The sequence below is a fragment of the Segniliparus rotundus DSM 44985 genome (assembly GCF_000092825.1).
GTDB classification, from domain to species: domain Bacteria; phylum Actinomycetota; class Actinomycetes; order Mycobacteriales; family Mycobacteriaceae; genus Segniliparus; species Segniliparus rotundus.
In genome coordinates, this window is record NC_014168.1 from 2247361 (window position 1) to 2305031 (window position 57671).

53 protein-coding genes and 1 pseudogene are annotated in these 57671 nt (G+C 68.2%); 20 read left to right on the top strand and 34 right to left on the bottom strand.

Going from position 1 to position 57671, the window contains the following annotated elements; all coding sequences use genetic code 11:
- Positions 1-80: 80 nt before the first annotated feature.
- The 6 genes from ahcY to SROT_RS11125 form a co-directional block, all read right to left on the bottom strand.
- Complete coding sequence (gene ahcY / locus SROT_RS11100) at positions 81-1553, bottom strand: adenosylhomocysteinase (protein WP_013139118.1); 1473 nt, start codon at positions 1551-1553, stop codon at positions 81-83.
- Between the two features lie 102 nt (positions 1554-1655).
- Complete coding sequence (locus tag SROT_RS11105) at positions 1656-2198, bottom strand: thiopurine S-methyltransferase (protein WP_148223427.1); 543 nt, start codon at positions 2196-2198, stop codon at positions 1656-1658.
- Positions 2199-2243: 45 nt separating this feature from the next.
- Positions 2244-3788 (bottom strand): phospholipase D-like domain-containing protein, encoded by a 1545-nt coding sequence (locus SROT_RS11110; protein WP_013139120.1) that lies wholly within the window; start codon positions 3786-3788, stop codon positions 2244-2246.
- Positions 3785-4123, bottom strand: coding sequence for a hypothetical protein (locus tag SROT_RS11115; protein ID WP_013139121.1), 339 nt, complete (start codon positions 4121-4123; stop codon positions 3785-3787). Before SROT_RS11115 ends, SROT_RS11110 begins: the two co-directional genes overlap by 4 nt.
- A gap of 236 nt (positions 4124-4359) precedes the next feature.
- Positions 4360-5928, bottom strand: a complete 1569-nt coding sequence (locus SROT_RS11120) for an amino acid permease (protein ID WP_013139122.1) — start codon at positions 5926-5928, stop codon at positions 4360-4362.
- 80 nt (positions 5929-6008) lie between these two features.
- Positions 6009-7172 (bottom strand): Nif3-like dinuclear metal center hexameric protein, encoded by a 1164-nt coding sequence (locus tag SROT_RS11125; RefSeq protein WP_013139123.1) that lies wholly within the window; start codon positions 7170-7172, stop codon positions 6009-6011.
- Positions 7173-7267: 95 nt separating this feature from the next.
- On the opposite strand from SROT_RS11125, the gene SROT_RS11130 reads away from it, so the two are divergent.
- Complete coding sequence (locus tag SROT_RS11130; RefSeq protein WP_013139124.1) at positions 7268-7747, top strand: low molecular weight protein-tyrosine-phosphatase; 480 nt, start codon at positions 7268-7270, stop codon at positions 7745-7747.
- A gap of 4 nt (positions 7748-7751) precedes the next feature.
- The gene (locus SROT_RS11135) at positions 7752-8711 is read left to right on the top strand and encodes an SURF1 family cytochrome oxidase biogenesis protein (RefSeq protein ID WP_013139125.1); all 960 of its coding nucleotides are present in this window, start codon (positions 7752-7754) and stop codon (positions 8709-8711) included.
- Between the two features lie 21 nt (positions 8712-8732).
- Here SROT_RS11135 and SROT_RS11140 read toward each other — a convergent pair whose 3' ends face one another.
- From SROT_RS11140 to SROT_RS11170, 7 genes are all read right to left on the bottom strand, one after another.
- Positions 8733-10292: a carboxylesterase/lipase family protein gene (locus SROT_RS11140; protein ID WP_041407953.1), complete on the bottom strand. Its 1560-nt coding sequence runs from the start codon at positions 10290-10292 to the stop codon at positions 8733-8735.
- Between the two features lie 53 nt (positions 10293-10345).
- The gene (locus SROT_RS11145) at positions 10346-10831 is read right to left on the bottom strand and encodes a barstar family protein (RefSeq protein ID WP_013139127.1); all 486 of its coding nucleotides are present in this window, start codon (positions 10829-10831) and stop codon (positions 10346-10348) included.
- Positions 10831-11223, bottom strand: a complete 393-nt coding sequence (locus SROT_RS11150; protein ID WP_013139128.1) for a guanyl-specific ribonuclease — start codon at positions 11221-11223, stop codon at positions 10831-10833. The genes SROT_RS11145 and SROT_RS11150 overlap by 1 nt, the downstream gene beginning before the upstream one ends.
- An 84-nt stretch (positions 11224-11307) precedes the next feature.
- The gene (locus SROT_RS11155; protein ID WP_013139129.1) at positions 11308-12600 is read right to left on the bottom strand and encodes a hypothetical protein; all 1293 of its coding nucleotides are present in this window, start codon (positions 12598-12600) and stop codon (positions 11308-11310) included.
- A complete protein-coding gene (locus SROT_RS11160; protein ID WP_013139130.1) occupies positions 12600-12953 on the bottom strand; it encodes a hypothetical protein in 354 nt (117 codons plus the stop codon). The genes SROT_RS11155 and SROT_RS11160 overlap by 1 nt, the downstream gene beginning before the upstream one ends.
- 25 nt (positions 12954-12978) lie before the next feature.
- Positions 12979-14154 (bottom strand): hypothetical protein, encoded by a 1176-nt coding sequence (locus SROT_RS11165; protein WP_013139131.1) that lies wholly within the window; start codon positions 14152-14154, stop codon positions 12979-12981.
- Positions 14151-14759, bottom strand: a complete 609-nt coding sequence (locus SROT_RS11170) for a hypothetical protein (RefSeq protein WP_013139132.1) — start codon at positions 14757-14759, stop codon at positions 14151-14153. Before SROT_RS11170 ends, SROT_RS11165 begins: the two co-directional genes overlap by 4 nt.
- Before the next feature lie 329 nt (positions 14760-15088).
- Between SROT_RS11170 and lipB the strand changes: the two genes are divergently transcribed.
- From lipB to lipA, 4 genes are all read left to right on the top strand, one after another.
- Entirely contained in the window at positions 15089-15763 is a 675-nt protein-coding gene (gene lipB, locus SROT_RS11175) for a lipoyl(octanoyl) transferase LipB (protein WP_425358198.1), read from the top strand.
- A 69-nt stretch (positions 15764-15832) separates the two neighbouring features.
- The gene (locus SROT_RS11180; protein ID WP_041407232.1) at positions 15833-16570 is read left to right on the top strand and encodes a hypothetical protein; all 738 of its coding nucleotides are present in this window, start codon (positions 15833-15835) and stop codon (positions 16568-16570) included.
- The gene (locus tag SROT_RS11185; RefSeq protein WP_013139135.1) at positions 16564-17148 is read left to right on the top strand and encodes a hypothetical protein; all 585 of its coding nucleotides are present in this window, start codon (positions 16564-16566) and stop codon (positions 17146-17148) included. Before SROT_RS11180 ends, SROT_RS11185 begins: the two co-directional genes overlap by 7 nt.
- A 65-nt stretch (positions 17149-17213) precedes the next feature.
- Positions 17214-18239 (top strand): lipoyl synthase, encoded by a 1026-nt coding sequence (gene lipA / locus SROT_RS11190; RefSeq protein WP_013139136.1) that lies wholly within the window; start codon positions 17214-17216, stop codon positions 18237-18239.
- Positions 18240-18326: 87 nt separating this feature from the next.
- On the opposite strand, the pseudogene SROT_RS11195 reads toward lipA, so the two are convergent.
- Positions 18327-18990: pseudogene (locus SROT_RS11195) on the bottom strand (MOSC domain-containing protein).
- Positions 18991-19176: 186 nt separating this feature from the next.
- Here SROT_RS11195 and SROT_RS11200 point away from each other — a divergent pair.
- Positions 19177-19920, top strand: coding sequence for a DUF4191 domain-containing protein (locus tag SROT_RS11200; protein WP_013139137.1), 744 nt, complete (start codon positions 19177-19179; stop codon positions 19918-19920).
- 36 nt (positions 19921-19956) lie between these two features.
- Here SROT_RS11200 and rsmA read toward each other — a convergent pair whose 3' ends face one another.
- The 3 genes from rsmA to SROT_RS11215 form a co-directional block, all read right to left on the bottom strand.
- Entirely contained in the window at positions 19957-20814 is an 858-nt protein-coding gene (gene rsmA, locus SROT_RS11205) for a 16S rRNA (adenine(1518)-N(6)/adenine(1519)-N(6))-dimethyltransferase RsmA (protein ID WP_013139138.1), read from the bottom strand.
- Positions 20815-20926: 112 nt separating this feature from the next.
- A complete protein-coding gene (locus SROT_RS17290) occupies positions 20927-22114 on the bottom strand; it encodes a resuscitation-promoting factor (protein ID WP_013139139.1) in 1188 nt (395 codons plus the stop codon).
- A gap of 206 nt (positions 22115-22320) precedes the next feature.
- Positions 22321-23160, bottom strand: coding sequence for a TatD family hydrolase (locus SROT_RS11215; RefSeq protein WP_013139140.1), 840 nt, complete (start codon positions 23158-23160; stop codon positions 22321-22323).
- Positions 23161-23286: 126 nt separating this feature from the next.
- Here SROT_RS11215 and metG point away from each other — a divergent pair, with 126 nt between their 5' ends.
- From metG to SROT_RS11230, 4 genes are all read left to right on the top strand, one after another.
- Complete coding sequence (metG, locus tag SROT_RS11220; protein WP_013139141.1) at positions 23287-24831, top strand: methionine--tRNA ligase; 1545 nt, start codon at positions 23287-23289, stop codon at positions 24829-24831.
- The gene (locus SROT_RS17295; RefSeq protein WP_013139142.1) at positions 24828-24962 is read left to right on the top strand and encodes a hypothetical protein; all 135 of its coding nucleotides are present in this window, start codon (positions 24828-24830) and stop codon (positions 24960-24962) included. The genes metG and SROT_RS17295 overlap by 4 nt, the downstream gene beginning before the upstream one ends.
- A gap of 213 nt (positions 24963-25175) precedes the next feature.
- Positions 25176-25916, top strand: a complete 741-nt coding sequence (locus tag SROT_RS11225; RefSeq protein ID WP_013139143.1) for a hypothetical protein — start codon at positions 25176-25178, stop codon at positions 25914-25916.
- A 21-nt stretch (positions 25917-25937) separates the two neighbouring features.
- Positions 25938-27194 carry an aminodeoxychorismate synthase component I gene (locus SROT_RS11230; protein WP_013139144.1) on the top strand — a complete coding sequence of 419 codons (1257 nt, stop codon included), beginning with the start codon at positions 25938-25940 and terminating at the stop codon, positions 27192-27194.
- A 21-nt stretch (positions 27195-27215) separates the two neighbouring features.
- Here SROT_RS11230 and rsmI read toward each other — a convergent pair whose 3' ends face one another.
- Both rsmI and SROT_RS11240 read right to left on the bottom strand, forming a co-directional pair.
- Positions 27216-28046: a 16S rRNA (cytidine(1402)-2'-O)-methyltransferase gene (gene rsmI / locus SROT_RS11235; RefSeq protein WP_013139145.1), complete on the bottom strand. Its 831-nt coding sequence runs from the start codon at positions 28044-28046 to the stop codon at positions 27216-27218.
- An 8-nt stretch (positions 28047-28054) separates the two neighbouring features.
- On the bottom strand, positions 28055-28447 hold the full coding sequence (locus tag SROT_RS11240) for a hypothetical protein (protein WP_083777872.1): 393 nt from the start codon (positions 28445-28447) through the stop codon (positions 28055-28057).
- Positions 28448-28599: 152 nt separating this feature from the next.
- Between SROT_RS11240 and SROT_RS11245 the strand changes: the two genes are divergently transcribed.
- From SROT_RS11245 to SROT_RS11255, 3 genes are all read left to right on the top strand, one after another.
- Positions 28600-29160: a carboxymuconolactone decarboxylase family protein gene (locus tag SROT_RS11245; RefSeq protein WP_013139147.1), complete on the top strand. Its 561-nt coding sequence runs from the start codon at positions 28600-28602 to the stop codon at positions 29158-29160.
- An 86-nt stretch (positions 29161-29246) separates the two neighbouring features.
- Positions 29247-30632: a sigma 54-interacting transcriptional regulator gene (locus SROT_RS11250; protein ID WP_041407957.1), complete on the top strand. Its 1386-nt coding sequence runs from the start codon at positions 29247-29249 to the stop codon at positions 30630-30632.
- On the top strand, positions 30625-32583 hold the full coding sequence (locus tag SROT_RS11255) for a vWA domain-containing protein (protein WP_013139149.1): 1959 nt from the start codon (positions 30625-30627) through the stop codon (positions 32581-32583). The genes SROT_RS11250 and SROT_RS11255 overlap by 8 nt, the downstream gene beginning before the upstream one ends.
- A gap of 18 nt (positions 32584-32601) precedes the next feature.
- Here SROT_RS11255 and SROT_RS11260 read toward each other — a convergent pair whose 3' ends face one another.
- Entirely contained in the window at positions 32602-33126 is a 525-nt protein-coding gene (locus tag SROT_RS11260) for a peptidylprolyl isomerase (RefSeq protein ID WP_013139150.1), read from the bottom strand.
- 57 nt (positions 33127-33183) lie between these two features.
- Positions 33184-34044 (bottom strand): aldo/keto reductase, encoded by an 861-nt coding sequence (locus SROT_RS11265; RefSeq protein WP_013139151.1) that lies wholly within the window; start codon positions 34042-34044, stop codon positions 33184-33186.
- 74 nt (positions 34045-34118) lie between these two features.
- Here SROT_RS11265 and SROT_RS11270 point away from each other — a divergent pair, with 74 nt between their 5' ends.
- Entirely contained in the window at positions 34119-37397 is a 3279-nt protein-coding gene (locus tag SROT_RS11270) for an arabinosyltransferase domain-containing protein (RefSeq protein ID WP_013139152.1), read from the top strand.
- A gap of 114 nt (positions 37398-37511) precedes the next feature.
- Here SROT_RS11270 and SROT_RS11275 read toward each other — a convergent pair whose 3' ends face one another.
- The 8 genes from SROT_RS11275 to SROT_RS15730 form a co-directional block, all read right to left on the bottom strand.
- Positions 37512-39914 (bottom strand): [protein-PII] uridylyltransferase, encoded by a 2403-nt coding sequence (locus SROT_RS11275; RefSeq protein WP_013139153.1) that lies wholly within the window; start codon positions 39912-39914, stop codon positions 37512-37514.
- A 52-nt stretch (positions 39915-39966) separates the two neighbouring features.
- Positions 39967-40305 (bottom strand): P-II family nitrogen regulator, encoded by a 339-nt coding sequence (locus SROT_RS11280; protein WP_013139154.1) that lies wholly within the window; start codon positions 40303-40305, stop codon positions 39967-39969.
- 6 nt (positions 40306-40311) lie between these two features.
- The gene (locus tag SROT_RS11285; RefSeq protein ID WP_148223603.1) at positions 40312-41586 is read right to left on the bottom strand and encodes an ammonium transporter; all 1275 of its coding nucleotides are present in this window, start codon (positions 41584-41586) and stop codon (positions 40312-40314) included.
- A gap of 219 nt (positions 41587-41805) precedes the next feature.
- Complete coding sequence (gene ftsY / locus SROT_RS11290) at positions 41806-43095, bottom strand: signal recognition particle-docking protein FtsY (protein ID WP_187288030.1); 1290 nt, start codon at positions 43093-43095, stop codon at positions 41806-41808.
- 182 nt (positions 43096-43277) lie between these two features.
- Positions 43278-43724, bottom strand: coding sequence for a hypothetical protein (locus tag SROT_RS11295; protein ID WP_013139157.1), 447 nt, complete (start codon positions 43722-43724; stop codon positions 43278-43280).
- Entirely contained in the window at positions 43721-44218 is a 498-nt protein-coding gene (locus tag SROT_RS11300; protein ID WP_013139158.1) for a GPI anchored serine-threonine rich family protein, read from the bottom strand. Before SROT_RS11300 ends, SROT_RS11295 begins: the two co-directional genes overlap by 4 nt.
- Positions 44219-44446: 228 nt before the next feature.
- Positions 44447-44866, bottom strand: a complete 420-nt coding sequence (locus tag SROT_RS11305) for a hypothetical protein (RefSeq protein ID WP_013139159.1) — start codon at positions 44864-44866, stop codon at positions 44447-44449.
- Positions 44867-44969: 103 nt separating this feature from the next.
- On the bottom strand, positions 44970-45602 hold the full coding sequence (locus SROT_RS15730; protein WP_013139160.1) for a DUF1990 domain-containing protein: 633 nt from the start codon (positions 45600-45602) through the stop codon (positions 44970-44972).
- Positions 45603-45683: 81 nt separating this feature from the next.
- On the opposite strand from SROT_RS15730, the gene SROT_RS11315 reads away from it, so the two are divergent.
- Positions 45684-46652: a DUF4349 domain-containing protein gene (locus tag SROT_RS11315; protein ID WP_013139161.1), complete on the top strand. Its 969-nt coding sequence runs from the start codon at positions 45684-45686 to the stop codon at positions 46650-46652.
- On the opposite strand, the gene SROT_RS11320 is transcribed toward SROT_RS11315, so the two are convergent.
- Both SROT_RS11320 and rfbA read right to left on the bottom strand, forming a co-directional pair.
- Positions 46649-47248, bottom strand: a complete 600-nt coding sequence (locus tag SROT_RS11320; RefSeq protein WP_013139162.1) for a dTDP-4-dehydrorhamnose 3,5-epimerase family protein — start codon at positions 47246-47248, stop codon at positions 46649-46651. The two genes, SROT_RS11315 and SROT_RS11320, sit on opposite strands and share 4 nt — an antisense overlap.
- A 15-nt stretch (positions 47249-47263) precedes the next feature.
- Positions 47264-48145: a glucose-1-phosphate thymidylyltransferase RfbA gene (gene rfbA, locus SROT_RS11325; RefSeq protein ID WP_013139163.1), complete on the bottom strand. Its 882-nt coding sequence runs from the start codon at positions 48143-48145 to the stop codon at positions 47264-47266.
- 205 nt (positions 48146-48350) lie between these two features.
- Here rfbA and rfbB point away from each other — a divergent pair, with 205 nt between their 5' ends.
- The gene (gene rfbB, locus SROT_RS11330; protein WP_013139164.1) at positions 48351-49358 is read left to right on the top strand and encodes a dTDP-glucose 4,6-dehydratase; all 1008 of its coding nucleotides are present in this window, start codon (positions 48351-48353) and stop codon (positions 49356-49358) included.
- Positions 49351-50625, top strand: coding sequence for a hypothetical protein (locus tag SROT_RS11335; protein WP_013139165.1), 1275 nt, complete (start codon positions 49351-49353; stop codon positions 50623-50625). Before rfbB ends, SROT_RS11335 begins: the two co-directional genes overlap by 8 nt.
- Here the strand turns inward: SROT_RS11335 and SROT_RS11340 are convergent.
- On the bottom strand, positions 50615-51355 hold the full coding sequence (locus tag SROT_RS11340; RefSeq protein ID WP_013139166.1) for an acyltransferase: 741 nt from the start codon (positions 51353-51355) through the stop codon (positions 50615-50617). The two genes, SROT_RS11335 and SROT_RS11340, sit on opposite strands and share 11 nt — an antisense overlap.
- Positions 51356-51473: 118 nt before the next feature.
- Between SROT_RS11340 and SROT_RS11345 the strand changes: the two genes are divergently transcribed.
- Both SROT_RS11345 and SROT_RS11350 read left to right on the top strand, forming a co-directional pair.
- Positions 51474-52541 (top strand): glycerate kinase family protein, encoded by a 1068-nt coding sequence (locus tag SROT_RS11345; RefSeq protein WP_013139167.1) that lies wholly within the window; start codon positions 51474-51476, stop codon positions 52539-52541.
- 18 nt (positions 52542-52559) lie between these two features.
- Positions 52560-53819, top strand: coding sequence for an outer membrane protein assembly factor BamB family protein (locus SROT_RS11350; protein ID WP_013139168.1), 1260 nt, complete (start codon positions 52560-52562; stop codon positions 53817-53819).
- Positions 53820-53930: 111 nt separating this feature from the next.
- On the opposite strand, the gene gcvP is transcribed toward SROT_RS11350, so the two are convergent.
- Entirely contained in the window at positions 53931-56786 is a 2856-nt protein-coding gene (gene gcvP, locus SROT_RS11355) for an aminomethyl-transferring glycine dehydrogenase (RefSeq protein ID WP_013139169.1), read from the bottom strand.
- Positions 56787-56878: 92 nt separating this feature from the next.
- The gene (locus tag SROT_RS11360; protein ID WP_013139170.1) at positions 56879-57517 is read right to left on the bottom strand and encodes a MerR family transcriptional regulator; all 639 of its coding nucleotides are present in this window, start codon (positions 57515-57517) and stop codon (positions 56879-56881) included.
- Between the last annotated feature and the right edge of the window lie 154 nt (positions 57518-57671).

Consider the following 57671-nt stretch of genomic DNA (forward strand, 5'->3'; position numbering starts at 1 on the left):
AGCGGACCGGAGGCACAGAACGAAAGCTCCTGCGAAACCCGTGGGGTTTCGCAGGAGCTTTCGCCCGAAAACGCCCCGGATCAGTAGCGGTAGTGCTCCGGCTTGTACGGGCCCTCGACGTCCACGCCGATGTACTCGGCCTGCTCTTTGGTGAGCTTGGTCAGCGTGCCGCCGAGCGCTTCGACGTGGATCTTCGCGACCTTCTCGTCCAAGTGCTTGGGAAGGCGGTAGACCTCGTTGTCGTACTCGTCCGGCTTGGTCCACAGCTCGATCTGGGCGATGACCTGGTTCGAGAAGCTGTTGCTCATGACGAACGAAGGGTGCCCTGTGGCATTGCCCAGATTGAGGAGGCGGCCCTCCGAGAGCACGATGATCGACTTGCCGTTTCCAAAGGTGAACTCGTCCACCTGCGGTTTGATGTTCACCCGTGTCACATCGGGGGCGTGGGTGAGCCCATGCATGTCGATCTCGTTGTCGAAGTGGCCGATGTTGCCGAGGATGGCCTGGTGCTTCATCTGCCGCATGTGCTCCAAGGTGATGATGTTGACGTTGCCCGTGGTCGTGATGACGATGTCGGCCTCGCCGATCGCCTGCTCGACCGTCCGCACGTCGTACCCGTCCATCAGCGCCTGCAAGGCGTTGATGGGGTCGATCTCGGTCACAGTGACGCGCGCGCCCTGGCCGGCGAGGGACTGCACCGAGCCCTTGCCGACGTCGCCGTAGCCGCAGACCAAGACCTTCTTGCCGCCGATGAGCACGTCCGTGCCCCGGTTGATCCCGTCCACGAGCGAGTGGCGGCAGCCGTATTTGTTGTCGAACTTGCTCTTGGTGACCGAGTCGTTGACGTTGATCGCCGGGAACGGGAGCTCTTTGGCGGCCGAGAACTGGTACAGCCGCAGCACGCCGGTGGTGGTCTCCTCCGTCACGCCGCGCACCGAGCCGGCGATCCGCGTCCACTTGCCCGAGTCCGCCTCGTGCAGGGCGCGCACGAGCTTCAAGAACGCCTGCCACTCCTCCGAGTCGTCCTCCTCCGCGGGCGGCACCACACCGGCCTTCTCGTACTGCGCCCCGCGCAGCACCAGCATGGTCGCGTCCCCGCCGTCGTCGAGGATCATGTTCGCGGGCTCGTCCTTCCAGCTCAACGCACGGTCCAACGCCCACCAGTACTCATCGAGGGTCTCGCCCTTCCACGCGAAGACCGGCACGCCCTTCGGCTGGTCGACCGTGCCGTGGGGCCCGACCACCACAGCGGCGGCAGCGTGGTCCTGGGTGGAGAAAATGTTGCAAGAAGCCCAGCGGACCTCTGCGCCGAGCGCGACCAGCGTCTCGATGAGCACAGCGGTTTGGATGGTCATGTGCAGGGAACCGGTGATCCGCGCGCCCTTGAGCGGGAAGACCCCGTCGTATTCGCGGCGCAGGGCGATCAGCCCCGGCATCTCATGCTCGGCAAGACGGATTTCTTTGCGTCCGTATTCCGCGAGGGAGAGGTCGGCGACTTTATACTCCAAGTCGCCCGCGAAGTCTGCGACGAGCCCGTTGTAGCGCGTGGTCATATATTTCTCAGCCTTTCAGAGGATTGGTTGTTCCTCGGACAGGATATAGCGAACTCCTGTGAAGGGGCCCGCGCGGCGACTCTGGGCGCGGGGCGGGCGCTTTCACGCGGCGCACGCGGGGCGCAGGGCTTTGTAGGCGTCGTCAAAGAGCGCGACGGCGGCGTTGACGCGCTCCGGGCCCTGCTGGTCCCGGACCGCCGAGGCCAAAGCGGCCAATGCGTCCCTCAGGGCGAGGACGGCGCGGCGCGCGGAATCGGAGAGGTCGTTGGGAAAGCCGGTGAGGAAATCGTTGAGCGTGTCGGCGGCTTCGCCTGCCGCTTGTTCCGCGCCTTGGGCCAGACCTTCGACACGCGGGTCGCCGTAGTCGCCGTCGGCGACTGCGAACGCGCCGAGGAACCCCGAGATTGTGTCCATGCTCTGCGGCAAGTCGTCGTTGTACCAGCCGCAGAAATCGCCGAGCGGGCCCCGGTCGCCCTCGGCCGCGGCGACCCCGCCGAATGCGCTCGGAGCCGCTGGCGCCGGCGCGCCGGTCGGCGCCAGGGCCGACCGGCTTGCCGGACTCGGCCCGCTTGCCGGCCCGGCGCAGGCCGTCAAAAGCGCCGCCGCGCAACACGCGAGCCGGGCGGAGCGCGAAGCAGGGAACACCACCTGATTCTCTCAGGTCAAAGCTGTGAGCTCGCTGAGTGCCGCTCAGCCGCCGCTCGCGGTCTGGCTGGGGCGGTAGTGGTACCCGCCCGCGAAGTCGGCCTCGTCGGTGGCGGCGAGGCCCGCCGCGACTGCCGGATCGTCCGTCACCACGCCGAGCTCGCGATTGTTGTTCATCGAATTCTCCGAGAAGTTGATCGACCCGACGTAGGCGTTGGAGCCGTCGGCGACGATGTCCTTCGCGTGGATGTACGGCGACGCGGACCGGCCGTACAGGTCCACATGGACCCCGGCCTCGCTGAGCTGGTCGAGGTATTTGAAATAGCTCGGGTTGTTCGTCATGGTGACCCGGACGTCCACCCCGCGCTGCGCCGCGTGGGCCAAATGGTCCACGACGTCCTGGCTCGCCATCTCCTCGTTCTCGACGCTCAGGGTGTGTTTCGCGCCGTCGATGACCGCGAGCATGTTGCTCTTGGAGGTGGTCGGGCTCCACGTCAAGTTGTCGCCGGGCGGCGGCGTGTATTTCTTGTCCCCAGTGCCCGCGAAGTCGTGGTTGAAAACGTCTTGGATGGCCGCCACGTCGTTCTTGTTCGTGTCCATGACCACGAAATCCCGGGTGGTCTTGTAATCGCCCGCGACAGCATTGCCGCTCATGATCGCGGAGGTTTCGCCGTCCGCGGTCACCGTCTTCTGGTGGTAGTACGCGAGTTTGTTGGCCGTGTCCGGGTCGCCGGATGTGTTGGCGCTGTCCCAGGCGACCTTGACCCCGTTCTGGGTCAAATAGTCGTACGCCGCCTGATTCTTCTTCTGCTCGCCGCGTGTGTCGAGGACGACCCGCACGTCCACGCCGCGTTTGGCGGCTTGGGCCAACGCGGACTCCATGTTCTGGTCGTCCAGGTGGTACATGGTCATGTCGACGGACTTCTTCGCGCTGTCGATCAAGTCGACGACCTTCTGGAAGTTCTGGTCGTGCTGCACCCCGTCGGGCTGGTTGGGGCCTTCCACATACAGGGCGAGGCCGCTCCCGTTCGCGTTCGCGGCGAGCTCGTCCGCGCTCGCCGCGAAGGGGCGCACAGCCTTGACGTCGCCCGCGGCTCGCAGCCCGGCCGCCGCCTGCCGGGCGGCTTGGTCCGCCTGCGCGAGCACTGCGGACACCTCCCCCGGCAGTTCCGCCTTCACCTGTTCGTAGTGCGCCTTGTCCGAGGGCGAGAGGCTCTGCGCCAACCCCGTGAGGGCGTACGAGTCTCGGATCGAGCCGTCCGGTTGGATCGAGAACCCCGCGTCGCGCGCCCTGGACTCGATGTGCTGAGCGCTCGCCTGCAACGCGCACACCGCCGCCGCGAAATCGCCGACCTTCGTGTGAGCCTGCTCTGCCGCGCTCGTGGCCTCGGCGAGATAGCCCAGAGGGTCGGCGAACGAGTCCGCCGCGGCGTTTTTGGCCTGCCCCTGCCAGCCGGGCAGGCTCCGCGCCGAACCGAGCTTCGCCGCGAATGAGCCCAAGGCTCGGGCGCGTTCCGCCAAGGCGCGCTGGACCTCTTGCGCGGCGGCGGGGTCGAAACTCGTCACCGCGCGCCAAGCCCCGATGCTCACAAGGGGCTCTTTCGCGTCTGGATGTCTTCGGCGAGGGCGTGCGCGTTGCCCGTGTCGGCTCCTTGGTACAGATCCGCCGAGTCCGCAAGCCGCTCCGCCGTCTGGGCCAGCCGGTCGCGCAAAGCCGCGTCCGCGTCGTCCCATGCCGCTGTCATGTCCGCGCCGACCGCGCCGACTTCGTCGAACACGGCACCGAGCGCGGCGAACCCTTCGGTGATCGAGGCTGAAGAAATCTGTTGGAGAGCTGAAACCGCCTCCAGCGTGTCGGCCCGCAGCGCGGCCGAGTGCGCGCGCAACTGCCCGATGTCGACTGCGAGCTTGCTGCCGTCGCCCATACGTCTCCACTTCGTGCGCCGTGTCCTCGCGAAGGGCGCGCCCGCCAAGCGCGGCCCGAGCTGGTTGCGGCATACGGTGCCAGTTTCAGATGAACAAGCCGTTACCTGTGCATAAAATATGCACAGGCGCGCCGAAAACGTCCGCGGTGAACGCCTTCCAGCCGCGGACAGCAGGGCCGCATGCCCGCGCGGAACACCCAGCGCCAGCCAAAACACGCAGCGTCAGCGCGGGGCGCTCAGCTTTTCGCGCTGGTCTCTGGCGCAGGGACTTTTTCCACGAGGCCGCCAGTCCTGCCCAGCACGGAATGGCGGTAGCCGTAAGCGGCGTAGATCAACAAGCCCACGAGCAACCACACCCCGAACCGCACCCAGGTGAGCAGCGACAGGTTCAACATGAGCCACGCGCAGCTGGCAATGGCCGCGAGCGGCACCCACGGCATCGCCGGAGTCCTGAATCCGCGTTCGAGGTCCGGCTGGGTGCGCCGCAACACGATCACCCCGGCCGCGACGAGCACGAAGGCGAACAGCGTGCCCACGTTCACCATCTCCTCCAATTTGCCGATCGGGAAGACGCACGCGATCACCCCGGCCAGGACACCGGCGCCGAGGGTCAGACGCATAGGGTTGCCGTTCCCGGTCGTCACCGACCAGCGCCGAGGCAGAAGACCGTCCCTGGACATCGCGAAGGCGAGCCGGATAGTCCCGAGCAAGAGCACCAGCACCACAGTGGTCAAACCCGCCAGCGCCCCGAAGGAGATCAGCTTGGCGGCCCAGTCGACTCCGTGCAGGCTGAACGCGGTCGCGAGGTTGGCCTTGTGCTCATGCCCGGCGGCGTCCATGGTCGTGCGCAACTGGGTGTACGGCACCATGCCGGTGGCGACGAGCGACACCGCGAGATAGAGCACCGTGCAGATCGCGAGCGAGCCGATGATGCCTCTCGGCAAATCTTTCGCCGGGTTCTTCACCTCCTCCGCGGTTGTGGCGACCACGTCGAAGCCGACAAAGGCGAAAAAGACGATGGAGGCCCCGGCGAAGAGCCCATACCAACCGTATTGCGTTTGCGCGCCGCAGGTGAGGAACGCGAACAAGGACCCTTCCAGGCCGGAGCCCGAGCCGGTTTTCTGCTGCGGCTGCGGAATGAACGGCGTGTAGTTGCTGGCCTTGATGTAGAACGCCCCGGCGATGATGACGAAGAGCACCACCGAGACCTTGATGACAGTGATGACGCCGGAGACGCGCGCGGAAAGCTTCACCCCAAGGGCGAGGGCCGCGGTCACCCCCGCGACGATGATGAACGCCCCCCAGTCGAAGTCCACCGAATGAACGATCCCGAACCAGTCCGTGCCGTGTCCGCCGACGTCGATGTGCACGCTGGTCCCAGGGAGGTCGAACGCCTCAGCCAGATAGCTCGACCACCCCTGGGCGACCACCCCGGCGGCGAACGCCAGCTCCAACAAAAGATTCCATCCGACGATCCAGGCGAAAAGCTCCCCGAAGGTCGCGTAGGCAAAGGTGTAGGCGCTCCCGGCGACCGGAACGGTCGAGGCGAACTCCGCATAGCAAAGCGCGGCGAAACCACAGGCCACAGCGGCAAGGAGGAAGGAAAGCGTGACCGAGGGCCCCGCGTAGTCGCCCGCCGTGGACGCCCCGACGGCGAAGATCCCCGCCCCGATCACCACAGCCACCCCGAAGACCACGAGATCCCACGAGGTGAGGGTGCGCCGCAACTGCCTGCCTGGCTCAGCCGCCCCCGCCAATGTTTGTTCCACCGTCTTGTTCCGGGTCACCCCAGGCTTCAACACCATGAGACCGCCTCTCTGCGCTGTTGTCTTCCACTGGGCTGTGCAGTGAGCGAAGTCTACCGCAAACCGCAGGTCCTACCAGGTCAATCAGTGCTCTTCGGGTCTGCGGCCTCAACATGCTGGCGCCACGGACCAGGCGGAGCCTGCGCGGGAACGGCGCGGACCCTCCCTTCGAACGCCCACGCCAAGACCCCCGCCGCCTGACCGCACCACGGCCGCTCGCTCGCCCAGTGCCCCACATCGACCAGTGCGGTCCGGTGCGCGCGCACATGCTCGTCCACCGGGTGGTGCCGCAAATCGCCCGTCACATACACGTCCACATCGGCCTGGGCGACCGCGCCCAAGAGCGAGTCGCCCGCGCCGCCGCACACCGCGACGGTCGCGACCAATTGGCCGGGGTCGCCGGTCGCCCGCAGCCCCTCCGGGACGGCGGGCAGCGACTGGGCGGCGCGTGCGAGGAAGTCGCGCAACGGCTCCGGCCGTTCGAGCTCCCCGATTCTGCCGAGGCCGAGCGCGGTGGGCAGCGGGGCTTGGGGGAACACGTCGAAGGCAGGCTCCTCATACGGGTGCGCGTGGCGCAGCGCGGCCAACAGGGCCGAACGCAGCCGCTTGGGCGCGATCACTTCGACCCTTGCCTCTTGGACCCGCTCGACCTCCCCGACCCGGCCAATCGCCGGGTTCGCGCCATCAAGAGGGCGGAATTGCCCCACGCCGTCCGTGCGCCACGAGCACTGGTCGTATTGGCCGATCTTGCCCGCGCCCGCGGCGAACAAGGCCGAGCAGACCCGCTCGGCGTCGCCGGCCGGGACAAGCACCGCCCATTTGTCCAGCTCTTCTGTCATCACCGGTTCGACCGGGCCGACGATCCGCAGGCCCAGTGCCTCAGCCAAAGCGTCGCTGACGCCCGGATCTGCCCGATCCGCGTTGGTGTGCGCGGTGAACAAGGCGCAGCCGCCGCGGATCAGACGGTGCGCCAAACGCCCCTTCGGGGTGTCCGCGCTGACGGAATGGACTCCTTTGAGCAGCAGCGGATGGTGCGCGACGATGAGCTGCGCCCCTGTTTCAAGCGCTTCATCGACCACAGCCTCCGTGACGTCGACGCACACGAGAGCCTTGTCCACGGCTTCGTCCAGGTCGCCGCACACAAGGCCGACCGCGTCCCAGTCCAAGGCCAGGCGCGGCGGGTACGCCGCGTCGAGCGCAGCGACGACATCATGGAGTTTCGGCGCTGAATGCGAGCGGTGCATGGCGCCTATTCTAGAACCGCGCGATCTTTATTCCGCCCGAGCGCCACCCCCGCCGCACGGGAATACGCCCGCGCCGGAGCTGGCATACTCATGTGGTGGACTCATCGAAGCTGCACGTCACTTTTGTCTGCACGGGAAACATCTGCCGCTCCCCCATGGGCGAGCAGATGCTCCGAACCCAGCTTGAAAAGCTGCCTTGGGGTTCGCGCGTGCGGGTGAGCAGCGCCGGAACCAGCCGCTGGGAAATCGGCAACCCGATTGACGAGCGCGCCGCCGCCACACTCGCCGAGCACAACTGCCCTCCCTTCCGCGAGCACGTCGCCAAAACGCTGGACGCGGACCACCTGGCAGCAGATTTGGTCTTGGCGCTCGCCGAAGACCACCGCGCAGATCTCGCGCAACGCGGCGTTCCGCCCGAGCGGTTGCGCCTGTTGCGCAGCTTCGACCCGGACGCGGACGGAACCGAGGTCGCCGACCCCTATTACGGGAGCGCCTCTGGCTTCGAAACCACATATCGGCAGATCGAGGCCTCTCTGCCTGGGGTCATTGCCTGGTTGCAGACCCGGCTGGCCTGACACTATGACCACCCCGGCTGCGAGCTGCGCCCCCAGGGCCGGGGCCGCGCGTTGGCGGGTGTTGCTCCGCCCGAGCTGGATCGCGCTCGCCGCAGCTGTCGTCCTCTTCGCCGCGTTGTGTTTCTGGGTGTTCGCGCCCTGGCAGCTCGGCAAGCACGGCAGGACCCAACAACGCAACGAGCGGGTCCAGGAAGCTCTGGCCGCTCCCCCTGTTCCGCTCGCCGAATTGCTGCGCGCAGGAGTCGGGCCGCAGAGCGATTGGCGGGCTGTGTCGGTCACCGGCGTCTACGAGACGGGCAAGCAAGTGCTCTTGCGCGAACGCCCGGTGCAGGGCAACGCCCAAGGCCCGCAAGTCCTCGCCCCTTTTCGCTTCGACAACGGCAAAAGCGTCCTTGTGAACCGCGGCTACCTGCCCGAGGGCGCGACAACCGCCCCGCCCGCGCCAAGCGGGACGGTGACGCTCAACGCGAGACTCCGCCTGCCAGAGGCCACCCCGGCCGCACGGGCGGTCCGCACGCTCGCGAGCGGCGCGGAGGAAGTCCCCGCGATCGACCCGCCGGTCGTGCAAAATCTGACAGGCGTTTCACTTGAACCGGCATACCTGCAGCTCAGCGCAGGACAAGCTGGGGCGCTCGGCGCGCTGGAGGAACCCAATCTCGATCCTGGCCCATACTTGTCCTACGGGCTGCAGTGGCTCGCGTTCGGGGTCATCGCCCTTGCCGCGCTCGGGTACTTCGGCTATGCCGAGCTGCGTCCGACCGGCACAGACACCAGCGCCGCAGACAGCAGCAGCACAGACAACGGCGCCACAGCGAGCAGCACGGCGCAGCCGCAGGCGTCGCGGGGCGACGTTGTCGGCGGTCTGACCCGAGCCGAACGCAAGCGCGAACTGCGCGCCGCATTGGCGGGCGAGCACCACCGACCGGCCGCGGCGGGCCCGCTCGCGGACCGTTACGGACGCTGAGCGTCCGCCCGCGCGTCCCGGTCAGGCGGCGACCGTGCCCCAGAACGCGCATTTGTGCTCGTCCCATGGGCTCAGCGAGGAAGGGGGCTGCTTGCCCGCCGGGTACAGCCGCAGCACCGGACCGTTCGCGCCCGGCTCGCGACGCGGCCACGGCACATCCCCCTCAGGCTCACCGTGCCAGGCGAAACTCGTCCAATACTGGATCATTCGTTTGGCAAAAGCTTCCCGCGACGGGCTCAACCGCACGCCCGCCAACGTGCCCACGTCGAAAAGGTACGGCAATTCCGTTCCATGGGCGGCCCCAAGAGCCACCCCCGACCTTCCTGCGCCAACAGCATTGGGCGCGCTGAGGTCGTCGAACTCATAGGAATAGACCGGCGCGCGCCGGGCGAACAAATCATCCGCCCGCATCGCGGGACAGAGCCAGCCCGCATCGCTCGAAATCCGGGCCCAGGCGTCCCCCGGACTCGGGAACCGCTCGACTGGATACTGCTGGAGCACCTGGTCCGCCTGCGCGCCGAATGCCCGCCGCACCAGCTCGTCGTATCGCTCCGCACTGATCGGGTCTCGCTGCGAAGCGTCAGCGACCGCCGCCGTGCCCTCATCATGATTGGACCCTGAAATGATCGGAACAGCGGCCTGAGCGCCGTCCTCGAGGGTCTTGAGCGGGTCCTGCGGCAAGAGCCGGGTGCCGTAGGCGAGCAGGTTGCCGAACTCAGCGGAATGCTCCACGAGGGCCGCTGCGGGCAGTTTCCGCAAGCAGTCCAACAGTTGGTTCTGCGGGCAGCCCATCTCCTTGGCGAGCGCGAGCCCATGCTGCTCGGCCACGGACACGGGCGCGAAGGGGCGCGTGGCAGGCGCGGCGAGCCCGGCAGAAGCCCCCGCAGGCCATGCGGTGGCGCACGAGCCAGAGGACAGGATCGCCTTCGCGGCAAGGCCCGCCGCGGACGGCGAAGCGAGGAGGGCGCAGATGCTCATTGCCCCCGACGATTCTCCAAACATGGTCACATTGCCAGGGTCGCCGCCGAACGCGGCGGCGTTGCGATGCGCCCATTGGAGCACGGAGAGCTGGTCGGCGAGGCCGAAGTTTCCCGAATCCGCCACCCCGGGCAAGCCAAGCTGCGCGAGGAGGCCGAGACGGAAATTCGCCGTGACGACGATGACGTTGCCTTCTTCGACCAATCGTCTCGGATCGTATTGATGCCCGTCCCCCACTGTGAACCCGCCGCCGTGGAACCAGACCATCACGGGCAGCGACTGTCCCGCTGTCAGCGTCCTGGGCGTCATCACATTGACGGTGAGGCAATCCTCGTCCGTCGATACCGGCTTCCCGTCCGTCCCGAGCTGCGGGCAGGGCCCGCTGGAGGCGGCTGCCCCCCACACCCCCTCGTGCGCAGGCATCGGCATGGGCGAGGCGAAGCGCAACACGCCTGTGGGGGCTTGGGCGTATCGGATGCCGAAGAATGCGCGCACCTGGCCGGAGGCATTGCCCTCGTACCACCCGTCCGCCACATGCACGCGAAGCGGCGCTTGGATCTTGCGCGAGGTGTCACTCAGGGAGCAGCTTGGCAACAGCCCCACGAGGCAGACAACGAAAAGGAGCCGAAGGAAGCGCAAGAACCAGCGTGTCCGGGTTAATCCCAGCCGGTGTCGTGGGCGGCGGCGGGAATGGGGCCCGCGACGCGAGCCCAAGCGGCTTTGACCTGTTCTGCCTTGTCCTGAGAAACTTGCAGAACAACTTTGAACGGCTTGCGCTGCGAGTTCGCCCAGGTGAGGTTGGCGTCCTGAACGATTTTGACGAACGTCTCCAGTGCCTCTGGCTCGGCGGCGAGGAACTTGTCGGCGTCCCAAATGACGATGTAGTAGCCGAAGGCCACACCAAGCCAGTCAAGATCGGCGAGGCTGTCGGAGAGCGCGTCCCAGTTGTGCCCGAATGAGAAGGGGAATTGCAGAGCAGCGGCGAACTCGTCGAGCAAAGCGGCTTTTGTGGGCGCTTTGTGCCCTCGGATGAAGCGGACGATGTTTCCTTCGGCAGCGAGCAGGGACGCGCTCGAGTCGAAATGGCCAGGCTCGCCGACCAGAATCTCGAAAGCGGACCCCTCCCGGGTTGCCTCAGACATCAACGCATCCTCTCGAACGTCCTGTAATGGTCGCCAGTGTACCAGGCAGAATGGTCGCTCCCGGTGATGATCCGCTCGGCGTCACGGTTGCGGCCCTGGATTTTGTCGTTCACATCCCACTCGCGATAGACGATCCGTCGTCCCTGGTCGTCCTCGGCGGGCAACCGCCCTTCCCGGTTCTGCCAGACAGTGCCGCCCCGCGTGCCAGGCGCGCCAGACTGCGGCCATGTCCCCGCGTCGATCTTCTTCAGGGTCGCGTACGCCTTCGCGGGGATGGCGGCGACCGCCACTTGGCGGTCGCCGCCCGCCGGGGCCGCGACGGCCTGCTCGGCGCCCGTCCCAAGCGCGAAGAACGCGCAGACCGCCCACACCGAGGCCAAGATCTTATGCACTGCCGTGTTCCCTCTCGTTGACACGATCGTCTCGGATAGAGACATCGCTCGTGACGCTTCTTGGGGCCCGCCGCCCCGAGACGGCTAGCGGGCCTGGGCCGCGTCGTCGTCGATACTAGCGATTTGCATCGCCAGCCGCTCGCGCTCGTCCAAAACGCCCAATATTTCCTCCGAAGCCAAAGGAAGGCCGTTGGTGAACTGCCGCTCGCCGTGTTCCTTGGTGATCAAATAGCTGGCGACTCGATGTTCGGCGTTCGCCCCGGCCATGCCTGCCGCGCCCATCATCGGCATGCCCATCGTCCCGCCAGCGGGGCCAGCGCCAGCGCCGCCCGAAACTGGCTGCCCGACCGGGCTGGCAGTCGGCGCGGCCTGCCTGAGCTCGGGCGGCGGGGCCAGACGCGACGAAGCCGAGTCGGCCAACGTGGACGCCCCCGCGCCTGCCGCGCCGACGGACGTGTGGTCCGCGGCGGGTTGGGTCGCCGCAGCAGCGGCCGAACCGCCGATTTTGCCCCCGCCTTCGGCTTCGTCCGCGTTGGCGTCCCCGAACGGGACAGCAGCCGAGGCTGGCGTGGCCAAGGCTGCGAGCGAAGCTGCGAGCCCCGCCGCGTCAGCGGCGAAACCAGCTCCGGCGCGCGCGGCTCCGGCAAGACCTGGACCGGTCGAGCCCAACGCTCCCACCGCGGAGCCTGCCGAGCCTTCCGGGCTGGCTTGTTCTGGGCCGTCTTGGCCGGCGCTGTTCTTCCCCGGCCCGACAGGAACATGCCCAGCAGCGCCCGCGACACCGTGCTCGCCGCCGAGCGCGGCCGAGCTGCTCTGATCGTCGCGCGGTCGCCGCGATCCCCCTGCGGCAGCGTCCCTGCGGCCGTCCGCGCCGATATCAGGGATCGCCGCTGCGGGGAACGTCGGGGCGATGTCGATCGTCGGATTGCCCGCAAGATCGGTGTACAGGTGCCCGAGCGCCGTGGCGAGCGCCGTCGAGGCAACCCGCAGCTCGGCGAGCGAGCCCGCCGAGCCGAGCCCCAACTGCGCGTCATAGGCCTCCTGCAAATTGTGCGCGGCGGGCTGCACCTTCTCCACATATTGCTCGGAGAAATTGGCGAGCTTCGCCTTCATCCGATTGCAGGTGTCCGCGATGTTCAGCGCCGCGTAGCTGAGAACGGCCGACTCGTGATGCGCCTCGTCCACGAACTTCCCGAACAACTGGGCCGCCGCCGCGCCGTCCGCGTCGTGGCCGAACTGGCCGACCTCGGCCATTGCCCGCGCCATGTGCTGGTAATCGCCGAGCAGGCGCTCGATCGCGGGGCCGTCGATGGACTTCGCGACGCGCAACAACGCTTCTGGGTCGCTGACCATGGCCAGGTAATCGGCCCCCGCCATCAGCACCCCTCCTCAGGAGCGGCGCTGTGGATGCTTTGCGCTGCCTCCCGGTCGGTGTTGGCGATCAACTCGCCCCAGGTTTGGAAGTTGCCCCACAACTTTTCCACATTGTCCCGCTCTTGGCGCACGGCGAGGCGCAAAGCAGCCGTCAGAGCGTTCGCCGATTGGAAAGCAGCCGCCCCGTCCTCGCCCGATCCGAAGGGATTTCCCGATTGCAATGCCTGCGCCATCTCGTCGGCGAGCGAAGCCGCGCCGTGCAACGTGTCAAGGTGGCGCTGGTGCACCGCGCGCATCTGGCCCAAGCCCTCTTCCGACGCCTGTGCGCCGCCGCCCGTGTCGCGCTGTGGCGCCATGGCCGCCTCCTCATCACGAATCACATCAGGCCTGTTCGCTCGGCGCGAAAGCAGTTTCCAACTCCATGTCCAGAGTCTCTTGCTCCGTCAAAGCGCCGATCACGTCCGGCGAGACCACCGGCAGCTTTTCGATGAGCTCGTAGCCGTTGTCTTCGCTGTAGAGGTAGTCCGGGGCTTTGTGCTCTTTCCGCCCAGCGCCGCCCCGTCCGCCCATCACGCCTGCGCCCATCATGGCCCCCATCGCGGAACTCATGCCTCGCCCCATGCCAGCCGCGCCAGCGCCGGGGACGGACGAAAGCCCCGCGGCCCCGCCAGGGGCGACGTCCGAGGGCCTTGGTGCGAACCCGCCCGCGCCGCCCCGGCCGAGACCGGTTCCCGGCAACACGTCCGCAGCCGACTGCAGACCTGTGCTCGTGAGGGGCGGCAAGGCGGTGTCCGGCAGGCTTGCCGCCGTCATCGCTGACTTCCTGCCGGGGTCGGCCTCCCTGCCAGCAGGCGTTGCGTCAGCGCCCGCAGCCCCAGCCGGCGATCCCGAGCCGGAGTTTTGGCCGCCCCCGGAAAACTGGCCTGCGCCGTCCTGCGAGCTCGGCTGGGCCTGGTCCGCGTCGTCCGACGACGCTTTCTGCGTGGCCGCCGCCGAACCCGAGGGGGAGCCGCCGACCGGTTGGCCCGGGGCAGAGCTTCGCGTCTGTCCGGCGTCAGACGACGGCGGCGTGTGCCCGCCGTCGCCTGCGCCCGCCTTCGCCTCCGCCACGTCTTTCACAGCCGCCGCAGGCGCAGGGGCCGAGGGCATGGACACGCTGTAGAGATTGTTGAGCGCGCTGGCCAGCGGCGCGGCGGCGGACTTCCAGTCCGCGGGGCTGCTGGACTGGTTGAGGACCTGCTCGAGGTTCGCGGCGGCAGACTTCACTTGCGGCACCTGGTCGTGGAACTGCCGCAGCGCCATCGCCATGCCGAGGAGCGAGGTCCCTGTCTCGGTGGAATCTGTGCCGATTTCCAGGAGCCTGGGCTCGAAATCGTCGCGGAGCACGCTGTCGAACTCGTCCCTCGGAATGCTCGGGAACTGGGTGACCGTCTTGCCGAGTTCGTCAAAATGCTCGCATATGTAGACGATGGCCAGCAACGCCGTCTCCGCAGCGCCTTGGTCGAGGGAGTTCGCGACGGCGATCAGCTCATAGGGGTCGTCCACGCTGAAGCTCACAGCGGGCCTCCCACGCGGGCGTGGCGGCCCGCGGCTGCCGGGGCGCCCGCGCTCGCCGTTTCCGGGGCGCGGAGCCCGGCGTGGCCGCCGATGTCCGGCGTTCGGGCCTCGGCCTGGCGGAACGCGCACGCCCACTCGGAGTCCGTGCTCTGCGCTTTCGTCTTGATCTCCTGCGTCCCGTCGGCCACGCCGTTGAGGATGGCCTGGATGGTTGCCGCTTTCTCCCGCATCCGGTCCATCCATTCGCTGACCGTCTGGCCGTACGCCTGGCCTTGCGCGCAGGAGCCGAACATGGTCGCGAGGAAACTCTTCACCTGTTCGGACTGGGTTGCCGCGGAGTGCGCGTGCCCGGCGCCCGCCTGGCAAATGTCGACCGCCTTCTGCACCCCTTCGGGAGTGACCACGAACGGGCGGCCCCGGTCGAGGAGCTTGCCCAGCTGCCACATTTTCTCGGCGTAGTCGCGAACCTGCTCTCGGGCTTGGTCCGGGGCGTCGGGCGGGACAATGCCCGCGAAGCCCGGTTGCGCGCACACGTGCGCGAGCGCTTGATCGCGCGAAGTGATCTCGTGGCCGTCAATGACGACCGGCTCCTCGTGGTCTCCCATTCGACACCTTTCCCGTCTCGCAACATCTGTTCCGGAAAACCAGCACGACAGGCAGCGACCGGCTTGCGGCTGTGTGATCGCCATAAGAACGCCTGACGCCGACGTTGACTCGCCAGAAGTGTAAACCCGCTGAGAACCGGCCGCAAGGCGTGCGTGTGGACAAAGACGGGCGTCGGAGAAATCCCGCTGGGAGGGAGCCGAACCGCCCCCGGGCACGTCCAACACAGGCGCGCTGAAATGCTTCCCCGCCCCCATCGCGCCCCGCCTGGGAATTGCGCGCGGTGTACGCTCGGAGCCCTATGGCAAGCACGTCCACCACCGCCACGCCCATCACCGCACGGAGCGGCATTCGCGAGTCCCGCGAGCCTGTCGAGGTCCGAGAAGTCGGCCTGATCGACTACGAAGAGGCCTGGGAACTGCAACGCCAGCTCGCCCAGAAACGGGCCGAGGGCGGGCCGGACGTGGCGCTGCTGCTGGAACACCCCGCCGTGTACACGGCGGGCAAACGCACCGAGGCGAGCGAGCAGCCTTTCGACGGAGCCAAGGTCATCAGCGTCGACCGAGGCGGCAAGATCACCTGGCACGGTCCGGGCCAGCTCGTCGGCTACCCCATTGTGAAACTCGACGAGCCCATTGACGTCATCAGGTATGTCCGCGCCCTGGAAGAAGCGCTCATCAGCGCATGCGCGCATTTCGGAGTCCGCGCTGCCCGCGTCGCGGGCAGCTCCGGGGTGTGGCTGCCCGCCGACAACATGCGGATCCAACGCAAAATCGCCTCGATCGGGGTTCGTGTGCAGCGCGGCGTGACGCTGCACGGCTTCTCCCTGAACTGCGACGCCGACCTTTCCGCCTTCGCCAATATTGTGCCCTGCGGCATCTCCGGAGTCGGGGCCACTTCGCTCAGCGCGGAGACCGACCGGCAGGTGACTGTCGCCGAGGCGCTGCCAGTTGTGGCCGACCGGCTCCTCGCGGCATTGGACGGGAAGCTCGCCAACCGGAGTTGATCCGACGGCTTCGCCGCAGCGCCGCAAAAGCCGCCCCCTTCCGCGCCGCGCGCCGCGTATCCTCGCAACATGAGAACGCGACGAGTCCTCGCCGCCGCTGCCGCAGCGGTGCTCGCAAGCTGTGGCGGACCGAGCACTGAGAAACCAAGCACGCAGACCGTGACCAGCACAATCACGTCAGAAAGCCTTTCGAGCGGAACCGCCGCCGCGCCCAGCCCCTCCCCCGCGCCCCGCGCGGGCGCAACGCCGACGGAAGGCGCCGCCGTCGCCGACGTCATCGACTGGGTCCAAGCAGGCAAACCTGTCGACCCGAACGGATACCGAACGGTGCGCGACCCTCGCGACACCCCGCCGCGCGGCACCGACATCGGGCCAGGGGTCGCATTCCAGTCGCCGACAAAAAAGATCTCGTGCGTCGGCGGGGTCGCCCAAGGCGGCGAGAAGAGCGCCGCGCCGCCCTTCTCCTGCCTCGTCAGCCTGCAAAATCCGCCGCCCCGGCCCAAAGAGCCCGGCCAATGGATCGGCGGCTGGGTGGATTACAGCGGGAACGCGGCTTCTGTCGGCTCCTTCCACGGCGACCCTGGGGTGTTCCGCGACGGCGACGGAGCAGAACTGGCGTACGGCCAGCATCTGCGCTTTCGAGGCGGCTCCGACGAGTACGACTGCCGCATGGACGAAAGCGGGCTGTGGTGCGCCGACAAGGCCAAGGGCTCAGCGGTCCTCATCAACGACCAAGGCGTCACCCCTTACGGATGCCTGCGGCAGATCCCCCACAGACACGGCGAAGGCTTCTCGTACACATGTTGAGCCCGGTTGTCGGCTCCGACAGCACGCCGGAGCAACGCTCGAGCTTGCGCCACAGCGCGCACTGGGCGGCGCTGCTCACCTGCGCCGCCGGGGTCCTCGCGCTCTGCTACGGCGAGAGCGTCCTCGACCCAGGCGCTCCGCAGCTCGCGTCTACCCCGCTGATCGCCGCGGGCCTGTTCTGGCTCGCCGAACTCGTCCTCGCCGCGATGTCGGGGGCGCTCGACCGAGGACTCATCGCCGCGCCAGCCGTCGCGCTGCTCGGCTTCGGCCTCGTCTGCAGCGACTTCCCGTTCCGCCTGGCCTGGCACAGCAGCAAGGGCGCGTTCGACAGCGCCGCGGCCGAGCTGCGCCAACACCCGCAGGAGATTCCGGGTTTCCACGGCAAGCTCGGGATGTGGGAAATCGACGCGGTGCAGGCGGAACCGAGCTCGCAAGCCCTGTATTTCGAAGTCGCGGGCGAGGAGCCGGACCGGCCGGTGTTCGCCAACGTCCCCGGCGACAAGCCGGCGGACTGGGGCTCGTATCGGGACTGCGCGGATATCGCGGGCGACTGGCAGCGCTGCGTCTGGCGGTTCTGAGCGCGCGCAGGCAGACGGGCGACCGAGCGCGGAGCCCGCCGGGCGCCTGCGGGTAGGCTGGACAGGTGACGATCGCACCGGAAGGACGCAAGCTCTTACGCCTGGAGGCGCGCAACGCCCAGACCCCCATCGAGCGCAAACCGGAGTGGATCCGCACCACCGCCAAACTCGGTCCGGAGTACAACACGCTCAAGTCGCTCGTCAAAGGCTCCGGCCTGCACACTGTCTGCGAAGAGGCCGGCTGCCCGAACATCTTCGAGTGCTGGGAGGACCGCGAGGCGACCTTCCTCATCGGCGGCGAGCAATGCACGAGGCGCTGCGACTTCTGTCAGATCGACACCGGCAAACCCGCAGCGCTCGACCGCGAAGAGCCCCGGAAGGTGGCCGAGTCCATCCACACCCTCGGGCTGCGCTACGCCACTGTCACTGGCGTGGCGCGCGACGACCTTCCCGACGGCGGCGCGTGGCTGTACGCGGAAACTGTGCGCGCCACCCGCGAAGTGAACCCAGACACGGGGATCGAGCTTTTGATCCCGGATTTCACCGGCACCAAGGCTCAGCTCGACGAGGTGTTCCACGCACGGCCCAACGTGCTCGCGCACAACCTTGAAACCGTGCCGAGGATCTTCCGGGAGATCCGCCCGGCGTTCCGCTACCAGCGCAGCCTCGACGTGATCACCGCCGCGCGGGAGGCCGGTCTGGTCACGAAGTCGAACCTCATCCTCGGTCTCGGCGAGACCCCTGACGAGGTGACCGCCTGCCTTGCGGATCTGCACGCCTCAGGCTGCGAGATCCTCACCATCACGCAGTATCTGCGCCCCACCCCGCGCCACCACCCGGTCGCGCGCTGGGTCAAGCCGCAAGAGTTCCTCGACCACGCCAAGGCCGCGGAACAGATCGGCTTCACAGCGGTCATGACCGGGCCGCTGGTGCGCTCCTCCTATCGCGCGGGCAGGCTTTACGCGAAAGCTCTTCTGGCCCGAGGCGAGTCGTTGCCCGAGGGCATGGCGCATCTCGCCCAGGAGGGCACGGCCCGCCAAGAGGCGTCCTCCGTGCTGGAAATGCACGTCGCGCGCTCGGGCTCTCATTGAGCCCGTCTGAGTCGAGCGCCCCCGCCAACGTCTGGACGGACGGCCAGAAGCTCTCGCCCGGCCTGCGCAGCTTCAGCGCAGACCGCGTCAGCCGGGCAAGGTCCGGGCGAGCGCCGCGCGCGCGTGTCGTTCGACTTTCGCGGGAAGGCACGGGGCGTCGAGCAATTGCCGCAGTTTTCGCGGCGCCGCTGAGCCTTCGAAAAGCTCCCGAGCCGTCACGGCGTGTTCCGGCCGGCTGAGCACATCGATCGGATCGCCTGCTGCGACGGCGCCGCCGCGCACGACCCGCAGTATAGACCCCGACGTCCCCCTGCCGGGCGAACCGCCGGGTCCAATGCTCCTGTTCAGACCACCGCTCGAACGTCACGCACGGCACACGAGGGATCGTCGCTTCGAGCACCAGCCCCCCGGTTCCGACCGACCAACGCTCGCCGATCACGGCGTCGGTGGTCTCGATCCCGCTCACACGCAGGTTCTCACCGAACCAACCTGGAGGAAGGGCGCGCCCCAACTCGGCGGACCAACGCCGCGCCTCATGCTCGGCGTAGGCGTACACCGCTTGGTCTTCCCCGCCGTGATGTTTGCGGTCGCAGACATGGTCCCCGTCCACACCGAGCTCGCGCACCATGACCCGGCCCTGGACAGGACGTTTGTCGATGGCCGAGTTCTGGAGCCTGCCACGCGCACCGCCAGCGAGAGGATGCTCCTCGAACACGACGCACACCGCGTCGACACGCCCTCGTTCTGCCATACGTCCAATCTAACGCCCGGCCCCGGATCCCGCCCGCCCACCAGATTCGGCGAGGCGGGGCGATGTGAGGCGCTGCGATGTGGCGAGGGCGGCCAGAAAGCCGACGCGCTGGCGCGCCGAGCTCGGCGCGCCAGCGGCGATCACGCCCTGCTCATGCGCCTTCGCGCCATCCGCTACCGTAGTGCTATGCCGAAACCTCCCGCCTCGACGAGCAAAGAAGCGAAAGCCGCCGCCAAAGCCGCGCGCAAGGCGCAGTCCAAGGAGCGCCGCCAGCAGCTGTGGCAGGCGTTCAACGTGCAGCGGCGCGAAGACCGCTGGCTGTTGCCGCTCATGATCGGCGCGGTCGTGCTCGGCGTCGCCCTCGGCGTCGGGGTCGGCCTGCTCACCGGCGGCGTCTGGTATTTCACCCCGCTCGGCGCGCTCGCCGGTGTGGTCGGGGCGTTCGCTGTGTTCAGCCGCAGGATACAAAGCACGGCCTACGCCAACGCGGAGGGCAAGACCGGGGCCGCGAGCTGGGTGCTCGAACAGCTCCGAGGGGCGTGGCGCGTCACGCCGGGAGTGGCGGCGAACGGCCAATTCGACGTGGTGCACAGGGTTATCGGCAAACCCGGCGTCATTCTCGTCGGCGAAGGGGCCCCGACTCGGGCGCAGGGTTTGCTCTCGCAAGAGAAGCGCAAGATCGCCAAGCTCGTCGGAGACACCCCGATCTACGAGATCGTGGTCGGGAACGGGGAGGGCTGCGTCGCGCTTGCAAAGCTGCAACGGCACATCATGCGCCTGCCCAACAATATCGACACGAAGCGGATGGACGCGCTCGAGGCGAAGTTCGCCGCGCTCGGCTCGCGCCCTACTCCTTTGCCGAAGGGGCCTTTGCCGCCGGGGGCGAAGATGCGCAACCTCCAGCGGGCGACCCGGCGGGTTCGGAATTAGGGCGACGGGGCCCGGCGGGTTCGAGGGCGAAGCGGGTCACGCGGAGGCGAGCGCGACAAACTGCCCGATGTGCAGCTCCTCGCCGCGCGCCGACCCCGGCACACCGGCGGCTTCGAGGCGTCGTCGCAGTTCCTCTGGGGAGCCCGCCCATCCTTTCAACACCGCGCCGAGCGTCTTGCGACGCGAGGCGAACGCGGCGTCGATCAAGGCGAACACCGCGCGCCGGGTGTGCTCGTCCGTCGCCCAGGGCGAGTCTGCGCGCCGGGTGAAACGCACCAGCGCGGAGTCCACATTCGGCTGCGGCCAGAACACCTCGGGCGAAATTTTGCCCGCGAGTTCGGCGTGGCCGTAAAAAGCAGTCTTCAAAGTCGGGACGCCGCCTTCTCTCGCGCCTGGCTTGGCCGCGAGGCGCTGCCCGACTTCGAGCTGCACCATGACAAGCGCGTTGTCGATGCTCGGCAATTCGGCCAGCGCGCGCAAAAAAACAGGGACGGCCACGTTGTACGGCAGGTTTGCCACCAGCGCGGTGGGCGCTGCTGGCAGGTCTGCGCCTGTGAGCCCGAGCGCGTCCTTCTCCACGAGGTGGAACTGTCGGCCAGGAGCCCGCGCGGCGATGGTCGAGGACAACGCATCGGCGAGCTTGCCGTCCACCTCCACCGCGGTCACGTCGTGGGCGACGTCGAGCAGACCGAGCGTGAGCGAGCCAAGTCCCGGCCCGATCTCCAACACCGAGTCCTGAGGCCGCAGACCCGCTGCCGCGACGATGCGCCGGATGGTCCCAGGGTCGTGGACGAAGTTCTGGCCGAGCCGTTTGGTGGGGCGAACCTCAAGGCGCTCGGCGAGCTCGCGAATGTCGCCGAGCCCCAGGTATCGCACTGGCAACAGGCTGTTCACACCCCCGCCGATCCTGGTGCTCGCACCCCACGCGGGCAGGGCTCTCGGCGCGCAAGGGCGCGGCGCCCGAGCGCCCGACGAGGCGACAAGGGGGCCGCCGGGGCGGCGGTCACTACCGCAAACCGGCTTTGACGCTGCACACCGGCCACGCGCCCCAGCCTTGGGACGATTGGGTGGTGCGGGCGATCGCGATCTGCTCTTCGCGCGTGGCGAGGTCCGCGCGGGGGGCGTATTTCAGACCGCCGTGCGCGATCCAGGTGCCGTAGTCGAACTGCACGCCGCCGTAGAAGCCGTTGCCGTTGTTGATGTGCCAGTTCCCGCCCGACTCGCAGGCGGCCAAGGAGTCCCAGGCGCCGCCGTCGAGGACCGGGGGCACTTCGGTGCCCGGTTTCGCGCCGACTTCCATGACACGGGGCTTGCCTTCGACCAGGATGGAGCGGTTGAGCGGCGTGCGTTCCACAGGCTGGCCGTTGACGTACTTGATGGAGTACGTGACGCGCTGCGAGCCCTCTGAGCCCGGATCGTCCAGTTTGGACCAGCTGAAGTTTTTCGACTCGTCCTGTATCAGCTGGTCTTCCGGCTGGTAGGCCTCGATCACGGTCTCGGTTTTCATCTCGACGCGGTTGACGGTGAGCGTTTGCACGCCGTCGGCGGAGGCGTCGAGTCCGGGATCGGCGAAGTCTTGGGCGCCCAAACGCACCCCGGCGCTGTCGAGCACTTGGCGCACCGTGCCGCCGACGACGCGGACCTGGCGCGTGACGCCGCCGTCGGAGAGCGTGATCGTGCGGGGCTCGCGCAGCCGCACGACGAGCCCTTCCAATGGGATCCGCTGGTCGCCAACGGCGCCGACGCTCCCGTCAGCGGTGGTCATGTCGTGCTCTGCGAGCGCGGCGGTCACTGTGTGCTCCGTGGTGACGAGATTGCGGTCCGACACCGGCTTCCCGTCCGGGCCGAGCGCGATCACCCGCAGAATGCGGGCGCGGGCGAGGGTGATGCGCTGCCCCTCGTCGATCTGCGCGTCTGGGGCGGGGCTGACCTGGTCGCTCTTGCGGACTTGGTAACCCGCCTCTGCGAGGGCGCCGGCCACATTGTCTTTGGTCGTGGTGAATTCCTGCGCCGCCCCGTCGACGTCGAGCGTGACGGTGTGGCGTTGCGCGATGACGAGCACGCCGCCCGCGCCGATGGTGAGGAGCAGAGCGGCCACCGCGCCGCGCAGGGCAAGCCTCTCGCGCAGCGACCGGGGCGGCTTGGCCCCGTCCATCGACACGGAGGGGGCGCTCGTGTCGTTCTCGTCGGTCATCGTTCTCCCTGCGGCGGGCCTATCTGTTCTCTTCATGTCGTTTCATGTCTTCGCCGCGTGTTCGTCGTTCGCGATTCATCGATAGTCACGACAGCATAACGAGCTTCGCGCAACGTTGGCAACTGCAAGCAGGAAGACCGGCGGGGCCATTGGGGCGTATGTGACCCCTCGACCAGCAGAACGCGGTCTTTCTCACGGTGAATTCTTCACCGCCCAATGCCGTAGACCCGCTCGGCGACAGCCGTGCTCGCGGCGGCGAGCTCCTCCGGAGCCACGCCGCGCAGCGCGGCGAGCGAGCGGACGGTGTACGGCAAGCAGTACGGCTCGTTCGGGGCCCCCCGGTACGGGTGCGGGGTCAAAAAAGGCGCGTCGGTCTCGACCAGCATCTGCCCGGGGGGAACCAGCGGCGCCGCCTCGCGCAGCAACGCGGCATTGGTGAAACTCACCGTGCCGGAGAAGGACAGCACGTAGCCGCGGTCCACGCACTCGCGCGCCATCGTCGCGTCTGAGGAGAAGCAGTGCATGATGACCGTCTCGGGCGCCCCCTCCTCGTCCAGCGTTTTCAGCACGTCCTCGTCGGCCTCGCGGTTGTGGATCATGAGCGGTTTGCCGACGCGCTTCGCGAGGTCGATGTGCCAACGGAAAGCCTCGAATTGCTCCGCTTTGCTCGCGCAGCCTTCGAGTTTGCCGAGCCAAAACCATTCCAGCCCGGTCTCCCCGACGGCCACGGTCCTCGGGTCGCGGGCAAGTGCCTCCAGTTTCGTCTTCGCGGTCTCGTCCACTGCGCCCGCCCGAGACGGGTGCACCGCCACTGCGGCCCACACCCGAGGGTCCCAATGCGCGGCGGACACGGCGAATTCGGCGGAGTCCAGACCGTCCGCCACGGTCACGACTCGGCCGACCCCGGCAGACTCGGCGCGGCCGAGGATCTCGCCGACCGAAGCCGCGTCCCGCGCTCCGCACGCGTCGAGGTGGGTGTGCGCGTCGACCAAGGAGCCGACTGGCTCCGGCAACGGAGGCGGTTCTTTGGATTTGGACTGTGCCACCGCACGAGCGTAGCTGTTGCCGCGAGGCCGAGACGGTCCCGGCAGGGCGGCCCTGGCGCGGGCGGCGCTGCGACAGCGGTCATTCGCGCAGCTCGCCGTCGCGGCGTGCCGTATTCTGAGAACACCATGACGAGGACCCCGTATTACCTGACCACGGCCATCACGTACGCGAACGGCGCCCCGCACTTCGGGCACGCCTATGAGTTCATCTCGGCGGACGCCTTCGCCAGATTCGCCCGCCTGGACGGCAAGGACGTGTTCTTCAGCGTGGGCATGGACGAATACGGGCAAAAGGTCCAGCAGAGCGCCGAGAAAGAAGGCATCAGCCCGCAGGAGTTCGTGGACCGGGTGGCGGAACGGTTTTTGGAGCTGCACGCCGCGCTCGGCAGCTCGTACGACAGGTTCATCCGCACCACCGAGCCCGGGCACACCGCTTCGGTGCAGGAGCTGTGGCGGCGGATGGACGCGAACGGCGACATTTACCAGGGCAGCTACACCGGCTGGTACAGCGTCCGGGACGAAGCTTTTTACGGCGAAGAGGAGACCTGCGTCGGCGAGGACGGCGTCCGGATCGCCTCGGCGACGGGCACGCCCGTCGCCTGGACCGAGGAGTCGACGTACTTTTTCCGCCTCTCCGCCTATCAGGACCGGCTGCTCGCGCTCTACGAGGAGCATCCCGAGTTCATCGGCCCGGACTCCCGGCGCAACGAGATCGTGCGCTTCGTGTCGCAGGGCTTGAAAGACTTGTCCGTCTCCCGGTCGAGCTTCAACTGGGGCGTCCCGGTGCCGGGAGACCCCGAGCATGTCATGTACGTGTGGGTGGACGCGCTCACCAACTATTTGACGGCGATCGGCTTTCCCGGCGACGAGGCGGGGGTCGCGAAGTTCTGGCCCGCGGACTTGCAGATCATCGGGAAGGACATCACCCGGTTCCACGCTGTGTACTGGCCCGCGTTCCTGCTCTCCGCAGGTTTCGCGCCGCCGAAACGGGTGTTCGGGCACGGTTTCGTGCTCAACAAAGGCCATAAGATGTCCAAGTCCGCGGGCACCGGGCTCGACCCGTTCTGGCTCATTGAGACGTTCGGCCAGGACGCGGTGCGCTTCTTCGCCTTGCGCGAGATCCCGTACGGGCAGGACGGCTCCTACAGCGACGAGGCGATTGTGACGCGGGCGAACGCGGAGCTGTCGAACGGGCTCGGGAACCTGGCGCAGCGCTGCCTGACCATGATCGCGAAAAACTTCGGCGGGACCGTGCCAGACCCAGGCGCGCTCGCCGCCGAGGACGAGGCGCTGCTCGCGCAGGCCGACGGCATGCTCGCCGCATACCGTCCGCACTTTGCGGCGCAGCGCCCCGATTTGGCGATCGCGGCCGTGTTCGACGTCGTTTCCTTGGCCAACGGCTACTTCACCGCGCAAGCGCCCTGGACCCTCAAGGAGGACCTTGGGCGGATGGGCACGATCCTGTACACGACCGCCGAAGTGGTCCGCCAGGCGGCGATCCTGCTGCAGCCCGCAATGCCGCAGGCGAGTGAGAAGCTGCTCGACTTGCTCGGCCAAAGCAGCGGAGCCCGGATGTTCGCCGACCTGCCCGCCCGGCTCGCGCCGGGGCTCGCGCTGCCCGAGCCCAAGGCTGTGTTCCCGAGGCTGGCCACGCCGAAAGAAGACGTGTGAGGGCAGCCGGCGCGCCCGGCGTCGCCCGCGGGGTCGTCATGAGCGCCCAGACCGACGCGGCCGCCGAGGAACATGGCTTCCTCGCCATGATCGCCCGGAGAACAGCCGACAATCTCGAACCGCTCCCATGAGCGTCTGTATACTTCACTTATAAGGTTCTTTTTATAACCTCGTCATAGAAAAATATAACTTTGTCATAGAAAAGTCGCTCGTCACAGCCTCACACGGAGCTTTTCGACCACGCCGCGCAGGCACCCGGAAAAACCACCGAGATTTCGCTGTTCTCCCGCCAAAGGCACACGACGCGAGCGGCTGTCACTGGAAGAAGGGCAGGTCGGCAGCAGATGGCACACCAATCGCGGGTCGCGCTCCATTGCCTCGCATTGCTGGCCGCGTGCCTCCTGGCGCCGGGCTGCGGCTCGCGACCTCCCGCAACGCTTGCGACAAAGGCGGGCACGACGCCAGCCCCCGCCGCCCATCCGCTCAAAAGCGCGATGCCGACCAAGGCGGACTTCCCCGCCGACTGGCGCGTGCAGACCCAAGACAGCCGCCCCGTGGCCTTGCCGGGGCTGGACGACACCGACACCGCGATCAACTCGGTCGTCCCCAGCGGATGCCGCGACTTCGCGGCCATGTTTGTCTCCGCCCCAGGGTCCTCGATCCCCGGAGACTTCGTGTCGAGCACCGTTGCGATGGTCCCCGACGAAGCCGGACACTTCGACCAAAGCTCGGTCGTCGTCTTCGCCACGAGGAACGTCGCCGGTTGGGGCTCCCCGCGGGCGATCCAGGACAACCTTCGGGACTGCGCCCACGTCACGGCGGGCATGTCCATGCGCGGGCAGCAGCTGCGCGCCGCATTCGCCTCGGAACGGATCGACACGGGCCAGATCAAGGGCGAAGCCGCTGGCAGGACGACAGTCATCCTCGCGAATGAGGAGAAGATCCGCGTCGCGGCGGTCCGGGCGCAGACGAAAGGCGTGCTCGTCTGCGCGAGCTCGATGATCCTGTCCGGATCTCGCGACGACCAGCAAGCGCTTCTCGTGAAACTCGTCGCCCAAACGGTGGACAAGCTGAACGCGATCTGAGCTTTCTGGCACTCTTGGTCCATGCGCGTTGAATGTCTTGGCGAGGGAGCCGGCCCGGGTTCCGTCCTGCGCGCCCTGCGCCTGATCGCCGCGCAGGCCGGTTCGGCCCCGCCAGCCGCGCTCATCGGCGACTGGTTCGGCTCGCGCGCCGTCCTCGCCCCGAGCCTGCTCGCCCTCCCCGGCGCCCAGCTGCCCGACTTCGGCCCAGCGGCCCGCTCGGGCGCCCAGGCCGCCGCCGCGCCCGCCGTCGGCGGCGGCTGGATCGGCGCCCTCGCCTACCCGGACCGGGCCGGGGCCGACGGACTGCCCGCTGTGGCGGGAGGGTTCGCCGAACAGGTGCTGCGACTGGACCAGGAGGGCCTCTGGTGGTTCGAATCCCTCGACGACAAGCCGTGCCCCAACCGGCTGCGCGAAGCAGTCCGGGAAGGCGGGAGCGCGGGCCCGTTCGCCTGCTCGTGGACGCCGCCCGATCAGGGAGCCCATGAGCAGTCGGTGCGCGCGTGCCTTGCGGCCATCGCCGAAGGCGAGATCTACCAGGCGTGTGTGACCACGAACTTCACCGGAGAGCTGCAGGGGGACCCGATGGACTTCTTCCTGGCCGTCGCGGAGGCCTCCCGGCCCGCGAAAGCCGCGTATGTGGCAGGCGACTGGGGGGCCGTGGCATCCTTCAGCCCTGAGCTCTACCTGCGAAGACAGGGCACGAGCGTCGTGGAGAGCCCCATCAAAGGCACCTTGCCCAGACAGCTCGACCCAGCGCTGTTGCGCTCCTCGGCCAAAGACATCGCGGAGAACGTGATGATCGTCGACCTGGTCCGCCACGACCTCGGCCAACTCGCGCGCACCGGCTCGGTGCGCGTCGTCGAGCTCTTGGACGTGCGCGAAGCACCAGGGGTGTGGCATCTGGTCTCGAGCGTGGCGGCCGAGATCGACCCCCATGTCAGCGACCGCGAACTCGTCGCCGCCACCTTCCCGCCCGCCTCCGTCACCGGCACGCCGAAGCTCAGGGCGCGCGAGCTGCTCTCGGCATGGGAGCCCGAAGGGCGCGGCATGTACTGCGGGGCGGTCGGGATGTCCTCGCCCGAACAAGGGCTCGAACTCAATGTGGCGATTCGGACAGTGTCGATCACACCTGCCGGAACAATGCGGCTCGGGGTCGGCGGGGGCGTCACCGCCGACTCCGAGCCGGAGCAGGAATGGCAAGAATGCCTCGACAAAGCCTCGAGCATCCTCGATCACTCGTCGAACGGCGCGAGGGCCTCATTGACGTTTTTGGCCTGAAAGCGCCCGTCGGCCAAAACGTCAGCCGGTTTCCCCGCGGGCCGCGACAGCCTCCGCGTACAGCTCCCGTTTGGCGATCCCCGCCTCGGCGGCGATGAGCGACACTGTTTCACTGAACCGGGCGCCCGCCGCGACGAACTGCTCCACTTTGCGCACCAGAGCGGCCATGTCGGCGTGCGCGGCCTCCGCCGCGCCGAGCACCACGGTGATCTCGCCCCGCAACCCGTCCGCGGCCCAGGCCGCCAGGTCGGCGAGAGAGCCTCTGCGCACTTCCTCATAGGTTTTCGTGAGCTCGCGGCAGACAGCGGCAGGGCGGTCGGCGCCGAGTTCGGCGACCGCGTCGCGCAAGCAATCCGCGATCCGGTGCGGAGCTTCGAAGAAAACACAGGTCCGGGTCTCGGAGCGCAGCTGCGCGAACCACGCCCGGCGCGCCTGCGATTTGCGCGGCGCGAACCCTTCGAAGCAAAACCGGTCCGTGGCGAGGCCGGAAAGCGCGAGCGCGGCCGTGACCGCGGAGGGGCCCGGCAGGCACGTCACCGGCAGCTCCTGGGCCACAACGGCGCGGACCAGGCGAAAACCCGGGTCGTTCACCAGGGGGGTTCCCGCGTCGCTGACCACCAGGACCGTGCGACCGTCGCGCAGTTCCGAGACCAGCTGCTCGATCCGCCGCTCCTCGGCGTGGTCGTGAAAACTCACCAGCCGCCCCGAGATGCGGACCCCGAGGGCGCGGGCCAGGTCCTTCGCGCGCCTGGTGTCCTCCGCGGCCACGACGTCGGCCGAAGCGAGGACGTCTTTCAGCCGTTGGCTCGCGTCTGCGGGATTGCCGAGCGGCGTTGCTCCGAGCACCAACATGGGGCGGGTTATTCCCCGGCCTCGTCCTCGTCGCCCTTGGAATACCGCGTGGGGTACTCATGGGCGATCCAATCGTTCTCCGGCTGCGAACCGCTCTGCCCGAGCTCGACGATCACACCGGGGGTGCGCAGCGCCGAAAGCGAGTTCGGCGGCATGTTCTCCATCGCCCGGCGCATCAGCACCAAGGGGCTCATCCCCAGGATGTCCGAGAGCTGCTCCAGCTCGCTGATGGTGAGCGCGCGACGAACGTGCTTGCCCAACCGTTGATCGACGTAGTTGCGCGACCCCAGCACGCCGAAAAGACCGGAGACGGGTTTGCCGAGCCTGCGGAACTCAGCGCGAATCTGGTTCGCAACAGCGAGTGCCAACGGGCTGGGCGGCGGCTCAGCTGTTGGACTCATGAATAGACCATAACATCACGGAAAGGAAACCTCTTTTCGCCCTGGGCAGTGCTTTCGTTTAGCTTCATCAGTGTAGTATATCTCTGTTCCTGACACTGTTATTGTCGCTGGCACTGTGATAAGCGCGATAAAGAAAGACTGAGGAGGCGATCTTGGCCACATCCGCGCAGCCGCGCATTGCGCCCGGAGGATTCTGGCACATCGGCCCGATCGCGTGGATCGCGAACAAAACCGGCTCCCGCCTGATGGGAGTCCCCGACTACCGAGTGGTCACCACGCTCGGGCGCAACAAGCGCCTGTTCCCTTTTTTCTTCGCCTATATCTCGTATTTCCAATACCTCTCGCAGATCCGGCTGCGCAATGTGGAACTCGCCATCCTGCGGGTGGCGCACCTGCGCGAGTCGGTCTACGAGCTCAATCATCATATCGTGATGAGCGCCAGGGCCGGAATCACCGACGAGGAGCGCGCCCGCGTCGGCGAAGGGCCCTCGGCGCCCGGCTGGAGCGCGAAGGAGAAAGCTCTGCTCACCGCAGTCGACGGGTACATCACGGACAAAGCGATCGCCGACGCGGACTGGGCGGAGCTCAGAAGGCACTTCCACGAACGCCAGATCCTGGAAATCTTGCTCCTCGTCGGCTCCTACGACTCGCTCGCCACAACGTTCGACATCATCGGCTTGCAGACCGAATACCCCGCAAACCCGTTCGAGTAGGGCTCGACGCCCCCAGCCGCCGCCGGGCGCCCCGCTGCCCAAGGAGGCCGCTGCGCAACAGCCGTCCGGTGGCTAAGCTGGTCAAGGTGACGTTTGAGGAGCACGCGAAACCGACGACCCTGGGAGAGCTCCGAGCCTCGGGGCACAGAGAGCGATCGGTGAAGCAAGAGATCGCGGAGAACCTCTTGGCGGCGCTGAAGGAAGGGCGAAACCCTTGGCCAGGGCTGTTCGGACTCGAGAACACGGTCCTCCCCCAGCTCGAACGCGCGCTCATCGCGCACCACGACTTTGTGCTCCTCGGCGAGCGCGGCCAAGGCAAGACCCGCTTGCTCCGCTCCCTGGCAGGGCTCCTGGACGAGTGGACCCCGGTGATCCAAGGTTCCGAGCTCGGCGAGCACCCCTACCGGCCGATCACCCCCGCGTCGATCCGGCGCGCCGCCGAACTCGGCGACGGCCTGCCGGTGGCCTGGAAGCACCGCAGCGAGCGGTACACCGAAAAACTCGCGACCCCGGACACTTCGGTGGGCGACCTGATCGGCGACATCGACCCGGTGAAAGTCGCCGAGGGCCGCAGCCTCGGCGATCCTGACACCATCGCCTACGGCCTGGTCCCCAGGGCGCACCGAGGGATCGTCGCGATCAACGAGCTGCCCGACCTCGCCGAACGCATCCAGGTCGCCATGCTCAACGTCATGGAGGAGCGCGACATCCAGGTCCGGGGCCACACGCTGCGCCTGCCCTTGGACGTGCTCATGACAGCCTCGGCGAACCCGGAGGACTACACGAACCGCGGCCGGATCATCACGCCGCTCAAGGACCGCTTCGGGGCAGAGATCCGCACCCACTACCCTGCCGATCTGGACGCGGAAGTCGAAGTGATCGAGCAGGAGGCGAGCCTGTCCGCGAACGTGCCCCGCTACCTCGCCGAAATCGTCGCGCGCTGCACGCAGCTCCTGCGCGAGTCCAGCTCTGTCGACCAACGCTCCGGGGTCTCCGCCCGGTTCTCGATCGCCGCCGCGGAGACGGTGGCGGCCGCCGCGCTGCGCCGCGCCGCCCTGACCGGCGAGACGGAGGCCGTGGCCCGCATCGTGGACCTCGGCTCGGTCGTCGACGTGCTGCGGGGGAAAATCGAATTCGAATCCGGCGAAGAGGGCCGCGAGCAGGAAATCCTCAGCCACCTTGTGCGCCGGGCGACCGCCGACGTCGCGCGTCGGCATCTCGCAGGCGTCGACGTCGGGCCGCTCCTGGCCGCGGTGGAGAACGGGCAGAGCGTGACCACCGGCGAGGTGGTCCCGGCGAAAGACGTGCTCGCCTCGGTGGAAAATCTCGCCGTTGTGGACGTCGTCGCCCGCCAGCTCGGCGCGGCGAGCACCGGCGAGCGGGCGGGCGCGGTGGAACTGGCTCTGGAAGCGCTCTACCTCGCGCGCAGGCTCGACAAAGTCTCCGACTCGAAGACCTCGGTGTATGGCTGACTCCAGCTATCGCCGATACACCGGAGGACCTGACCCGCTCGCCCCTCCGGTGGATTTGCGCGAGGCTTTGGCCCAGGTCGGCGACCAGGTCATGGCAGGCTCTTCGCCGCGAAGGGCGATCTCCGAACTCATGCGCAGGGGAATGCGCGGGCGCAAAGGCCTGGACGACCTCGCGGCGGCGGCGCATCGGCGGCGGCGCGAAATCCTCGCCGAGCACAACCTCGGGGGCACGCTCAAAGAAACCGCGGACCTGCTGCAAGAAGCCATCCTCGAAGAGCGCAAAGAGCTCGCGCGCGCCCTGGACGACGAAGCGCGCTTTCAGGAAATGGAGCTCATGGCGCTCGACGCCTCGCCGGCAAAGGCGATCCAGCAGCTCAAGCGGTACCGCTGGCGCAACCAGAAGGCGCGGGCTGCGTACGAGAAGATCGGCCAGCTGCTCGGCCAAGAACTGCTCGAACAGTATTTCGACGGCATGAAGCAGCTGCTGCGCAGCGCCGACAACCCCTCGGTGCGCGAGCAAACGCAACGGATGCTGGCCGATCTGAACGCGTTGCTCGCCAAACACGCGAGCGGGCAGGACGTCGCCGACGACTTCGCCTCGTTCCTGGCGGAACACGGGGGCCTGTTCCCGGAGAACCCCCGCACTGTCGAGGATTTGATCGACATTCTGGCCAAGCGGGCGGCAGCCGCCCGACGGATGCGCAACAGCCTCTCCCCGGAGCAGCGGGCGGAGCTCGACGAACTCGCCCAGCAGGCTTTCGGAGCGCCAGAGCTCGGCAAAGCGCTCGCCGAACTCGGCAGCCGCCTCGAAAACGCCCGGCCCGGCGAGGATTGGCACGGCCAGGAAGCATTCCATGGCGAAGCCCCCCTCGGGCTCGGCGCGGGCGCGCGGGCGATGGCGGACATCGCCGAACTCGATCAGTTGGCCGACGCGCTGTCCCAAGGCTACGACGGCGCGCGAGTGGAGGACGTGGACATGGACGCGCTGCGCCGCCAGCTCGGCGACGAAGCCGCCGCAGACCTTCGCCGCCTGTCGGAGTTAGAGCGCGCGCTCGTGGAGGAGGGGTTCCTGCAGCGAGGCGCAGACGGCCAATGGCGCCTTTCCCCCAAGGCGATGCGCCAACTCGGCCAAGCGGCGTTCCGCGACTTGGTCGGGGACGTCGGCGCGCGCGCAGGGGCGCGGGAGACTCGCAGGGCCGGGGCGGCCGGGGAGCCGACCGGGCAATCGCGGCCCTGGCAGTTCGGGGACCTGCAACCGTGGGACATCCCTCGGACAGTGGGCAACGCAGTGCTCCGATCCGTCGCGCGCGGCCAGGCCGCCCCGCCCCTGCGCCTGCATGTGGACGACGTCGAGGTCCAAGAAACAGAGGCACGCCAACAAGCCGCCGTCGCCCTGCTGGTCGACACGTCGTTCTCGATGGTGGTCGAAGACCGATGGTTGCCGATGAAGCGCACCGCGTTGGCGCTGCAGCATCTGGTCGCAACACGTTTCCGCTCGGACGCGCTGCAGATCGTCGGATTCGGCAGACACGCACGGGCTCTCACCGCCGCAGAACTCGTCGCGCTCGACAGCGTCCACCAGCAGGGCACGAACCTGCATCACGCGGTGTTGCTCGCCCTGCGGCACCTGCGGCGGCACCCGAACGCGCAACCAGTGCTGCTCATCGTCACCGACGGGGAGCCGACCGCGCATGTGGACGAACAGTCCGGCGAAGCGGTGTTCCAGTACCCCACCAGCCATACGACGCTGCGGCTGACCGTCGACGCGCTCGACCAAACGGCCAAACTGGGGGCGCACACCACGATCGTGCGGCTCGGCGACGATCCGGGGCTCGCGCATTTCCTCGACCAAGTGGCCCGCCGGATCGGCGGACGAGTCGTCGCGACGGACGCCGACGGTTTGGGCGCCGCAGTGGTCAGCGATTATCTGCGCGCCAGGCGCAGCGGATGACCGCCGCGGCGGGGAGGTCTACTCGGAGACCGTCACGCGCTCGATGAAGACCGGGTCCACCGGGCGGTCGCTGCGGTCCACCTCGGTGGTGGCGATCGCGTCCACGACCTTCTTGGACTCCTCGTCGGTGACCTCGCCGAAAATGGTGTGCTTGCGGTTCAGGTGCGGCGTCGCGTCGACAGTGATGAAGAACTGCGAGCCGTTGGTGCCGGGACCGGCGTTCGCCATGGCCAAAAGGTACGGCTTGTCGAACTTCAGCTCAGGATGGAACTCGTCCTCGAAGCGGTAGCCCGGTCCGCCCCTGCCCGTGCCCGTGGGGTCCCCGCCTTGGATCATGAAGCCGTCGATCACACGGTGGAAGACCGAGCCGTCGTAGAACGGGCCCTCGGCTTCGCCGGACGCGTTCTCCGCGGTGTACGCCAGCTCGCCAGTGGCCAGGCCGACGAAATTCGCCACCGTCTTCGGGGCGTGGTTGCCGAAAAGCCCGACTTTGATATCGCCTCGGTTGGTGTGCAGGGTCGCGGTCTGGGTTGCGTTGCTCATGCTGCTCATCCAATCACGCCCGCGCGAGCGCGGGCGCGGCAGGTCCTTCAGAAATGCTCAATGGCTGTTCGGGTCTCCGTAGGGCCACTTGTCGTCGAGGTTGAACTCGTCCGGGTCGGGGTTCAGGCGCGGCTGCTCGGGCAGGCCCGTGATCGCGTCGATCTGGGCGGGCGTCAGTTCGAAGCCGAACACGTCGAAGTTCGACGCGATCCGCTCCGGGGTCTGCGACTTGGGGATCACGATGTTCCCGATCTGCAAGTGCCAACGGATGAGCGCCTGCGCCGGGGTGACGCCCGCCTCCTCGGCGATCTTCTGGACCACTGGCTCCGACAAGCTCTTGCCGATCCCGAGCGGCGAGTACGACTCGGTCGCGATCCCGAGTTCCCTGTGCAGCTCGCGCAGCCGGGCCTGGGCGAGATGCGGGTGCAGCTCGATTTGGTTGACGCTCGGCGTCTCGCCGGTCTCCTCGATGACCCGGCGCACATGGGCCTCGTGGAAGTTCGAGACGCCGATGGAGCGGACCTTGCCGTCCTCCCTGGCCTTCTGGAACGCCTTGAACGTCGCGACGAAATCATCCCTCGCGGGCACGGCCCAGTGGATCAAATACAAGTCGACGTAGTCCAGGCCCAGCCGCTGCAAGCTCGCGTCCAGGGCGGCGAGGGTGCTGTCGTAGCCTTGCTCGGCGTTCCACAGCTTCGTCGTGATGTAGAGCTCCTCCCTCGCCAAACCCGATTTCGCGATGGCGCGGCCCACCCCGCGCTCGTTGTTGTACACAGCGGCGGTGTCGATGTGCCGGTAGCCGACCTCGAACGCCTTCGCCACCGCGGGCTCGGCGACGTCGTCGGGCACCTGCCACACGCCAAAGCCCAGCTGAGGAATAGTGTTGCCGTCGTTGAGGGGAATGTTCGGAACGCTCACCGCACCAGCCTAGCGAAAATCCCGAACGCGCGGCGCTTCCCGCGCGCCCTGATCGCAACGTACGATCATTCTCCGTGTCCACATCGTCTTCGTCCCCGGCCGAGCAGCCCGAGCGCGCGTCCAGGGCGCGCGCCGTCGCCCTGATCGCGGGCGTTTTGGCGGTCCTCGGAGCCATTGCCGTCCCGTTCTTGCCGGTCAAAGAACGCACCGCCGAACTGCAGTGGCCCAGCCGGGTCGTCGGCAACACCAACGCGCCGCTCGTGTCCTATTTCCCCGAATCCTTCGACCTGAGCGTCCCGTGCCGCGCCGTGGCCGCGCAAGCCGGGCGCGCCGAAGGCTCGACGCTCTTCTCGACCATTCCGCCCAGCTCCTCGCTCGCGACGACCCGAGGGCTCGTCGTCCGGCTCACCGGCCCGCAGGACGAGCGCAGCCTGCAGGTGGTCCTGCGGGGCGAGACATTGCTCGTCGTCGAAGCCGCGAAGTTCGCCGACCCCGGCTGCCAGGCGCTGACCGTGCACGCCACTCGGGACACGACCACCGTCGAAGCGCGCGGGATCGCGGGCGCGTCGGCCAGCCGGCCAGGATCGAATCTGCGCCCGCAGATCATCGGTTTCTACACGGACCTCGCCGGGATGCGCGACGACGAGGAGTTCGCCGGCCTCGCCGCGAAAGCGGCGATCGACACCCGGTTCCTCACCGAGCCGACCGGACTGAAACTCGGCGTGCTCGTGGCGAGCGCCGTGCTCATGCTGGTCTCGCTCGGGGCGCTCGCCCTGTTCGACCGGGCGGCCCCACGGCGCAGGAAAGTCCCGCCCCGCTCGCGCCTGCAGCCTCGCGCCGCAGACATTGTGGTGACGGCGGCGCTCGGGATCTGGCATGTGATCGGCGCGAACACGGCGGACGACAATTACATCGCCACCATCGCCCGCGCCTCGTCAGGCGGCGGCTACCTGGCGAACTACTACCGGTATTTCGGCGCCCCGGACGACCCTTGGGGCTGGTTCTACCAGATCATCAAGCTGATGACCGCGACCGGAGTCGCCAGCCCGTGGCTGCGCCTGCCCGTGTTGCTGCTGAACATCGGCACCTGGCTCCTGCTCTCCCGGTTCGTGTTGCCCAGACTCTTGCGCAGCGCGTCGAAACCGGCGACGCTGCTCGGCGGCTGGTCTGCCGCGCTGGTGTTTCTCTGCTTCGTGTTCGCCTACGACAACGGGCTGCGCCCGGAGCCGTGGATCGCGTTCGGCGTCCTGGGCTCCTGGGCCTTGGTCGAGCGTGGGATCGCCACCCGAAGACTGCTCCCCCTCGGCCTCGCGGGCGTGCTCGCTTCGGCGACGCTGACCTGCGGCCCGACCGGCGCGATGGTGTATTTCACCCTGATCCTCGCGGCCAAGCCGTTGTTGCGCCTGCTCAAAGAGCATATCGCGAGGCTCGCCCCCGACGGCGGGCGCGGGCGGACCGCGCTGGCCTGGGCCGCGGTGCTCGCGCCGCTCGCCGCCACATTCTGCGCGGTGAGCCTGATCGGGTCCTGGCGCATCTCCTACGGCGCGTTCCGCGCCGCGGCGACGGTGAAAATCGTCGTCGGCCCGTACATGCACTGGTACGTGGAGGCCACTCGTTACCAACAGCTCATGGGCTTCTCCCCGGACGGGTCGTTCTCCCGCCGCTTCCCGATGCTCCTCATGCTTCTGCTGCTGATCGTTGTCGCTGGAACCCTGTGGCGCGCTGCCATCATGGCAAGGCTAGGACAGCACTCGCGGCTGGACCTTCGGGTCGGTCCGACCCGCCGCATCGTCGGGCTCACCTTCGCCGGGCTGCTCTGCCTGATGCTCACCCCGACAAAGCCGACGCACCACTTCGGCGCGTTCGCCGGTCTCGGAGCTGCCGTCGTCGCGGCAGGCGCGGCAGCGGTTTTGGCCATCTCCACGGCGCGCACCCGCGCGTTGTACGCGGCCGCGCTGCTCTTCATGATCGGCCTCGCCTACACCGCGCCCAACGACTGGTGGTACCCGGCCGGGTACGGGTCGCCGTTCCGCACCACAGCGATCCGGTTCGGGGTCAGCCTCGGCACCGTCTTCTACTACCTCGGCGGACTCGCCATAGCAGTGGCTTTCTTCTTGCACCTGTTCGGCAACGGCGCACGGGTGTGGCGCGTGCTGTTGGAGCGCAGGCTCATCGCCTCGGGCGCCGTGATCGGCGCGGTGTTGACCATCGTCATCGAACTGGGGGCGACATCGCTCCAGGCCCTGACGGTCGACAACAGCGCCGCCGCGCGCAACCTCGCCGCCGTGACCGGCCGGGACGAATGCGGCCTGGCGGATGTCGTGCTCGTGGACACAGACCCGCAGAAATCCATCCTCAGCCCTGTTTCGGACCAGGGAAGCGCGGCAGACGCGCTCCTCGGGTCCCAGGCTCGGGGGTTTGCCATCACGACCCCGCAGGAACAAAGCACCGCAGACCTGTTGGCCCAGGCGAACCTGCCGGACATCGGCCCCGCCGTGGACCCGCTGCACCCGACGCCGCCCGCCGACCCCGCGGATCTGATCGGTTTCGGACTGGACCCGACAGCGACGCCGCTCGTGATGAGCGCGGCCGGGCGAAGCGCGGGAACGGATCCGGCGGGGATTGTCGCGCCGATCGCCGAGCTGACAAGCCGCTGGTACCAACTGCCGGAAAACACTGCCCTGGTGACACTGGCGGCTGTGGGCTACTTCCCGAAAAACGCCGTGCGGCTCGAGTTCACCGACGACCCGGCGAATGGCAAAGCCCAAGGCCCTCCGGTCGAGATGGTCGCGGCAGACCCCGCCCCCGGATGGCGCGACCTGCGGCTGGGCGAGATACCGAGGAAAGCCAAAGCGGTGCGGGTCCTCGCGCGCCTCGACCTGCCCGGCCCGAGCCAGTGGATCGCCCTCACCCCGCCGAGAGCCCCCAAGCTCGCCACCTTGCAGCACGTCATCGGGCGCGCAGACCCGGTGCTCGCCGACTGGGAGGACGGGCTCGGATTCCCCTGCATGCGCCCCTTCGGCTACCGCGACGGGGTCATCGAACTGCCGAAATACCGGATTTCGCCCGACCGGGTGACGGACGCCTCGTTCCATCAGTGGATGGACGCCTACGGGGGCGGCCCCGGCGGCATTGTCGAATCCGCCGCGCACGCGGTCACGCTGCCCACCTATCTGCGGGGAGCGTGGGATGTGGACTGGGGCAAGGCCCAGCGTCTGATCCCTCGCGCGCAAGGCGGCCCGCCCGATCTGACGACGCAGACAGTGACCCGATCCGGATTGGCCAACCCCGGCCCGCTGGGATCGGGCGTTGTGGGCTCGTCCTGGACCACCGACCCGTCAAAGCTGCATTAGCGCGCCAGCCGCCATGCACGCGCCAGCCCTGTCGGGGCCGCTGGCGCGTGCATGGCGACCATGTCCGTGCCCTCTGCCCGCACCGCATTGCCGCCACCGGGGAGACGCTGTTCGTCAGGAGCCGCCGAAGGCCGCGACGAGATCGGAGCCGAGCTGCTTCTGAAGGTCGGCGGACAGCTGCGCGCCTCGGAGCACGAACACGTCCACCACAAAAAGCCCCAATGTCTCCACCCGCGCCTCGAGCACGCTCACCCCGGCAGCGGCGAACACGGCGGCCAAATTGGCGAGCAGCCCGACTCGGTCCGCTCCGCGCACCTCCACCGACGCTTGCTGCTCGTTCGCCCCTGGAAGCCACAGCACCTTGGGGGCCGCTGTGCTCGGCGCCGTGGGCACGGCGATTCGCAGAACAGAGCGCGCCCGCGTCTCGGCTTCTTTGCGCTCCCGCTCGGCGAGCGCCGCCATCACGTCCCATCCGCCCGCCAAAGCCCGCAACAGGTCCTGCCGGATGATTTGCGCGGACGGGGGCGAGCCGAACCGAGGGCTCGCCACGAACGCGGCGGGCGCAAAACCAGCCGTCTCGGAAAGCTCGGCGTGATGGCACCGCAGGCCGTGGATCGCGAGGACAGCGGTGGCCTTTGCCAACAGCCCGATCGAGTCCGGGGCGACCATGAGCAACTCCCCCGCGCCGCCGCCCGCCTCGGCCTGGTCGGCCCATTCGACAAGCACCTGTCCGGGCAGCTCCTCGGCGCGTTGGGCTTTGGCGAGGAGCGCCCGCGCCCGGTCCACTCGGCGCGCAAGGGGGACCGCTCCGGTCAGCGGCGCGCCGATTTCTCCGGCTGACAGCGCGCGGCAGCTCGCGACGAGCTCCGCGATCAGCCGCGCCTTCCAGTCGCCCCACACCCCTGGGCCGGTCGCCAGCGAATCCGCTTCCGAAAGCGCCGCGAGCAGCTCCAAGACCACCTCGTCATGGCCGATCTGCGTCATGACGAGGCGGGCGGTGGCCGGGTCGCGGACGTCTCTGCGCATCGCCGCAGTCGGCAAGAGCAAATGCTGGCGCACGACGAGCGCGAGTCGGCGCACATCGCCCTCGTCCAGCGCCAGCCGCTCGCCGATCTCACGGACCAGGTGTTCCCCGATGACGCTGTGGTCCCCCTCCCGGCCCTTGCCGATGTCGTGCAGCAGGGCGCACAGCAGCAGCAAATCAGGGCGGGCGACCCTCGTCGTCAACGAGGAGGCCTGCACCACCGTCTCCACCAAATGGCGGTCAACGGTCCAAACATGGATCGGGTCCCTCGGCGGAAGATCGCGCACCACGGCCCATTCGGGGAACATCCGCTCCCAGAGCCCGGTGCGGTCCAACGCTTCGACGATGCGCACCGTCCGGCTGCCCGCGCCGAGGACGGCGAGCAAATTTTGGCGCATGTCCTCGGTCCATCCCTGCCGCAGATCTGCGGCGGCGAGCCTGCCGAGCGTCGCCTGGCTGATCGGCAGGCCCGACACAGCGGCAGCGGCGGCCACACGGAGCACCAGCCCAGGAGTCGGCCGGGCGTCCTTGGCGAGGACCACTTCGCCGCCGTGCGCGACCACTCCTTCGCCCAGCGGGCGCCGTTGGCGCAATTCGGGCCCGCCGCCCCGCACCGCGTTGTGCGCCACCCGCAAACCGACCTCGACGCAGTACTCCACCGTGCGGCCGATCCCGCTGAGCCTTCTCGCCAAATCGAAGCGGTCGCCCGCCCCGAGCGTCGCGGCCACCTCGTCGGCGTCTTGGGCGAGGAGCTGATCGCGGCCCCGCCCAGTGGCGCGGCGCAGCTGGGTCCGGATGTCGAGCAAGTCGGCGTACGCGCGGGCGAACCCGCCGCCGGGCGAGGAGCCGGTGAGCGCGGGAACCCCATCGGTCAGCTGGGCCAGCGCCAACGCGTCGAGCAGTTGCGCGTCGCGGGCGCCCCCCTTGCCGGACTTGAGGTCGGGTTCCGCGCGGTGGGCCACTGAGCCGAACCGTTTCCACCGCTCGCGGGCGCTGGCGAGCAACTCGGGCAAGCGTCCTCGGGCGCTGCGCCGCCAGCTGCTCAAGACCGGCCCGACCGTGTCGTGGTACAGATCCTCGTCGCCCGCGATCAGCTTTCGCCGCAGAAAGCCGAACACAGCGCGCAGATCCGTCTGCGCGACTGCGAGCATGTCGTCCTGCGTGCGCACGGCGTGGTCGAGATCGATGTTCGCGTCCCAGACGGGATACCACAATCCTTCGGCCACAGTCCGGACCTCGTCCGGGCTGTGGCCGCGATGCAGCAGCACCAAGTCCAGGTCCGAATGCGGCAGGAACTCGCCTCGGCCCAAAGCGCCGACCGCGACAAGGGCGAACCCGGAGCCCTGGGCCACGCCGAGGCTGGCCGCCAGCCCAGCGAGCCAATCCTCAAGCAACGCCTGGAGGTCGTGGCGAAGCCGTTCGGGCGGCAGGTCGGAAGAAGTGAGGGAGCGAATGCTGTCCCGGAGGCTGGCGGCTGTCACCGGGGCGGGCATGGTCTCAGTGCTTGCGGGCGCGCAGGGCGCCCCATCGCGAACAGGGCGCCCGCTACAGCGCGTCGCTGCCGCGCTCGCCGGTGCGCACGCGGACCACCGACTCGACCGGCGAGATCCACACCTTGCCGTCGCCGATCTTGCCGGTGCGAGCGGCGTCAACGATGACCTGGGCGACCTGGTCCGCTGCGGAGTCGTCCACGATGACTTCGACCCGGACTTTCGGCACGAAGTCGACCGAGTACTCAGCGCCGCGGTAGACCTCGGTGTGGCCCTTCTGCCGCCCGTAGCCTTGCACCTCGCTCACAGTCATGCCGACCACGCCGGACTGCTCCAACGCCGTCTTCACGTCTTCGAGGGTGAAAGGTTTGACGATCGCGGTCACAAGTTTCATTCGTTGTCACTCCTTCATTGCGGCTTCGGCGAACGCGCGCCGCTCGACAGAACCGGTTCCTACGGCACTGAAATCATAAGCCGACTCCGCGTGTTCGCTCTCATCGAGCCCTCGCGCCTCGCCTTCTGGGTCGGCTCGCAGGCCGATGGTGTGCTTGAGGGCGAACGCAATGATCGCGGTGACCACGGCCGAGTACACGAGCACGGCGCCCGCGCCGACCGCTTGGCGCCAGAGCTGGTCGAAGCCGCCCCCGTAGAAGAGGCCCTTGACCCCGGCGGGGGCTTCCGGCGCGGCGACGAGCCCGACCAAGAGCGTGCCGACGATGCCGCCGACCATGTGCACGCCGACCACGTCGAGGGCGTCGTCATAGCCGAGCCTGTACTTCAGCCCCACCGCGACGGCGCAAATGGCGCCGCCCGCGACGCCGATGACGAGCGCCCCGAGCACATTGACCGAGGAACAGGACGGCGTGATCGCCACCAGTCCCGCGACCACGCCGGACGAGGCGCCGAGCGATGTGGCGTGGCCGTCGCGGATCTTCTCCACCAGCAGCCAGGCGAGCATCGCCGCCGCGGTGGCGACGCTGGTGGTGATGAAGACCGAGCTGGCGGTCGGGCCAGCGGTGAGCGCGGAGCCCGCGTTAAAGCCGTACCAGCCGAACCACAGCAGGCTGGCGCCGAGCATCACGAACGGCAGGTTGTGCGGACGCATCGGAGTCTTCGGCCAGCCTCGCCGCTTGCCGAGGACAAGCGCGAGCACGAGACCGGCGACTCCGGAGTTGATGTGCACCGCGGTGCCGCCCGCGAAGTCGATGGCCTTGATCTGGTTCGCGATCCAGCCGCCGTGCTCGGCGGTCACGTTGTCAAAGGCGAAGACCCAGTGCGCGACCGGGAAGTAGACCAGCGTGGCCCACAACGCCGAGAACAGCAACCAGGGGCCGAAGCGGAGCCGGTCGGCGACCGCGCCAGAGATGAGCGCCACCGTGATGATGCCGAACATGAGCTGGAACGCGACGAAGGAAAGGGCCGCGACCTGGTGCGGGGCCGTGCCCACCAGCGGCGGATTGGCGTCCGCGTCCTTGCCGATGAGCCCGGCCAGCCCCCAGTATTGCGTGATCTTGCCGAAAAAGTGGCCGGTGTCGTTGCCGAACGTCTCCGAATAGCCGAAAAGCGCCCACAGAATGGTGACCACGCCCATGGCGCTCACCGACATCATGAGCATGTTGAGGACGTTTTTCGAGCGGACCATGCCGCCGTAGAAGAAGGCCACTCCCGGCGTCATGAGCAGCACCAGCGCCGAGCTCACGAGCAACCAGGCGGTGTCACCAGAGTTCACTGCGCGTTACCTCCATAGAAATCAAGGCTCATATGACAGCGAGCCCGGCCAGAGTCGACCTGACGTGCAGCCTGCAAAACGCATGTTGCCGGCACACCATGATCGTGTTTCTGAAAAGTTAACTGTGCCCTTCGCGGCCGAAAGCCCGTCTGCGAGGGTCGCGAATCAGCCGAGCAGAGCATCGACGAAAGCCACCGGCTCGAAGGGCGCGAGGTCGTCCTTGCCCTCGCCGAGGCCGACCAGCTTGACCGGGACGCCTAGCTCTTGCTGCACGGCGAAGACGATCCCGCCCTTGGCGGTGCCGTCGAGCTTGGTGAGCGCCACTGCGGTCACATCGACGACCTCGGAGAACACTTTCGCCTGGTGCAAGCCGTTCTGGCCGATGGTGGCGTCGAGGACGAGAACCACCTCGTCCACCGCCGCCTTGCGCTCGACAACACGTTTGATCTTGCCGAGCTCGTCCATGAGGCCGGTCTTGGTGTGCAGTCGGCCCGCGGTGTCGATGAGGACCACGTCTGCCCCGGTCTCGACGCCCCGGCGCACGGCTTCGAAGGCGACCGAGGCGGGGTCTGCGCCCTCGGCGCCGGTGACGACTTCAGCTCCCACGCGGCGGCCCCACGTCTGCAGCTGGTCCACAGCGGCGGCCCGGAACGTGTCCGCCGCGCCGAGCAGGACTCTTCGGCCGTCCGCGATGAGCACTCGGGCGAGTTTGCCGGTGGTCGTGGTCTTCCCCGTGCCGTTCACGCCGACCACGAGCACCACCGAAGGCCGCTCGGCGTGCGGCAGCGCGCGGACCGAGCGGTCGAGTTCGGGCTTGAGCTCGCCGATGAGCACTTCTTTGAGCACCGCTCGGGCCTGGGCCTCCGAGCGGACCTCGGCGCGAGCGAGCGCGGCGCGGAGCTTGTCGATGACGTGCTCCGTGGTGCTGGCCCCGAGATCAGCGGCAAGAAGCGTCGTCTCGATGTCCTCCCACGATTCCTCGTCGAGGTCGCCGCCGCCGAGCAGCCCGACCAAAACCCGGCCGACGCTGCTCTGCGAACGCGCGAGCCGCCCGCGCAGATTGCCCCACCGCTCCCCCGACGGCACAATCTCCTCGGCCTGGCGCTCCTCCGGCTCGGGTTCTGGCTGCTCCACGTCGACGTCGGGCAGAACCACGTCCCGCACGGTGGGCTTGGGCGAATCGACCGGCGTGGCCGCGTCGTCCCCCACTCCCGGCAGGCCGGTCGCTTCGACCTTGGGCGGCGCGTGCGCGATCTGCGGCGTCGGGACGGCGGAGCCGCCCTCGGCAAAGCTGAAGCCGCTCTTGGCCTGATAGGTCGAAGCCTCAGGCGTGGCCGCCGACTGCGACGTGAGGCGGATCCTGCGCCGCCGCGCGAGCAACAAGCCCCCGCACACCGCCGCCAACACCACAAGGGCCGCTACGACGGCGACGACGACCCACATCTCTGAGCTCACCGCACTGCCTCAGCATCTCGAGTTTTGCTCACTGCACTGCCTCAGCACCTTGAATTTTGCTCACTGCACTGCCTCAGCACCTTGAATTTTGCTCACTGCACTCCCTCAACATCTTGAATTTTCCAACTTCACGGAATTTTTCCGGCACCGCGCTCGCGGGGGCGGACGGCCGCGACAAGAGCTCATCTGCTCTTGGGCGGCTCTTTCACTTTTTGGCCCGCGCAGCCGACCATGCCTTGCTCCGACGCGGCGTCGATCTGCTGAAGGCCGACAGAAATCCGGCAGCTGAACCTCGCGGTCGGGTCGATGTTCGAAGGATCGGACATCACCATGACCATGGCGTAATCGGCTCCGAGGCTCAGCGTCACATCTTTGCGCCACGGCGAGCCGACCGTCTCGTTCTGCGCGCTCTCGTGCGTCCGGTTGAGCGTGTCCTCGTTGGTCACCGCCACGTACATCACCTTGAAAGGTTTGCTGCCAGATGATGTGACCTCGTAGGTCACCGTCGCCGCGGCGGCCCGGGCCGGGAGCGGGGAGAGCGCCGCGGCGGAGACGGCAGCCGCAGCCGCGACGGCCGCGGCCAGCGCCCGCGAAGCCGGGCTCGCCCAACAGGAGGCGCGCACGGTCACGACCCTGCCTTCTCGAGTTTGTCGCGGAGCTTGAGCCCAGCGCATCCGGCGACTGCCGACTGGTCCTTCTTCGCGTCGATGGTCTTGCCGCCCGAGGTGATCTCGCAGGAGAACTTCGTCGACGAGTCGAAGTTCGAGGGGTCGACCGTGACGATGACAAAAGCGTAATCGACGCCTTTGCTGAGGAAGACTTCTTTCTTCCAGGTCGAGGTCCCGGTGTCGGTCGACAAAGTTTTGGCGAGTTCGGCAGGGCTGCCCGCGGAGGTCTGCGCGATGTAGCTGACTTTGAAAGGCTTGGCCACGTTCGAGGTGACTTCGTACGTCACCGTCGCCCCGCCCTCGGAGCCGCCCGGCGCGGCAGAGCTCGTGGCCGCGCCGCCCGACGCGGCAGAACCCTTGGGCTCGTCCTTGCCGCAGGCGGCCACACCGGCCATCGCGACAGCGGCGGCAGGGATCGCGCAGAACATTTTTTGTGACACTGTGCCGAGCAACATAGGTTCTGTTCCTTTCGAGGAAAACTCTGGAAAACCATATCGATCTCTGGTGCCACTGTACCGCTGCGAACGGAGCTCATCGCATGCGCTCTCGGATCGGCGAACGGACAGCGCGGCCCGCATTGCTGGTGCTGGCGCGCGCAGCGAGCCCCCGCGCGAACGGGGGCTGAGAGAGCAAGGGAGGGGCCGAGGCGATTCGCCTCGGCCCCTCCCTTGCTCTTGGAGCGCTTAGTGCGTGGCGCCAGGGGTGCCCAGGGCGCGCGGCGGGGTCGTCGAGGTCACGGTCGAAATGACGAGCGTCGTGGTCGGCACGCTGGTGCTGGTGCTGGGGCGGTCTTTGCACTCGCCGTTCTCCTTGGCCTCCTTGCGCTCGTTCTTCGCGAGGTCGTCGCAGAACGGGGTGTCGTCAGAAGGCTCGTCTTCGTCGGCGCCCGCGTCGTCCGAGGGGGCTTCGTCGGCAGGCTCCTGCCCCTCGGCGGGAGCGGCGTCGTCCGTGTCGTCGTCGTCAGCCGCGACGGCGGCGGTCGCCTGCGGGGCAAGGGTGGACGGGGCGAAACCGGACACCGCGAAAGCAGCCGCCGCCGGGAGGCCGAGGGCGGCCAAGGCTGCGATCAAAGCGCGGCGAGAAGGAAGAGAGGAAAAGGCCATACCAGGCGACTCCATTCGATGTCGTAAGATCAATCCCTGCGGGGAGACCCCCTCGCGAGACACACGGATCATAGCCTCCCCCTAGGAGCGCGTCCAACCAAAACTAAGAAATTCTCAGGCGCTTGGCAGGTTTCACAGTTTTCTCGCAGGAAACTTGAGCACCAGGAGCAAACCGAGGAATTCCCTCCTGCGCGGCCTGCGCGATGGCGGCGACGAAGCGGCGCGCAAAAACATGCTGCACGATCCTCAACAGCGGGAACAGCGGCAGCCACAACGGGGCGGGCAGCGACACGGAGTGGATCAGGACGCGCACCTCGTCGGTCTGCGGGTCCCACGAGACGGCGAACAGCTCCTCGCCGCGCTCCGCGTGGCCGGGCAACGCGCCATACGCGAAACCCTTGCGACGCGGCTCGTCCACGACATAGACCACGCGGCACGGGAAAGAAAACGGGCCAAGGCGCTGATCGACCACGGCGCCCTCGGCGACAAAAGAAGCCGAAGCGTGGACGCTGAGCCCCGCGCGCAGTTGCGCCTGCCAGGTCAGGACAGCGACAGCCGCCCGATGGAAGTCCGCCTCACCGGCTCCGACCACCCGCGAAGCCGTCAGCGGCAGGAAAAACATCGGCCTTGGCGCCGCGTCCCTCGTCACACCGGAAGCCGGGGAAGAAAACGCCGCCGCGCGCAGCACCATCGCCTGGTCCGGCGGCAGCGGAACATACCTGCCTCGCAGCGCCATCTGTTCAGCGTACGCGCAAGGGCCGCTCGGCTTCGATTCCCCTGACAGCGCAATCTCAGCGACGGCAGTTAGAGTGCCCCTATGACTCGGCCGCACACGCACCACCGGCGGTCACGCCGGAACCTGCCTTCCCTCTTGCTGCTTGTGGGTTTCGCGCTCACGTCCGCCCTCACGGGCTGCGGGGGCCACGACGGCGACGAGCAGAAGCCGCCGCACAACACCGGCGCGCACGAGAAGCAGGGCAAACCTCAGGCCCCGGAGGCGTTCTCGGAGCCCGGCCCGGAATACGCGGAGCCCGACACGGCATACGCGGACATGGCCAGGCCGGGCGCCCCTCTGGGGGCTTCGGTCGGCGCGGTTCGCTCCGGGCCGCCGTCCGCGCAGTCCATGGCGACCGAACAAGTCCTCGCCGTGCAGACCGACGATGTGCAGAAGGCGAAGAGCCAAGCGCTCAAAATCAGCCACGACGCGGGCGGGACCACGCAGGAGCAAAAAGAGCAGGACGCGACCGACAAGGTTCCCGGCTGGGTCCAGCTCACGCTGAAAATCCCCGTCGACAAGGTCGAGGACGCGGTGGCGAAGCTGCGAACGCTCGGCGACGTCAAATACTTCACCTCGCACTCCACGAACGTCTCGCAGCAGAGCACTGACGTGAGCGCGGACATCGCCCTCGTCCAGCAGACCATCGCCAGACTGCAGCAGATCTACGCCCAAGCCGCGCAAAGCGGCAAAGCGGACGACATGGTCTCGGCGGAAAAAGAGCTGATCGAGCAGAACGACCGGCTGCAGCAGCTCAAACGCCAACAGCAGGGCCTCGGGGGCAAAGTGGAGACGACCACCGTCGGCGTGGTGCTCCTGGGCAAGAAATCTGCGCCGCCGGAGCACGGATGGGTGGGCTCCGGACTGCATTCTGGCTGGTCCGACCTGGTTGCCACCGTCAAATGGCTGGTGACGGCGATATCCTGGCTCGCCGTGTGGCTCGTCCCGCTCGCCGTGGTCGTCGTGGTCGCGCGTTTCGGCTGGCGGCTGGTCCGGACCAAGCGCGCCTAGCGCGCTGGAAGCGCTCCTGAAGCCACGGCCTGGGCGAGGCTCGGCGCGGCGCGGTCGCGGTCGGACCGCAAGAAATCGATCGTGCGGCCGCGGGAGTCCGTGCGCGGCCAGGCGATCGCGAGCGCGGGGTCGAGCGCGTCGAGCGCCCGCTCACGCCCAGGGTCGTACTCTTGGGAACAGAGATACGTCAGAACTGTGTCGTCCTCAAGAGCGAGGACGGCGTGGCCGAGCCCGGCCGAGAGCAGCACAGCGTTGCGCCGCTCGCCGCTGAGCAGCACCGCTTCCCAAGCGCCGAACGTCGGCGAGCCGGAACGCACATCCACCACCACGTCGAAAGCCATCCCCGAAGTCGCCGTCACATACTTCTCTTGGCCGCCTTCGAGCGCGCCGTCCGGGCTGAGGGCCAGGTGGACGCCGCGCAGCACCCCCGCCTTCGAAATGGAGCAGTTGCACTGGGCCGTCGTGAAATCTCGACCGGTCGCCTCGCGAAGGGCGCTCGCCCGGAAAAGCTCCGCGTTCACGCCCCGGTCGTCAGGATGCAGCTCCGGGATGATCTCCCAGGCTCCCGCGATGGGCAATTCCCGCCACTGCGTCATGTGGTCCCGTCTCCTTCACTGTCGTCGCGGATGGCTCAGCAGCCCCGCGAGGTACGCGCCGTACCCGGAGTTCGCATGCGCCCGCGCGGCGCGTTCGAGCTGTTCGTCGTCGATCAACCCACGCCGCCAAGCGACTTCCTCCGGACAACCGATGCGCACCCCTTGGCGCTCCTCGATCACCCGCACATAGTTCCCTGCCTCCAAGAGGGAGTCGAAGGTGCCCGCGTCAAGCCACGCCGACCCTTTGGGCAGAACCCGGACACAAAGCCGCCCCGCCGTGAGATAGGCGCGGTTCACATCGGTGATCTCGTACTCCCCCCGGGCGGAGGGCCGCAGCTCGCGGGCGATGGAGACGACGTCGTTGTCGTAGAAGTACAGCCCGGTGACGGCGTGCTTGGACTTCGGCCGCGCAGGTTTCTCCACGAGGTCTGCGACGGCGCCGTCCTCGCCCCATTCCACCACGCCGTAACGGCCGGGGTCGGACACCTCGTACGCGAAGACGACTCCCCCCCGCACCACCCCTGCGGTGTGGCCCTCGAACTCGGGCTCGAGGCCAGGACCGGCGAGAATGTTGTCACCGAGGATGAGCGCGACGTCGCCGCCGCCGATATGGCCCTCTGCGATGATGAACGCCTGGGCAATGCCTTTCGGCTCAGCTTGCTCGGCGTAGCTCAACCGCACGCCGAACTGCTCGCCGGAGCCGAGGAGCCGCGTGAACGCCGGAGCGTCCTGAGGTGTGGTGATGATGAGGATGTCAGTGATCCCCGCGCTGATGAGCGTGGTCAGCGGGTAGTACACGAGCGGCTTGTCATACACCGGAAGAAGCTGTTTGCTCACGCCCAACGTGATCGGGTGCAGCCGGGAGCCTGCGCCACCGGCGAGGATGACGCCTCGCATAGGGAAAGAATATCAGCTCGCCCGCGGCGCGACACGGCTCGCGGCGCGGCGGCGCACGAGGACACGCAGCGCGGACGGGCTCTGAGGGACTGGGCCCATTCTGAGATACTGGGCGTATGCAGTCTCTCGTGAGAGTCCACCGAACACCTCCGTCCGAGAAAGGCTCGCTCACACCAGTGTCGGCCGACGCGGGCGGGGCGCCGCGATGAAGCTCCTCGTGACTGGCGGAGCCGGGTTCATCGGGGCCAATTTCGTGCGCCGGACCCGCCACACCAGGCCCGATGTCGAAATCGTCGTCCTCGACGCGCTCACCTACGCCGGGAGCCTCGACACGCTGGAGGCAGTCCGGGAGGACATCGCGTTCGTCCACGGCGATGTGACGGACGAAGGCGTGGTGGACGATTTGGTGCGCGACTCGGACGCGGTCGTGCATTTCGCCGCCGAAACGCACAACGACAACGCGCTCGTGCGCCCGGGCGCGTTCGTCCACACCAACATCATCGGCAGCTTCGTGCTTGCCGAAGCCGTCCGGCGACATGGTGTGCGCCTGCACCAGGTGTCCACGGACGAGGTCTACGGGGACCTTGAGCTCGGCGAGGACCGGCGGTTCGCCGAAGGCGACGCGTTCAACCCGTCGAGCCCCTACTCGGCCTCGAAAGCGAGCGGCGACCTTTTGCTGCGCGCATGGGCGCGCTCCTTCGGGATCGAAGCCACCATCTCGCACTGCACGAACAACTTCGGCCCCTGGCAGCATGTGGAGAAATTCATCCCGCGCCAGATCACGAACCTGCTCACCGGCACGGCGCCCAAGGTGTACGGGGACGGGAGACATGTGCGGGACTGGATCCATGTGGACGACCACAATGACGCGGTGTGGGCGATCCTGGACCGGGGCGCCCCTGGGCGCACGTATCACATCGGCGCTGGCAACGAGCTGGGCAACCTCGCTGTCGCGCAGCTGTTGTGCGAGCTGGTCGGCGTGGACCCGGAACGGATCGAGCTGGTGGCAGACCGGCCGGGCCATGATCGCAGGTACGCGTTGGACGCGAGCAGGGTGACGGCGGAATTGGGATGGAGCCCGAAGAAGACCGATTTCCGCGCGGCGCTGCGCGAAACAGTCGACTGGTATCAGGAGCACCAGCACTGGTGGGCCAAGGACAAGTCCGGCGTCGAAGCGGACTACGCGCGTCGGGAGCAGACCACCCGTGGTTGAGGGCGCCCCTCAAGAGCAACGGGACCTGGCGCGCGTCGTGGCGGACCTGGGCGAGCAGAACGCGCAGAACAGGAAGCAATTCGCCCAGACCCGGCTGGTCGCCGAACGGCTTTGGGAGCTGTGGACCGGGGAGGCCGCCGCCCTGCTCGGCGCGGAGTGGGAACTGGCCGACGGCAGAGCGCGGGCGCTGCTGGAGGAGGAACCCGCAATCCTGGCCTTGTTGCCGATCGCGGCGGCGGACCAGTTGTCGCCGATCGCGGCGGCGGACCAGGCCGAGGCCGCGGAACATGAGGAGTGGGGGGAGGCGGAACTGTTCGAGCTCCTGCGCTGCGCGGCCGAGCGTTTGCAAGCCCAAGAGCAGGAGCTCGCCGCAACCTTGGCCGCGCGAGCGGAACTGATCGGCCAGCTGGAGCTGCACATGGGCGAGGACGGCTCCGCATACGCGGCGGAGCACCGGCGTTGGCTGCGACGAGCCGAAGACGTCGTCCAACGGCTCAGCGACCTGGGCGCGGGCGCGCACGGAGCCCACGACGCGTACACGCGGGCCGGCCAGCTGAACACACGCATGTTCCGCGCGGACCTCTTCGCCGGCGACGAGCCAGCGCCCCAAAGCGCCGACACGGGCCCGCACTTGCACGGGCAGCTCTCCCCCGCGGGTTTCTACGCCCTCGCGGACATGCTCGTGGCCTCGACCGGGCGACTGCTCAAAGCGCTGATCGCCGCCGCGCTGGCGTTGGAGGGGCTCGGGCCGCTCGCCCGGCGGCGAGAGCACGAGTGGGCGCAACAATACGACCAACGCTCCCAAGCGGTGTTCCTGCTCGCTGGGGACTGCCTGCACGCCTTGGGCTTGCTCACCCGGTCGGTCCGCCAAGCTGGCCGAAATTGGGAGATCGCCGAGTTCAACGCCGGCGGCGGACGCGGCCTCCTCCCCGAGGCGGCGAAAGTCAAAGAGGTGGTCGATCTGCGGATAGCCCCGCCCCCGTCGGCGTTGGCGCGCGGGGGCGGGGAATCCGAGCGCAGCGCGGCGCAGAATGCCGCAGCCATATGGCGGGCGCTCGCCGCCGAAGTCGAAGCCTTGGACAAAGCGCTGATCGCCGCAAGCGGCTATGACTCTGCGGAGGGCGAGGCGCTGCAATCAACGCTCGCCCGCATCGCGAGCCGCATCGCGGCGGCGCACGACGGCGCGGCAGAGGTCGCGGATCTGTGCCTGGACTTGGCGGCCCGCCGCCAGCTGCCCTGGTGGCGGCGGGGCAGGCTCAGCCGCTAGTTTTTTTCTTGCGCTCGATGTCTGCCAATGCCTTCGCAAGCGCCTCGCGCTCGGCGGCTTTGCTCTCCCATGCCTCTTTGCGGTTCTTGACCGCCTTGGCGGGAGCTCCGACAGCGATGGAGAAGTCCGGCACTTCGCCCTTGACCACAGCATGGGCGCCGAGCACGCAGCCCCGGCCGACGATGGTGCCCCGCAGCACGCTCACCTTCGTGGCGATCCAGGTGTCGGGGCCGATCCGCACTGGGCTTTTGACGATGCCCTGGTCTTTGATCGGCATGGCGATGTCGTCGATGACATGGTCGAAGTCGCAGATGTAGCACCAATCCGCCACCAGCACCGAACCGCCGATCTCGATGTCCAGGTAGCAGTTCACAACGTTGTCCTTGCCGAAGACCGTCTTGTCCCCGATCTTCAGCGACCCGTCGTGGGCGCGGATCGCGTTGCCGTCTCCGATATGGACCCATCTGCCGATTTCCAAGCGGGCAAGACCAGGGCTGGCGTGGATTTCCACCCCTTTGCCGAGGAACACCATCCCTCGGGTGACCACATGCGGGTTCAGGAGTTTGAATTTCGCGAAACGGGCGTATCGGACCAGGTACCAGGGGGTGTAGGCGCGATTGCGCAGCACCCATCTCAAGGAGTCGGCGGTCAGAAATTTCGCCTGCTTCGGATTGCGTCGCCGCGCGCCGCGCCACCGGTCGCGCAACGGGGCGTTCCACATACTCGTCATATCGGGGAAAAGAGTAAAGCAACAGACCCTTTTTCTTCCAGCCGGAGGGCGCCCTCGGCGCCTCGTCCGCCCGAGGCCCTTGTTCTCCGGCGGCGTTTTCCGGGGCTAGAATCCAAAGATGCGGGTCGTCATCGCGCCAGATTCGTTCGGCGGCACTTTGTCCGCGCCGCAGGCCGCGAGGGCGGTCGCCGACGGCTGGCGGGCGGCGCGCCCCGGAGACGAAGTGGTCCTCGCGCCGCAGTCCGACGGGGGCCCCGGTTTTGTGGACGTGCTCGCAACGCAGTTCGGCTCCTGCAAAACAACCTTCGTCCAAGGCCCGCTCAATGCGGCGACGAAAGCCCGCTGGCTGGTCGACGCGCGCGGCGACGCGGACCACCTGGTCGGGTATCTGGAGTGCGCCCAGGCCTGCGGGCTCCACCTGCTCGATGGGCCGCCAACCCCAGAAACCGCTTTCTCCGCCCACAGCCGCGGCGTCGGCCAGCTGATCGTGGACGCGCTCGACTACGGTGTGACGACTCTCGTCATCGGGCTCGGCGGCTCGGCCTGCACCGACGCTGGCGAGGGCATGCTCACCGTCCTCGGCGGACTGTCCCAAGCCAGGGGCATTATCGCCGGGGTGGAGCTGATCGCAGCCACCGATGTGGAGCATCCGCTGCTCGGCGAATTCGGGGCCGCGCGCGTGTTCAGCCCCCAAAAAGGCGCCGACGGGGCCACTGTGGCGGCTCTGGAGTCCCGGCTGACCGCGGCGGCGGCCGAGTTCCGCCGCGTCGTCCAACGCGACGTGGCCGAATTGCCAGGGGCCGGTGCCGCGGGCGGCCTCGGGGCCGCGTTGTTCGCGTTGGGGGCGTCGCGCCGCTCCGGAGCGGCCTTGATCGCCGAACGAACCGGGCAGGACGCGCTGCTCGCCCGAGCGGACCTGGTCATCACCGGAGAAGGCAAGCTGGACGAGCAGTCGCTGCGCGGGAAGGTCGTCTGCGCGGTCGCGAAAGCAGCAGCCCAATGCGGGACGCGGACCATCGCGCTCGCGGGCCAGGTGCAGCTGGACGCGTCACGGGCCGAAGCCGCCGGCCTTGCCGCCACACACTCGCTGAGCGAGTTCGCGGGCTCGGTCGAACTGGCCCTCTCTGACGCCCGAGGCCAACTCCAAGCCCTCGCCGAGCACGTCGCTTCCGCGTGGCGCCCATGAGCAAGTAGGCTTTCTCCGATGCGCCGGATCCTCGTCTTGCTATTGCTCGTGGCCGGGTTGGCCGCATGCCAGGACGACGCATGGGTGCGCCGGGGTTACTCTGCGGGCTGGCCGGCAGCCCGAGGGGACAGCCACAACTCGGGGCGCACCGACCAAGAGCCTCCGCGCAAGCTCGCCGTCCTCTGGACCCGGCCGCTGCTCGGGCAGGTCTACGCCCAGCCGTCCGTTTCCTCCCGAGGGTTCGTCGGGGTCGCCGCGCGCACGGAATCAGGCTGCAACACGTTCTCCTTCGACATCGAAGCCGGGCGCAAACGCTGGTGCCTGCGCCGCTTTTTCGGCGTGGAGCTGTCCACGCCCCTGGTGGACCAATTCGACACCGTCTACCTCGGGCAGGCGGGGCTTATCGCGGCTTTCGCGCAAAACGACTCGGTGAAGTGGAGCGACCCGGTCCTGGGCACGCCGATCGGCTCCGCGCTCACCTCGGACGGGAATCTGCTCGTCGTCACCCATCTCGGGCAGATCGAAGTCGTGAACTCGATCAACGGCCAGATCGTCAGCCCGCCGGTGGAACTCGTCCCGGTCGCGGACCGGGCGGACGCCGCGCACGGCCTCGCGGACTGCGCAAGCCGAGGCCCGCAGTGCCCCGTCGCCTCCCAGCCAGCGTACGACCCCGGCTCAGGCCGCTTCGTGTTCAGCTTCTGGCCGCCCGGAGCCCCTGCCGCGCAGCTCGTCGGCATGCGATACAACGCGGCGGACAAAACCCTGCGAGTGGACTGGCGGGCTCCGGCGGCGCATCCCGGCCCGCTGGGCATGCCGGCGATCACCGCGGACGGCAGCGCTGCGATCGCCATCGACGCCGCAGGCGTGCTCTCCGCGCACCGGCTGAGCGACGGGACGCAACTGTGGCGCACGCCGACCGGGGCGGCCGGCACGAGCGTGCTGGCCGCCGCTCCGAACGGGACTGTGGTCATTGGCGCAGGCTCCGCCGCGGCCCCGCTCGCCGCGTACACGGGCACAGGGCAGCTGTGGCGGCGAGACGACCTGCGCTGCCTCTCGCCTGCCACCCTGACCGCAGAGCACGACGGCCTCGTCTTGGTCGTGTCCGCCGACGGCAAAGGCTCAGCGCTGGTGCGTTTCGACGCCGAGACGGGCGCGACCCGCGAGACGACCGAACTGCCCGGCCTGCCGCCCGCCCCGTCGGCAGGGATCTCCGTCGCGCCGGGCGGACAACTCGTCTTCGCGCAGGGCGGACAACTCGTGGCATTGGGCGAGCGGTGACATTTTTTCCAGCCGGGTAAGGAACCGGGCGGGAAGCGGCCCTCTGGCTGGGCGCGCGCACGCCAACGCAGGGCGTGCGCTCACCTTCGGGGCCGCGCGGCCCCGAAGAGGTCACTCCGCGTACGACTCGACCGGCGGGCAGGCGCACACCAGGTTGCGGTCGCCCGCGACGCCGTCGATGCGGGCGGCTCCCGGCCACACCTTCGGCCTCGGGGAGGCGGAAGCGATCTTCGGGTACGCGGCGACCTGGCGCGAGTACTTGCGGTCCCACGAGTCCGCCGTGACCGCCCGCGCGGTGTGCGGGGCGCCGCGCAACGGGCTGTCCTCCGCCGACCACACGCCCTTGGCGACTTGGTCGATCTCGCCTTTGATCGCCACCATCGCGGCCACGAAGGCGTCGAGCTCCTCCAGGCTCTCGCTCTCCGTCGGCTCCACCATGAGCGTCCCAGACACCGGGAAGGACAGCGTGGGGGCGTGGAAACCGTAGTCGGCGAGGCGCTTGGCCACGTCCTCGGCGGTCACACCGGTCTCTTTGGTGATCTGGCGCAGGTCCAGGATGCATTCGTGGGCGACGAAGCCCCCCGCGCCGGTGAACAGGACCGGGAAGTGCTGGTCGAGCTTGCGCGCGAGGTAGTTCGCCGACGCTATTGCCGTCAATGTCGCCCGCCGTAGGCCGCTGAAGCCCATGAGCTGGATGTAAGCCCAGCTGATCGGCAGAATCGAAGCCGAGCCGAACGGCGCTGCGGAAACCGGGCCGCCGCCGCCGAGGCCGTCGCGCAGCGGATGGCCGGGCAGGAACGGGGCGAGGTGCTCGCCGACCGCGACCGGGCCGACGCCGGGTCCGCCGCCGCCGTGCGGAATGCAGAAGGTCTTGTGCAGGTTCAAATGGCTCACGTCGCCGCCGAAGTGGCCGGGCCTGGCAAGGCCGACCAGGGCGTTGAGGTTCGCCCCGTCGATGTACACCTGGCCGCCCGCGTCGTGCACGAGGCCGCACAGCTCCGTGACCGCGGCCTCGTAGACGCCGTGGGTGGAAGGGTACGTGATCATGATGGCGGCGAGCTTGTCGCCGTGGGACGCGAGCTTGGCCCGCAAGTCGTCGAGGTCGATGTCGCCGTTCTCCCGGCAGCCGACGACCACGACCCGCATGCCAGCCATCACGGCGGAAGCAGCATTGGTGCCGTGCGCGCTGGACGGGATGAGGCACACATCGCGGTGCTCGTCGCCCCTGCTGCGGTGGTACGCGCGGATCGCGAGCAGTCCGGCGAGCTCGCCCTGGCTGCCCGCGTTGGGTTGCAGGCTCACGCTGTGGTAGCCGGTGATGAACGCGAGCTCGGCCTCCAAGCCCTTGATCATCTTGCGGTAGCCGACGGTGTCCGTCTCGGGGGCGAAGGGGTGGATCCGGGCGAAGCCCGCGTAGCTGATCGGCTCCATCTCCGCGGCGGCGTTGAGCTTCATCGTGCAGGAGCCGAGCGGGATCATCGAGCGGTCGAGCGCGATGTCTTTGTCCGAAAGCTCGCGCAGGTAGCGCAGCATCGCCGTCTCGCTGTGGTAGCGGTTGAACGAAGGATGCGCGAGGTACGGGGAGGTCCGGTCTGCGATCTCGGCTTGTGCGCGCGGTTCGGCGGCGACGAGGCCGAACGCTTGGAGCACCGTCGCGACGTGGTCGTCAGTGGTCGCCTCGTCGCAGGACACGGCGACGTGGTCCGCGTCGACGAGCCGAAGGTTCACGCCGCCCAGCTTCGCCGCGGCGACGACGGCTGCCGCCTGCCCCGGCACGCGCGCGAGGACGGTGTCGAAGAAGGTGTCGTGCACCAAGGCCTCGCCGAGGGCCGCGGCGATCGCCGCGGCGTGCCCGTGCGCACGGCGCGCGATGGCCTTGAGCCCGTCCGGGCCGTGATAGCTCGCGTACATAGCAGCGAGCACCGCGAGGAGCACCTGCGCGGTGCAGATGTTGCTGGTCGCCCTCTCCCGGCGGATGTGCTGCTCTCGGGTTTGCAGCGCAAGCCGGTACGCGGCATGGCCGTCCGCGTCCGTGGAAACGCCGACGAGACGCCCGGGCAGCTGGCGCGCGTGGGCCTGCTTCGTGGCGAGGAACCCGGCGTGCGGGCCGCCGAAGCCGAGCGGCACCCCGAAGCGCTGGGCCGAGCCGTAACAGACCTCCGCGCCGAGCTCGCCCGGCGGTGTGACGAGGGTGGCGGCGAGAAGATCCGTCCCCACGGCCACCAGCGCCTCACGCCCATGCGCGGCGGCGACGATCTCTTTGACGGGCAAGCGTTTCCCGCTGGCGCCGAATTGCTGGAGCACCACGCCGAAGAAATCACCAGGGGGCAGGCCTTCCTCGCCCAACGCGAGGTCGGCTTCGACCAGCTCGATTCCCAGCGGTTCGGCGCGTGTTTCCAGGACGGCGCGCGTCTGCGGGAAAAGGTCCGCGTCGACGACGATGCGGTCGGACTTGTTCTTGCTGGCCCGGCGCAAGAGGGTCATCGCCTCGGCGGCGGCCGTCGCCTCGTCCAGCATGGACGCGTTGGCGATTTCCTGACCGCTCAAATCGCTCACCATGGTTTGGAAGTTGAGCAGCGCCTCGAGCCTGCCTTGGCTGATCTCCGGCTGATACGGGGTGTACGCCGTGTACCACGCGGGGTTCTCGATCAGCGAGCGGCGCAGCACCGTGGGCGTGATGGTGTCGTAATAGCCCAGGCCGATCATCGAGACCGCGGTCGTGTTCTGACCGGCCAGCTCGGCCAGCTGTTCGAGCACCTCGTGCTCGGATTGGCCCCAGGGGAACTTGAACGCGGCGCCCGGCTCAAGGCCGTATCCAGGCTGGGAGTCGAGGATAGAGCCTGGCACGGCACGCGCGGCGAGCGCCTCCAAACTCTCCACACCAAGCTCGGTGAGCATCTTCGCCAGCTCAGCCTCGTTTGGTCCGATATGCCGGTCGGCGAACACTCGCTCCGTTGCTGAGCACATATACGCAGCCTTCCAAAGGGTCGAAGAATGAGACCCTTTACTCTACCGCGCCGTCCAAGCCTCGGCTGCCCTGCAAGAGAACAGCGGGGCTTTTAGCTCACGCGGGCCTTTGACTTGCGTCGCGCGGTGAGCTCGTCTTCGACGCTGGGCTCGGGGTCTTCAAGGTCCACACGGAACGACTGCATGCCGACGACCGCGCCGGAGAGCTCGCGCATGGCGCCGCCCACCGCGATCCCGAACACGCCTTGGCCGCCGCGGAGCAGGTCCACCACTTCTTCGCCCGAGGTGCACTCGTAGACGCCGACTCCGTCGGAGAAGAGCGTCACGTCAGAAAGCTCTTTGACGCCGCGCTGATGCAGGTGGTCGACGGCGAGGCGCACGTTCTGCAAGGAGACGCCCGTGTCGAGGAGGCGCTTGACGATCTTGAGGACCAAGATGTCTTTGAAGGAGTACAGCCGCTGGCTGCCCGACCCGACCGCGCCGCGCACGGAAGGGACGACGATTCCTGTGCGCGCCCAGTAGTCGAGCTGGCGGTATGTGATGCCAGCGACCTCGCTGGCCACCGGAGCACGGTAGCCGAGGAGCTCCACGTCCACCGACTCCTCAGGCGCCGCCTGCTCGGCGGCCCCGAGCGAGTCGAGGGGGAAAAGCCCCTGTTCCTCACTCGTCGGCTTGTCTTCTTTGCTCGGTTCGGCGTTCTTCGTCGAACCGGGCTTCACCCGGTCATTCACCGTCGATGATCTCCCATCGTGCGTCTTGATTGCCCGGTCGAGGTTACGGGCGAGGGCCGCCAAGGGTCAACAGCCCACGCCCGCGCCCCCAGCTCCGCACCAACCTGTGACAACGCTGTGATTTCACAGTTTTTTCTTAGAATCGCCGAGCGAC

Coding starts and splice junctions, on each gene's coding strand:
- ahcY (WP_013139118.1), bottom strand. CDS start 1,553: ATGACCACGCGCTACAACGGGCTCGTCGCAGACTTCGCGGGCGACTTG.
- SROT_RS11115 (WP_013139121.1), bottom strand. CDS start 4,123: ATGGGCGACGGCAGCAAGCTCGCAGTCGACATCGGGCAGTTGCGCGCG.
- SROT_RS11120 (WP_013139122.1), bottom strand. CDS start 5,928: ATGGTGTTGAAGCCTGGGGTGACCCGGAACAAGACGGTGGAACAAACA.
- SROT_RS11125 (WP_013139123.1), bottom strand. CDS start 7,172: ATGCACCGCTCGCATTCAGCGCCGAAACTCCATGATGTCGTCGCTGCG.
- SROT_RS11135 (WP_013139125.1), top strand. CDS start 7,752: ATGACCACCCCGGCTGCGAGCTGCGCCCCCAGGGCCGGGGCCGCGCGT.
- SROT_RS11145 (WP_013139127.1), bottom strand. CDS start 10,831: ATGTCTGAGGCAACCCGGGAGGGGTCCGCTTTCGAGATTCTGGTCGGC.
- SROT_RS11155 (WP_013139129.1), bottom strand. CDS start 12,600: ATGGCGGGGGCCGATTACCTGGCCATGGTCAGCGACCCAGAAGCGTTG.
- SROT_RS11160 (WP_013139130.1), bottom strand. CDS start 12,953: ATGGCGCCACAGCGCGACACGGGCGGCGGCGCACAGGCGTCGGAAGAG.
- SROT_RS11170 (WP_013139132.1), bottom strand. CDS start 14,759: ATGGGAGACCACGAGGAGCCGGTCGTCATTGACGGCCACGAGATCACT.
- SROT_RS11180 (WP_041407232.1), top strand. CDS start 15,833: ATGAGAACGCGACGAGTCCTCGCCGCCGCTGCCGCAGCGGTGCTCGCA.
- SROT_RS11185 (WP_013139135.1), top strand. CDS start 16,564: ATGTTGAGCCCGGTTGTCGGCTCCGACAGCACGCCGGAGCAACGCTCG.
- SROT_RS11200 (WP_013139137.1), top strand. CDS start 19,177: ATGCCGAAACCTCCCGCCTCGACGAGCAAAGAAGCGAAAGCCGCCGCC.
- SROT_RS17290 (WP_013139139.1), bottom strand. CDS start 22,114: ATGACCGACGAGAACGACACGAGCGCCCCCTCCGTGTCGATGGACGGG.
- metG (WP_013139141.1), top strand. CDS start 23,287: ATGACGAGGACCCCGTATTACCTGACCACGGCCATCACGTACGCGAAC.
- SROT_RS11225 (WP_013139143.1), top strand. CDS start 25,176: ATGGCACACCAATCGCGGGTCGCGCTCCATTGCCTCGCATTGCTGGCC.
- SROT_RS11230 (WP_013139144.1), top strand. CDS start 25,938: ATGCGCGTTGAATGTCTTGGCGAGGGAGCCGGCCCGGGTTCCGTCCTG.
- rsmI (WP_013139145.1), bottom strand. CDS start 28,046: ATGTTGGTGCTCGGAGCAACGCCGCTCGGCAATCCCGCAGACGCGAGC.
- SROT_RS11240 (WP_083777872.1), bottom strand. CDS start 28,447: ATGAGTCCAACAGCTGAGCCGCCGCCCAGCCCGTTGGCACTCGCTGTT.
- SROT_RS11255 (WP_013139149.1), top strand. CDS start 30,625: ATGGCTGACTCCAGCTATCGCCGATACACCGGAGGACCTGACCCGCTC.
- SROT_RS11260 (WP_013139150.1), bottom strand. CDS start 33,126: ATGAGCAACGCAACCCAGACCGCGACCCTGCACACCAACCGAGGCGAT.
- SROT_RS11275 (WP_013139153.1), bottom strand. CDS start 39,914: ATGCCCGCCCCGGTGACAGCCGCCAGCCTCCGGGACAGCATTCGCTCC.
- SROT_RS11280 (WP_013139154.1), bottom strand. CDS start 40,305: ATGAAACTTGTGACCGCGATCGTCAAACCTTTCACCCTCGAAGACGTG.
- SROT_RS11285 (WP_148223603.1), bottom strand. CDS start 41,586: ATGACGCCGGGAGTGGCCTTCTTCTACGGCGGCATGGTCCGCTCGAAA.
- SROT_RS11300 (WP_013139158.1), bottom strand. CDS start 44,218: ATGTTGCTCGGCACAGTGTCACAAAAAATGTTCTGCGCGATCCCTGCC.
- SROT_RS11305 (WP_013139159.1), bottom strand. CDS start 44,866: ATGGCCTTTTCCTCTCTTCCTTCTCGCCGCGCTTTGATCGCAGCCTTG.
- SROT_RS15730 (WP_013139160.1), bottom strand. CDS start 45,602: ATGGCGCTGCGAGGCAGGTATGTTCCGCTGCCGCCGGACCAGGCGATG.
- SROT_RS11315 (WP_013139161.1), top strand. CDS start 45,684: ATGACTCGGCCGCACACGCACCACCGGCGGTCACGCCGGAACCTGCCT.
- SROT_RS11320 (WP_013139162.1), bottom strand. CDS start 47,248: ATGACGCAGTGGCGGGAATTGCCCATCGCGGGAGCCTGGGAGATCATC.
- rfbA (WP_013139163.1), bottom strand. CDS start 48,145: ATGCGAGGCGTCATCCTCGCCGGTGGCGCAGGCTCCCGGCTGCACCCG.
- rfbB (WP_013139164.1), top strand. CDS start 48,351: ATGAAGCTCCTCGTGACTGGCGGAGCCGGGTTCATCGGGGCCAATTTC.
- SROT_RS11340 (WP_013139166.1), bottom strand. CDS start 51,355: ATGACGAGTATGTGGAACGCCCCGTTGCGCGACCGGTGGCGCGGCGCG.
- SROT_RS11345 (WP_013139167.1), top strand. CDS start 51,474: ATGCGGGTCGTCATCGCGCCAGATTCGTTCGGCGGCACTTTGTCCGCG.
- SROT_RS11350 (WP_013139168.1), top strand. CDS start 52,560: ATGCGCCGGATCCTCGTCTTGCTATTGCTCGTGGCCGGGTTGGCCGCA.
- gcvP (WP_013139169.1), bottom strand. CDS start 56,786: ATGTGCTCAGCAACGGAGCGAGTGTTCGCCGACCGGCATATCGGACCA.